Raw genomic sequence first — 50,695 nt, 5'->3', positions numbered from 1 at the left:
CCCGGATGTGGCGGGTACATTCCATTCCCAAGTGCGACACTGATCGCCGCCGCCTTCCCCCCTCGTCGAGCGCAAGGTTCAGATCAAGGAGTCCGCCAGTCCGCACGTCGCGGCGGCCGCTATACTGCCTCAATGTCCATCCCGAGCAACGTCGTCTTTGGGGACCGTATCCACCAGGTTCTTCCGATGGAAGATGAAGAGCCCGGCAACGACGATAATCGCAGAACCGATGACAATTTGGGTGTCGGGAATATCGCCGAAGAAAACGAAGCCCAGCACGATTGCCCAGACCAGCAGGCTGTATTGGAGCGGAGCAAGCAGCGAAGCTGGAGCAAGCTTCAGGGATCGGGTTATCAGCATATGGGCGCTGCCGGCGACGATGCCGAGGGCAAGCATGGCGCCGAAATCGAGCGCGGATGCGGGACGCCAGTCGCCAATGCTGAGCACCAGTCCGGCAATGAGCGCACCGACCGTCTGCCATGCGACGAGGGTCGCATCCCGCGTCTGCCGCAGCCGTCGCCCGAGCACGAGCGTCAAAGCGAATGCGAGGCTGCCGCCAAGGCCGAAAAGCGATGGCCAGGAAAACATTGCCGCAGAAGGTCGCAGAGCGATCAACACGCCGATAAAGCCGACGAAAACCGCCAGCCAGCGCCGCCAGCCGATCTTTTCATTGAGAAAGAAATGCGAGATCGCCGCCACATAAATGGGGCCAGCCATATAGAAGGTCATGACATCGGCCAGCGGCAGATAGGCGACAGCGGCGTAAAAGAGAGCAACATCGAGCGTTGTCATGCCGACACGCAGAAGCTGCAGCGGCGGCCGTTCGAGGCGAAAAAGTGCGTCGCTGCCCTGCCGCGCGATCATCGGCGCCAGAATAATGAACGAACCGAACGAGCGGATCACCAGAATCTGGCCGACGGAGAAGCTCGCAACCAGCCACTTACCCATGGCATCGTTCAGCGAAAACAGGAAGTCGCCGAGAAGCATCATCAGCATGCCGGCAAGCACAAGATTGCCGCTTGTTACGGCCTTGCCCACGCGCATACTATTTTATCCTTGCGAATCCTGCGTTTCCACCACCTGCGCTTTAGCCGGTTTTGCCCCATACCCGCAATGACATTCATCGCCGACGGATCATCCCGGAACATCCAGCATCTGCGCACTCATTGGGGCGCGCTCTCCTGTAAAACTTGAGCGGATGTTTATAAATTCGGTTATATGATAACGTTTACGTGAACAGGTGAACCAAACTCGCCAGCGAGGACGGTCGATATGCCTATATGCTTTTATTCTTGCAGAATTACCTGCCGATATAGTCCGCTTGCCGGGTGAGAGACATACATGATGCAGCCGCCCGATGGATCGTCAGAGCCTACGCACCGAGATCAAGATGTTGAGGATGAGCAGGTCCGCGAGCCGTTTGAATTGCTTCAGGCTCGATATCTGTCTCTTGCCGAGCGTTACGAATGGCTCGAGGCGATGATCAACTACGTGCCGGACTATATCTATGCCAAGGACAGGAACGGCCGCTTCCTTTTTGCCAACATGGCGATCGTCCTCAACAATGGCTTTACGCATGTCGACGAACTGATCGGCCTTACCGACGCCGAAATTCACCCGATGGCCGATGCCCACAAGATCGAAGAAGTCGAACAGCAGGTGATGGAGAGCGGCAAGGCCGATCTCGGCGTCGAAGAGCGGCGCCTCAAGGGCGAAGGCTGGCTCATGATGTCGCGGGTGCCGTTGCGCGATAGAAACGGCAATATCATCGGCGTCGTCGGAGCATCCCGCGATATTTCCGCCCGAAAACGGGCAGAAAAATTGATGAGCGCTCAGACGAAACTTCTGCAGGATGTGGCGCGCGGCGTTGATCTTGATGTGTTTCTCGAGGACGCCCAGACCCTTCTTGAGGGCTTGCTGAATGGCAGACAGGTCCGTTTCGTTCTCGACGGCGAGCAGACCAAGCCTCTTGCCGGCGACACCCTGGAGTTTCCTATTTTCTCTCGGGATGGTGGCCGGCATGGAGCCCTGGTGACGGTGCAAACCGATGGCGACGAGGCTGGACTTATGGAATTCTTCGCCGGCATAGCGCAGACCGTTGGAATAGCCATCGATCGCCATCGGGACATCGCTCACATCGCCTATCTGGCCGAACATGATGCGCTCACCGGCCTGCCCAACCGCATGTTGCTCGACCGCAAGCTCAGCGCCCTGCTGGAAACGGCGTCACGAAAAAGAAAGTCTCTGGCCGTTGCCTTTGTCGACCTGGACAATTTCAAGCTGGTGAACGACACCCTTGGCCACGCCGCCGGCGACGAATTGCTGACGGTGGTTGCGCAGCGCATATCGACCCATGTCGGCGCTCGCGGCATCGTTTCCCGGATTGGTGGCGATGAATTCATCATCGTTCTCGAAGAGAACTCTGAACCGATATGCGAGAGGCTCGCGGCGGTCCTGGCAGACATTTCGAAGCCAATGATCGTACAAGGCGTCGAGATCCGGGTAGGCTGCAGCATCGGTGTGGCTTGCGCCATGGAGCATGGCAAGACGGCTTCGGAACTCTTCGCGAATGCCGATATGGCGCTCTATCGTGCCAAGGAAGCGGGGCGCAACGCCATTCGACTGTTCACGCCGGCCATGGCAGAGGACGCCCGCAACAAGCTGACCCGTATCGAAGAATTACGGCGTGCCGTGGAGCGGGACGAATTCGTGCTCCATTATCAGCCGCAAAAGGAAGTACGCAGCGGCAAGATCATTGGCGTCGAGGCCCTCGTCCGCTGGCAGCATCCTGCCGAAGGCTTGCTGCTTCCAGGCGCCTTCATTCCGCTCGCCGAGGAGACAGGACTTATCGTCGCGCTCGGCGAAATCGTTCTGCGCAGAGCCTGTCAGCAAGCGCGGCTGTGGCAGGATCGCGGCCTGCCCGCATTGCGTATGGGCGTCAACGTGTCAGCTCGGCAGTTCCTGGAAAGTTCGCTGACGAACCAGGTTGCATCGGCATTGCAATCCGCTCATCTCGATCCGCAATGGCTCGAGCTCGAACTGACGGAAAGCTTGATCATGCGTGACATCGAAGGAGCCATCGAGCGGATGCAAGAACTAAAGAAGCTGGGAGTCAGCCTCGCGATGGACGATTTCGGCACAGGATATTCAAGCCTGAGCACCCTCAGGCGCTTTCCACTTTCCCGGTTGAAGATCGATAGATCGTTCATCGCCGATATTCCGGAAAAGCCCGGCGATATGGCCATTACCTCCGCCATCGTATCGCTTGGCAGAACACTTGATCTGGAAGTCGTAGCGGAAGGCGTCGAGACCGAGGAGCAGGCCCGTTTTCTGGAAGGCGCCGGATGCGAATTGCTTCAGGGCTATCTGTTCGCCCGGCCCCTTCCCTCCTCCGAAATCGAAAGCCTGATTGCCGGAACCGCTGCGAAAGCAGTGTAGATATTCGCTCGAGAAGGGCTTGATGCTTGCCGCATGCGGACGCGTCTCAAGGAAATGTCACGATCTCTATCCAGTTCGCACCGGCATTGACCGGATATCGCCCCACCAGGCCGAGACCGCCATCGGCCTGGTCGATGGCATAGACCGACAGCCTGTCGGACTTCTCGCCGGATGCGACAAGAAACCGGCCCGATGGATCGATGCGGATACCGCGCGGCTGCTGCTCGGTCGGATAGTTTGTGATGTAGGTCAGTCTTCCATTGCCTGCGTCGACGCGGAAGAGTGCGATCCGGCTGGTGGTTCTCTCCGTTGTATAAAGAAATTTGCCGTTCGGGGTGATGCCGATATCTGCGGCCCAGACCTTCGGCTTGCCGCTGTCGGCGGAAGCCACGGCCGGTACAGGCGCACCGGATATCGCCGGACCAGGCGGCGCGATGCCCGGGGACAGTCCGGCAATCTCAGGAACGGAAGCAACATTTTCGATCTCGCTCAAGGTGCCCGTATTGGTATCGAGCGCATAGTGGATGACATGGCCGGTCAGTTCGGTCAGGACGTATACCGCCTTGTTATCGGGGGAGATGGCGATGTGCCGCGGACCGAAGCCGGCGCCAGTCTCAACCTGCATCGGATCGTTCGGCTTCAGTATCCCGGTCTCGGCGTCGAGAGTGAATTGCTGCACGGCATCTGAGCCGAGATTGGTGACAAAGACATATTTGCCTGTCCGGTCACTGACGATCGAATGGGCATTGCGCCCGGTTGCGATTACTTGCTGTGCCTGCGCGGTGACCAGCCCGTTCTTGTCAATCAGCAGCACGGCGATTTTGCTGCCGCCATAGGAAGCAGCGAATAGAAGCCCACCTGTCGGATCGAGGGAGATGTAGGCCATGCTGTCGGGCAGAGCGGCGACGGCCTCCTGCCTTAGCCTGCCGCTTTCGGGGTCAATCGTCAGCGTCAGTACCCGGTAAGGCTGCTCGCGAATGACGGCATAGAGATGCCGCCGGTCCGGACTGACGGCCATCGGCATGACCATCGGCCCAACATCAATGCCGGATATTGGGGTAAGCGTGCCCGTCGCCCCATCCATCCTGTATGCATCGATCGTTCCGGCAACTGCCGCCGAGACATAGACGAATGCGCGAGACACACTGGAAGACGTCTGAACCACTAATCACCTCGCCCGAGCATCGAGCGTAACCGCCGATGATCGCTTAATATCATATGACATAATATGACCATGGCAATGCGTCGAGCATTATTGCGCCTGCAGTTCGGCCAAAAGGCGATAGCGCCGCTGGCTCGCCAGCATGTGTGCTCGCATCGCCTGACGCGCTCGCTCCGGGTCTTGATCGGCAATCGCCGTCAGGATTTCCGCATGCTCGGCATGGACCTTCTCCAAATAGGCGCGATCATTCGCTTCAGGCAATGTCGGAAACTGTCCGCGCGGAATGGTTCGGGCGCCGAAATGCCGGAGCACATCGACATAGAAGCGGTTGTTCGTAGCAGCCGCTATCGCCATGTGGAATTCATAATCCGCTTCGACGGTCGATAGCCCCTGCTCCATCAGCAGTGCCATCTTGCGGTTGGCGGCTGCAATTGCTGCCTCCTGTTCAGCCGTTCTGCGATAGGCGGCGATTGCCGCCGCCTCGCCTTCTGCAGCCATGCGGAATTCCAGCAATTCCAGCGTCTCGGGGATGCTTTTGACCTCGACAGGCGTCAGTAGCAGGCTGGATCGCGCCGGCGTTTCGGAAACGAATACCCCCTTGCCCTGAACGGGCTTGACGAGGCCTGCGGCACGAAGATCGGCAATCGCCTCACGCACCACGGTACGGCTGACATCGAAGGCCGCTTCCAGCTGCGGTTCCGTCGGAAGCTGGTCGCCTGCCTGAAGCTTGCCGGACTCGATCTGCGTGCGCAATTCATCGATGACCCTTTGGGCCAGCCTTTGCCTTGCCCGGGCATTTGTCGTCATTCCCGATCCCCGATTCCGGCTGCTCATCCGCAGCCGCTTCATATAATCAGCGTTAGGTCATAATACGAATAGTCTTAACATGGGACGCATCGAATGCAATCGGGGCAGGCAAGGCAACTAGATTTCCCAGTCGGAGGTATATGCTCTGGCTCTCAAGCCCGATGACAACTCCAGCTTGACCTCGATCGTTTTCTTCAGCCGCGCCGCAAGCGCATCGGAAAGGGTGGCGCCATCGATCCAATCCCTCTCCGTGGCATAGACGACATAGGGATTGATCACGCATTTGAAATCAAGCATCAGCGACATGGCGAGACTGCCATATGCCATATAGCTATGCGGGAGCCCACCGGAACAGACGAAGGTGACGATCTGGTCGAACCAGGCCGATTTTCGTCCGCCCTCGCCCGTCGCACCGGTAAGCTCGATCAGGCTCTTGGCAGCGCTGCCGACCGACCAATTGTAAATGGGCACAGCAAGCAGCACACCATCCGCATCGCGAATTGCACGATACAGCCTGTCGTAGGAAGGATGCTGATAGCAGTTCAAGTTGTCGAATACAGGCAGCTCGAGATCCTGAAGATCGATAAACTCAACCTCAGCCCCTCTCTCCCGCAATAGATTTTCTGCCTCACGGCCCATGCGGCGGCTCCGGCTTTCCGGATCCATGCTGCAGGAGAGAATGGTGATTTTCGATGGATGCATCTCTGCCTGCTCCGCTGCCAGAGGCACTACGTGAAACCGCTCTGTATCCTAGGATTAAGCGGATTCTCCCCGTCCACAACGAATTTTTTTCTGTGCAATCGCTGCAGTCCATCGATGCCGCCTACACCGCATCCCGTCAAAACGGCATTTTATCAAGCCGACCCATTTGCCGCATCCGCACTAAATAATCCATTTTATTACAAATACGTACCGAGCCATCCTCAAGTGAATTCTCCTCGTGATGGTAACTACCGTATCCGCAATCGCATGATTTCCGCATAACCATATTGACATTTGTCGAAAGCATTTCGAATATTGTCAAACGATGGCAAGCAACCTCCGACGGTGACGTCGTGACTCGCTACTGCATCCGGAATGGGGAGAGGAAAGTGGAATTCCTGCTTGAAGTAGAGGGGCTAAAGAAGTCCTTTGGCGGCGTCGCTGCATTGCGCGATGGGCGCTTTCAGCTGCGTCCCGGCTCCGTCCACGCCTTGTGCGGCGGCAACGGTGCGGGCAAGTCGACGTTCCTCAAGATCCTGATGGGCATTCACAAGCGCGATGCCGGCTCCATTCGCCGCCGCGGTAAGGATGTGGACTACGCAAGCCCTGCCGAAGCGCTGGCCGCTGGCATTGCCATCATCGAGCAGGAGCTCAGCCCCATCCCGCACATGACGGTTGCGGAGAACATCTATCTCGGCCGCGAGCCATCGGCGCGCTTTGGCGGCATCAATTTCAAGACAATGAATCGTAATGCGCAAGCGCTCCTCGACCGGCTGCAGTTCAATATCCGCGCCACGCAATTCATGATGAACCTCTCGGTCGCGCAAGTTCAGCTGGTCGAGATCGCCAAGGCGCTCAGCCACGATGCCGAAGTGATCTTCATGGACGAGCCCACCTCGGCGATCGGCGAGAAGGAAGCGCAGCAGCTGTTTGCGACCATCGAGCGGCTGAAGGCTGAAGGCAAAGGCGTTGTCTACGTCTCGCACCGCCTGTCCGAAATCTTCCAGATCGCCGATTCCTACACGGCCTTTCGGGATGGGTCCTATGTCGGCAGCGGCGCGCTTGCCAACATCGACCGGCCGGGCCTCATCCGCCTGATCGTCGGCCGCGAACTTGGCGAGGAATACATCAAGACCAACGTCCCGACGGCAACGCCGGGGCTGGAAGTCGCCGGCCTCACAGCGGAAGGCAAAGTCAGCGACATCTCGTTTACCGCTCACAAGGGGGAGATTTTCGGCATTTATGGCCTGATGGGATCCGGCCGGACCGAGATCTTCAACTGCATCTTCGGCGTCGATGCCGTCAGCAGCGGCCAGATCAAGCTTGCCGGTGAGCCCATAACCGTACGCAAACCGGCCGAAGCCATGCAGCATGGCATCGCCTTCGTCACCGAAGATCGCAAGCTGACCGGCCTCAACCTGATCGATAGCGTTCGCAACAACATCTGCCTTGCGAGCCTGCCCGAAATGAGCCCGCATTTTTCGATGGATCGCCGGGCCGAGACCAGTGCCAGCCGGGACATGATCCAGCGCTTCGGCATCAAGGCAGCGCGTGACAGCATGCCCGTCTCCGGTCTTTCGGGCGGCAATCAGCAGAAGGTCGTTCTCGGCAAGTGGTTCCTGCGCAAGCCGAACGTGCTGCTGCTCGATGAGCCGACGCGTGGCGTCGATGTCGGCGCCAAGCGGGAGATCTATCGCATCATCTGCGATTTCGCCGCCGAAGGCGGCACGGTGATCATGATCTCATCCGAAATAGACGAGGTTCTCGGCATGTCGGACCGCATCCTGGTGATGCGCCAGGGGCGCTCCGCCGGAATTCTCAAGAGGGAGGAGGCCGACGCGCAATCGCTCGTGCATCTGTCGACCTGAATGCGGCAGACCACGAAGCGCAAAAGAACGCGTCCGGCAACAAGAGGTATTTGCAATGTCCGCCACTGACAACAATCCGTCCAATTCCTGGTTCGGCTCGGACCGGCGCCGATTGATCATTCAGGAATATGGGATCTTTCTCGCTTTCCTGCTGCTCGCTGCTGTCCTCTCATTCTCGAATGAGTATTTTCTGACGGCCGGCAATATTTCCAACGTGCTGCTGCAGACTTCGATCAACGGCGTGCTGGCGATCGGCATGACATTTGTCATCCTGACCCGCGGTATCGATCTCTCCGTCGGCTCCGTGGTTGCACTGACCGGCATCGTCAGCGCGAGCTTCGCAACGACCTCGGCGACAGCCGGCATCGTCGGTGCGCCCTACCCGCCCTATGTGGCGCTCGCCGTCGGTCTGCTCGTCGGTGTCGCCTGCGGTGCCTTGGTCGGCCTCATCGTCTCGCGCTTTGCCGTCCCCGCCTTCGTCGCGACGCTCGGCATGCTCTCTGCCGCCCGTGGCCTGACGCTGATCTATGGCGGCGGCAAGCCGGTTCCGGCTCTCACCCCTGATTTTCGCTGGATCGGTACCGGCAGCGTGCTCTCGGTCCCAATGCCGGTTATCCTGCTTGCCATTGTCTTCATCATCGCCTGGTGGGTCCTGAACCGTACCCGCTTCGGCCGCTATATCTATGCTGTCGGCGGCAATCCGCATGCCGCCGTTACCTCCGGTATCAACGTCAGCAAACTGCGCTTCCTCGTTTACGTCATTTCCGGCGGCCTCTCCGGTCTGGCAGGCATGATCCTTGCCGCCCGCACCGGCTCCGCCCTGCCACAGGCCGGCATCGCCTACGAGTTGGACGCGATTGCAGCCGTCGTCATTGGCGGCAGCAGCCTTTCCGGCGGCGTCGGCCGCATCACGGGCACACTGATCGGCGCGCTGATCATCGGCGTCATGAACAACGGCCTCGATCTCATGGGCATCCAGTCCTACTACCAGCAGGTCCTCAAGGGCGCGCTCATCGTCGGCGCCGTGATGCTCGACCAAAAGAGAAACCTGGGCGGCTGAGCCCGAAGAACATTCCAGTGTTCGCACTCGGAAAACCAAACGGCGCGTCAAGGCGACGGCCGGACTTTCAACGGAGGAGACTTATAATGAAGAAATTATTGATTGCTCTTGCTGCAGCGACAGCGATTCTGGCGTCACCTGCCCTCGCCCAGGACAAGAAGCTGAAAATCGGCGCGGCGCCCTACGGCCTGAATGCCGAATTCATGCAGATCTGGTCGGCGGCGCTGAAGGAACATCCTGCCGTCAAGAATGGCGATGTCGATCTGACCATCTTCGACGGCCGCTATGATGCGCTCGTGCAGCAGGAGCAGGTCAACACGATGATCACGCAGAAGTTCGACGCGATCATCTTCGTGCCGATCGATATCGAAGCTGCAGCAACCGCCGTACAGGCCGCCCATGACGCCGGCATCCCCGTCGTCGGCTCGAACACCCGCGTCAATTCCGACCTGCTGACCGCCTACGTCGGTTCCGACGACACGATCTCCGGCTACATGGAAGCCAAGACCGTCCTCGACAAGATCGGCTGCAAGGGCAACGTCGTCATCCTCGAAGGCCCGATCGGTCAGTCCGCTCAGATCTCGCGCCTCGAAGGCAACAAGAAGGCGCTTGCCGAGTGCCCGAATGTGAAGGTGCTGGAAGATCAGACCGCCAACTGGTCGCGTGCCGAAGCCCAGACCCTGATGGAAAACTGGCTGACGTCTCATCCCGGCCAGATCAACGGCGTCATCGGCCAGAACGACGAGATGGCGCTCGGCGCGATCGAAGCGATCAAGGCTGCCAAACTTAACGTCAAGGACTTCGCCATTGCCGGCATTGACGGCATCACCGATGCGCTCCATGCCGTCAAGGCCGGTACGATGACCTCGATCCTGCAGGACGCCAGCGCGCAGGCCCAGGGCGCCCTCGATCTCGCAATCTTTGCCGCCAAGAAAGGCAACTACAAGCCGGAATCCAAGATCTGGGAACAGTATCCGGCCATGCCGTTCAACGATGGCAAGGACAAGAACTACAATGTCCCGTGGACCCCGGTAACGGCTGAGAACGTCGACAAGCTGCTCGAAACCCGCAAGTAAGACCAATGTGGCGGGGCGAACCATCGCCTCGCCGCACCCCGAAAACAGAGGCTTGAAAAAGATGACCGAGACATCCCCAGACATTGATTTAAACTTCCCGCTTTCAGGCAAGACGGCGCTTGTCACAGGCGGCGGCTCCGGCATCGGTGCCGCGGTCGCTGCTGCATTCGCCGCCAAGGGCGCGAAGGTCGCGGTTCTCGATATCAATGTCGACATGGCGAAGGCAAAGGCATCAGAAATCGGCGGCGGCGCTGAAGCATTCGTCTGCGACGTGTCCGATCCGGCCTCGGTCAACAAGGCCGTCAGCGATGTCGTATCGCATTTCGGCAGCGTCGATATCGCCGTCAACAGTGCCGGCGTCGTCTTCCTTGCTCCCGCCGAGGATCTGGCGCTCGATTATTGGGACAAGACGATCAACATCAATCTCAAGGGCACCTTCTTGGTCACACAGGCTGTCGGTCGCGCGATGATCGCCGCCGGCAAGGGCGGCAAGATCGTCAACCTCGCCTCGCAGGCCGGCACGGTCGCCATTGAAGAGCATGTCGCATACTGCGCCTCCAAGTTCGGCGTGATCGGCATGTCCAAGACCTTTGCCGCCGAATGGGGCAAACACGGCATCAACGTCAACACCATCTCGCCCACCATCGTGCTGACCGAGCTCGGCAAGAAAGCCTGGGCCGGCGAGAAAGGCGAGGCCGCCAAGAAGCGCATCCCGACGGGCCGTTTCGCCTTCCCGCAGGAGATTGCAGCCGCGGCTGTTTTCCTCTCCTCGTCCGGCGCGGACATGATCAACGGCGCCGATCTGCTGATCGACGGCGGCTACACCATTCTTTGAGCGCAAGCGCTCGACAATTTCGACAGGAGAGACCATGCAGCGGTTCATCAACAATCCCGATGAAGTCGTTGAAGATACTGTAAAAGGCTTCATCAAGGCGCATTCGGACATCGTCCGTCTGGCAGACAATCCGCGCGTCGTCGTCGCCAAGGATGCCCCGCATGCCGGCAAGGTCGGCGTGGTCACCGGCGGTGGCTCCGGCCATGAGCCGGCCTTCATCGGCTATACCGGCAAGAACATGCTGGATGCGGTCGCAGTCGGCGAGCTCTTTTCGTCGCCGACGGCCAAGAGCTTCCACGACGCCATACGTGAAGCCAACGGCGGCCGTGGTGTTATCTGCCTCTACGGCAACTATGCCGGCGACAACATGAACGTGAAGATGGCAACGAAGCTTGCCGCCAAGGACGGCATCGAAGTCGCGACCGTCGTCGCCAACGACGATGTCTGCTCGGCGCCACCGGAGGAGCGCGAGAAGCGCCGTGGTGTAGCCGGCGAAATCTTCATGTGGAAGATCGGCGGTGCCAAGGCTTCCAAGGGTGCAAGCCTTGAGGAAGTCCGTGTGACCGCGCAAAGGGCGATCGACAATTGCCGCTCCGTCGGTATCGGTCTCGGTCCCTGCACCCTGCCCGCCGTTGGTCACCCGAATTTCCGGATCGAGCCCGGCACGATGGAAGTCGGCATTGGCCATCACGGCGAACCCGGCGTTCGCGTCGAGCCGCTGAAGACGGCAGCAGAGATAGCCGAGGATATGTGCCAGATCGTGCTCGACGATCATAATCTGGCGGCCGGAACGGAGGTGGCCGTCCTCGTGTCAGGCCTCGGCGCGACACCAGTCAACGAGCTCTACATCCTCAACGACACGATCGAGACGAAGATCTCCGAACGGGGATTGAAGATCTACAAGACCTATATCGGCAACTACTTCACGTCGCTCGAAATGGTCGGCGCGACACTGACCGTGATGGCACTCGACGGGGAGCTGAAAGAGCTCCTGGACGTCGAGGTCGAGTGCACGACGCTGCTCTGAGGGGGGACGCACGCATGCAGACATTCAACAATGCAACATCGGGCGATATCGTCTTGGCGCTGGCTGACCGCATCGTCGAGAACCGCGCCTATCTCAGCGAGATCGACGGCAAGATCGGCGACGGCGACCATGGCGTCAACATGGCCAAGGGCTTCGGCATGGCCGCGGAACGCCTGAAGGGCAAGAGCCAGTCGCTGTCAGATTCACTCGATACGCTGGGCACGGTGCTGATGACCGAGATCGGCGGCTCCATGGGCCCACTCTACGGCGTCATGTTCACCGAGATTGCCGAAAAGCTCGATGGCATCGATGCGATCGATAGCGCAGCCTATGGCAAGGCACTGCATGCCGGGCTCGAAGGTATCCAGTCGATCGGCTCGGCCAAGGTCGGCGACAAGACGCTTCTGGACACGCTGGTTCCGGCGATCGAGGCCTTCGATGCTGCGAACGTAGCTGGCAAGTCCTTTGCCGAGGCGCTCGAGGCATTGGTCGCCGCCGCCGAGACTGGCCGAGATTCGACGCTCAATCTTGTGGCCAAGATCGGCCGCGCTAGCCGGCTGGGCGAGCGCTCGCTCGGCGTTCTCGACGCTGGTGCGACCTCCTGCGCCATCATCCTGAAGGAACTTTCCCTCGGCGCTCGCGCACGACTGCAATAGCAGGGCTCTCCCAAGGCTGCGCGACCCCGTGCTCCACCACGGGGTCGCGCGCCGCCCCTCCTCAAGAAGAAGCATTTGCAAACATGCGTCATTGCTTTCATCTTCAGGCGAAAACGGGAAACAGTGAATCATCATGACAGGCAAGGCATCTTCGGTCGGCAAGAATAGTGCAAGCAAGGCGGGCGTGCCTGACGCAACCGACAGTATGCCGCTGCGCTATGGCGACGACCCTTACGTTTGGGCCTGCTGGCTCTATTATGAAGATGGCAAAACCCAGGGCGACATCGCCGAGATCATGGGCATTTCGCGGGCGACCGTGAACAGCTATCTCGCCGATGCCCGCAGCCGCGGCATCGTCAATATCTCGCTCGAGCCATCCCGCCTGAGCTCGCTCTCAATCGCACAGGAACTCAAGCGCCATTTCGGCCTGCACGACTGTCTCGTGGTGCCCAGCGACGATGGTTCGCGGCCACTGATCGACCGCCTTGGGACCGCTGGCGCGCAGGCCATCGCCCGCTTGCTGAAATCCGGCGACACGCTTGCCGTCGCCTGGGGCCGAACGGTTCTCGCGGTCGCGGAGCAGGCCAATGTGCCGAACCTGCAGGATGTTACCATCGTCCAGGCAACCGGTGGCACCCGTGCACTCTTTGCCTACACGCCGGAACTCTGTGCCAGTGCCTTTGCCGATGTGACAGGCGGCAGGCTGATCAACATCACGGCCCCTGCGATCGTTTCGGCGCCTGAGGTTCGGGAGATCTTGTTGCGCGAACCATTGGTCGAGGATCAGTTTGCCACGCTTTCTAAAGCCAACAAGGCCATCTTCGGCGTGGCGTCGCTGCGACCGAACTCGACGGTTCACAGCAGCGGTTTCTTCGAGTCCGTCTCCCTGCAGGATTATCTGGCCAAGAATGCCGTCGGCGTTCTTGCCGGCCGTTTCATCGACGCCAAGGGTCTGCCGGTGGCAGGGCCGCTCGACGAGCGCACCATCGGCATATCCCTCGACATGCTGAAATCCATCGGGCTACGCATCGCCGTCGCCGGCGGCTTCGACAAGGTGCCCGCAATTCTCGCCGCCCTGCGCGGCGGCTATATCAACGTGCTGATTACCGATGCAGCCACCGGGCGCGGCATTCTGAATGCCGATGGCGTCACCGAATTCGATCAGAAAGCCCAGCAGCGTCCGAGAACCCACAACAGCACTGCCCTGCCCAGCAGCTATCGAACGCATATCAAGAAATTTCTCAACAATCCCGACGATGTCGTCGACGAGATGCTCGAAGGCATCGTCAAGGCACATGCCTCGCATATCGTGCCGATCAAGGGATCGAACCGCGCGCTGATGGCGCGAACCGGCCCGAGGCCGGGCAAGGTCGGCCTGGTGATCGGCGGCGGCACCGGCCACGAGCCTTGCTTTCTTGGCTATGTCGGCAAGGGGCTTGCCGATGCCGTCGCCATCGGCAACATCTTTTCCTCGCCTCCGCCAACCCCGATCCTCGAATGCGCCAAGGCCTCCTCCGGCGGCGAAGGCGTGCTCTTTGTCTATGGCAATTATGCCGGCGACGTCATGAACTTCGAGATGGCCGCCGAAATGGCGCAGGAGCAGCAGATCGACGTTCGCACGGTGCTGACCACAGACGATATCTCCTCCTCTCCGATCGAGGATCGCGAGGGACGACGCGGCGTTGCCGGCAATTTCTTCATCTTCAAGATCGCGGGCGCTGCCTGCGACAAGGGCCTGTCGCTCGACGCTTGCGAAGCAGTGACACGCAAGGCCAATGACCGGACGTTCACCATGGGCGTTGCGCTCGAGCCCTGTTCCCTGCCGCAGACCCGACGCCATAACTTCGAAATCGGGCCTGACGATATCGAATTCGGCATGGGCATTCACGGCGAACGCGGCGTGACCCGCGAGAAGATGATGAGCGCCGACGAGATCACCGACCGGGTGATGGACCGGATATTCTCCGAAATGAAGCCGGTTGCGGGCGATCGGGTGGCCGTGCTCATCAACTCCTTCGGCGCAACGCCGCTGATGGAACTCTACATCCTGTTCCGCCGCGTCGAACAGAGGCTGAGCGCCAAGGACATCAAGATCGAGGCAAACTGGGTGGGACATTATTGCACGTCGCTGGACATGGTCGGTGCATCCATATCCATCCTGCATCTCGATCAGGAATTGACCGAAATGCTGAACCATCCGTGCGACACCTTCGCCCTGAAGGTCGGATAAAGCTATAAAAATGTGCCCGGCGACAACAGACATGGCCGGGACCGGGAGGAAGACGATGCCGGAAAAAGCCGCCCGCTGCCTGGGCACCATGTTTCAGCGCATATCGATCGCGATCAATGCCGAAAAAGACCGCCTCTCCGAGTTGGATGGCGCAATCGGCGACGCCGATCACGGCATCACCATGTCTCTCGGCTTCATGGCCGTGAATGCGGAGCTCGCAAAGCTCGATCTTGCGCAGGCATCGCCCTCGGAGATCTTCTCCACCGCAGCCTCCGCCTTCCTGGATGCCGTCGGCGCCTCGACCGGCCCCCTCTATGCCACCGCCTTCCGGCGGGCCTCGCAAGCGCTGAAGGCAGATGAATCCCTCTCTCCGGCCTGCCAGGCCATGATCATCGACGAGATGCGGGCCGGCATCCAGCAGCGTGGCAAGGGCCAGCGCGGCGACAAGACCATGCTCGACGCATGGATCCCCGCCGCCGAAGCCGCCATCGATGCAAAGGCAGGTTCACGCGATGTTACCGCCATGTGGAGCGCCGTAATCGACGCTGCCGAAGCTGGAGCGAATTCCACAAGCTCCATGGTGGCCGCCCGCGGCCGCGCGGCGCGGCTGGGGGAAAGATCGCTCGGGCATATCGACCCGGGGGCGGCTTCGGCGGTGATTATTCTGCGGGCGATGCGGGATACGTTTGTGGAGGATAAGGCCGGCGGTTAAGCGATTAGGAGCCTACTAACATGTGATCTTGCTAAATTGTTCTCACCAATGCCCGCTCGATATTGGTTAGCCAGCTCTCGTCGTTCCGATTTTCAAGCTTGTCGATGCAATAACTACATGTCCGGATGCTCAATCCGCTCCCATTCGTTATAACGCAGTCGGCGAATAGACCCGCTCCGGCAAAGCAACTTCCTCGCGCAAGCAGATCGCAGCGCTATTCATTCCCGCGCCGAGGTTGCCTGACGGTCTCGGACGGCATCTCGCCGAAGGATTGATAGTAAAGTGCTGCGAAGCGGCCCATATGAGAAAATCCCCAATCGCGCGCAATGTCGGCAACCAACCGCGACTGGCCCGAATCTATAAGGGTTTTGCGCGCACCCTGCAGTCGTATGTTCCGCAAGTAGCCAAGAGGCGTTGTGTTCTTGAACTGCTGAAACGCCGCCTGCAAGGACCGCACGCTCGTTCCGGCTTCCCGGGCGATATCGGCCATTCTGATGTCTGCACCGGCATTGGCGTGCATATATTCCATAGCGCGTTTCAACTGCCTCGGGATGGCCGGTGACGCCGGTCGTAGCAATTGCGCCGAGTAGTTGTGCGGGACGGTTTCAAGCAAAGCGATCATCATCGCCTGCAGGAGCCTTTCGATGAATGCGGCCGAGGATCGTTCTGCGCCGCCTGTCGCGAGATCCTGCCACAGGAGATTTGCAAGCGTTGCGATCTGCATGCCTCGCCCCGACATCAGATCGACCGGACCGGTAAATTTCAGATCATCTCGAACCGGTGCGTCCAGCAACTCGCTCAGCTGCCGGACCATAGCCGGCTTCTCGAATGCCATACCCATATGACCGCGCTGTTCGAACAATGTCAGATGTTCAAAACATGACATATCGGCCAGCTGGCCCCTGCCCGGCAGCGACTCCAGCTGCCGCCCTTCCGTCTCGATCAGCATCCTGCCAGCGGTCGGCAGATAAAGGCCGTAGGCATCGGGACCGCCGGACAATTTGACGCTCATGCCGGAATGACATTTGCCGCGCCAGATGCTGCAGGAACCGATCGTGTAGTGACGATCCACCACCGAAATCGTGCCGCGGCCATTGAGAGGCTCGACAATGGCGGGAAATAGGGTTCTCGCATAATGCGCCGTCATCTCCTCGGCATCGGCCTTATCGACTTTGAACACCGAGAGCGTCGCGTAGGTCAAATAATCCTCTCTTGTGCCGCATCGGCGGATTATCTTTCAGGCTTCAATCATATCCCTGAAAGTAAATCCTCACTCACATCTCCATTTGAGATAAACCTGGATGATAAACAAAATCAATTCGCTAAACAATAAATATTACAATTGCAACCATATGGATATATCAGCATCTCCTCGCTGTATACATTTTGATTACACTTATATTATTTCATAATATGATCCGACCTTCAGGAATATATTTTATACCTAAACCAAAACCTCGGCTAATACGCCGACTTTCGTGTGCGCCGGCGCCAAGTGCCTGAGTATTCCTCAGATGCCTTTGAACCACTTGACGGAATGTTATCGATAACATAGCCTCCTCCCATCGAAGCTTTGGGAGGAGCAGGATGGACAACGGAAAGCTGCTCGAATTTTCCGATATCACCAAGGAATTTGGCGGAACACGCGCGCTGTCGAACGTATCTCTCGACCTGCAGCGGGGCGAAATTCTCGCGCTTCTCGGAGAGAATGGCGCGGGCAAATCGACGCTCATCAAGACCTTGGCAGGCATCTACAAGCCGGATGGCGGGCAGATCCTGTTTCGCGGCAAGCCCTATCATCATCGCCCGCCGCAACCCAATCAGCGCCAGCCGGTCGCCTTTATCCATCAGGATCTCGGCCTGATCGAATGGATGACGGTCGGCGAAAATGTCGGGCTCGCCCAGGGCTATTCTCTGCGTGGACGGCTGATTGATTGGCGCGCCACGGAGCGGCGTACCGCCGAGGCACTGAAGCTCGTCGGCTGCGATTTCGATCCGTCGACCCGCGTACAGGAGCTGACCCGCACCGAGAAGTCGCTGGTCGCAATCGCCCGCGCACTCGCAGTCGAAGCCGACGTGCTGGTGCTCGACGAACCCACGGCCAGCCTGCCCGCCGATGAAGTCGAGAAGCTCTTTGCCGCCATCCGCCCGCTGAAAGAGCGCGGCGTGGCCATGATCTATGTCTCGCACCGGCTCGATGAAATCTTCCGCATCGCCGACCGGGTTGCAGTCCTGCGCGACGGTCAGCTGGTGGGCCAGAAGCCAGTCTCCGAGACGACGCCGGATGAGCTCATCCGCATGATCGTCGGGCGCAAGGCGGACCAGCTCTTCGTCAAGGCGGAAAGAAGCGCCGGGCCTGCCATCGTTTCCGTAAAAGAGCTCACCTGCCGCGGCGCAGGACCTGTGTCCTTCGATATCCGACAGGGCGAATTGCTCGGGCTCGTCGGCCTGCGCGGCGCCGGTCAGGAATTGATCGGACGGGCGCTATTCGGTTGCGAGCCATCGCAGGGCAGCGTTCGCTTGAATGGTGTCGCACCCGACCTTTCCAGCACCGTCGCCGCGATGGCTTCGGGCATCGGCCTGATCGCCAGGGATCGGACGGAAGAATCCGTCGCCATGTCGCTCAGCCTGCGCGAAAATACCTTCCTCAACCCCGGCGCCTCCGGACGAAGCCTGTTTTCGTTCCTGTCTCCACGCCGCGAAGCAGAAGCTGCCTATTCGCTTGGAAGCCGTGTCGGCCTCAGGCCTAACGATCAGAGCCTTGCCATCGAAGCCCTATCTGGCGGCAATCAGCAAAAGGTGGTCGTAGGACGATGGCTGGCGACGGGCCGCAAATTGCTGATCGCCGAGGATCCGACCGCCGGCGTCGATGTCGGCGCCAAGGCCGACATCTATCGGTTGATCGCCGAGGCCGTCGAGGCTGGCCTTGCCGTTCTCGTCGTCTCCACCGATTTCGAGGAAATCGCTCATATCTGCCATCGTGCCCTGGTGTTTTCGCGCGGGAGGATCGTGCGCGAACTCAGCGGTGCCGACCTTACAACACCGGCGGTCATCGCTGCCGCATCTGCATCCGAAGCGGCCTGAACCGGAGGAGAACACCATGCAATCGATCGAATCCAACGCGCTTGAACCGACCCGCGCCGAGCTTTCGGCCATGAGCCTCGGCCAGAAGATCCAGCGCCTGCTGCCCGTCTATGGCCTCGTCATCCTGACAGTCTTCCTGATCCTGCTTTTCTCCATTCTGCTGCCGCAGACATTCCCGACAATGCTCAACCTGCGTTCGATCATTTCGGACAAGACCATCATCGCCATCCTGTCGCTGGCGGCAATGATCCCGATGGCGGCGGGGCGCATCGATTTGACCATCGGCTACGGCATCGTGCTCTGGCATGTGCTGGCGATCAGCCTTCAGACGATGTTCGGCCTGCCCTGGCCGGTTGCCGTCTTGATCGTCATCGCGCTTGGCGCACTGACCGGCTTTCTGAACGGCCTGCTGGTGGAGATTGCCAAGATCGATAGCTTCATCGCAACGCTCGGCACGGGCACTGTTCTTTATGCAATCGCACTCTGGCATACCGGCGGCCGGCAGGTCGTGGGCATGCTGCCGCAGGGATTTTATGCGCTGAACGGCACGATGGTCTTCGGCCTGCCGATCACCGGCATCTATGTCCTGGCGCTTGCCTTCGTCATGTGGATCGTCCTCGAATATCTGCCGATCGGCCGCTATATCTATGCGATCGGCGCCAATCCAAAGGCTGCCGCGCTCAACGGCATTCCCGTTCGCCGCTTCGTCATCGGCGCCTTCGTTACCTCGGGAACACTTGCCGCCATTGCCGGCGTCCTCCTTGCCTCCAAGCTGCGCATTGGCCAGGCAAGCGTCGGGCTCGAATATCTTCTGCCTGCATTGGTCGGCGCATTCCTCGGATCGACCACCATCAAGCCCGGTCGCGTCAACGTCTGGGGCACGATGATCGGCGTCATCATTCTGGCAGTCGGTATTGCCGGCATCCAGCAGTTCGGCGGCTCCTTCTATGTCGAGCCTCTATTCAATGGCGTCACCCTGCTCGTCGCGATCGGTATTGCCGGTTACGCCCAGCGCCGCCGCAGCCATGCAGGACGCATGGCCCCCGCCCAGGCGCCGCAACTTTCCGCCAAGCCGGCGGAGAAATGAAGATCATCTGAAGTTCGAATGTTCAAAGGGAGGAGAAGACATGAACCGTAGACAATTCCTGCAGGGCACGACGGCGATCCTGGTGCTATGCGCCGGCCAGGCCTATGCCGATCCGTTGGCGGATGCGAAGGCCGTCGTCGATAAATACGCAACCCCGGTCACCAAATGGGACGGCCCGACGACAGGCCCGAAGGCGCAGACCGGCAAGACCATCGTTGTGCTCGCGGGCGATCTCAAGAATGGCGGCATTCTCGGCGTCAGCAACGGTGTCGAGGAAGCGGCGAAGGCGATCGGCTGGGAGGTGAAGGTTCTCGATGGCGCGGGCTCCATCGGCGGCCGTACAGCGGCCTTCGGTCAGGCGATAGCGCTGCAGCCCGCCGGCATCATCATCGACGGCTTCGATGCCGTCGAACAGGCCCCTGCGCTGGAACAGGCGAAGGCCGCCAAAATCCCTCTGGTCGCCTGGCATGCCGGCCCGGTGATCGGCCCCGACGACAAGAATGGGCTCTTCGCCAATGTCAGCACCGACGCCATGGAGGTCTCGAAGGCTGCCGCCGATTGGGCATTCGTCGATGCCAAGGGCAAGCCGGGCGTCATCATCTTCACCGACTCCACCTATGCGATCGCGATCGCCAAGGCCGACAAGATGAAGCAGGAGATCGAGCGTCTGGGCGGCAAGGTTCTCGAATATGTCGATACTCCGATTGCCGAGACATCGCAGCGCATGCCGCAGCTCACGACATCCCTCCTTCAGAAATACGGTGACAGCTGGACGCATTCGCTTGCGATCAACGACCTCTATTTCGATTTCATGGGTCCATCACTCGCCTCCGCCGGCAAGAGCGGCACCGATGCGCCGATCAACGTCGCTGCCGGCGACGGTTCGCAATCGGCCTATGAGCGCATCCGCGCCGGTCAATTCCAGAAGGTTACGGTTGCCGAACCCCTTAATCTCCAGGGCTGGCAATTGGTCGATGAACTCAATCGTGCCTTCGCCGGTGAAAAATGGTCCGGCTATCTCTCACCGCTACACGTCGTGACGGCAGACAATATCCAATCCGATGGCGGCCCGAAGAACACCTTCGATCCAGACAACGGTTATAAGGACGAGTATAAGAAGATCTGGGGTAAGTGATCCCAGTGACGGGGGTGGCCTAGCTTAAAGGCCGGGCCACATCATTCGACAACAACACTAAGCTTGGCGGCTGCTATCGCGTGCAATCAGTTGCGGCAAGATCCTGACATCAGGAATCGACTGCGTGCCATCGAGAATATCCAGGATCAATTGTGCAGTCCGCTCGCCGATCTCACGCGCGAAGGCATTGATCGTCGTCAAAGTCGGCACGCAGACCTCGCCGATTTCATAATTGCCGAAACCACCGATGGAAAAGCGTTCCGGCACCGGAATCCCGAGCCGCCGACATTCGGTCAGCGCACCGTAGGCGGCAAGATCCGAGACGCAGACGAGAGCTTCCGTATCGGGATAGAGCTCGATCAGCTTCGCCATGGCATTGGCACCCTCCCGCATCGAGATCGGCGGCGATCCGGCCGCGATCAATCTCGATGCATCAAGACCATGTGCCTGCATCGCCGCAATGAAACCGAGCCTGCGTTCGCTGCCGCGTGAATCCCGCTGGACGTCACCGCCGATAAAAGCGATGCGGCGACAGCCGAGTGCGACGAAATGATCGACCATATCGCGCATGACGGCTCGGTTGGAAAAGCCGACATAATGGCCGATCGGATCGGTCGGGATATCCCAAGTCTCGATCACGGGGATTGCAACTGTCTGCAGAAGTTTGCGCGCTCGCTGCGTATGCGTGCCGCCGGTCACGACGATCGCCTGCGGCTTGCGGCGCAGCAGCTGCTCGATCAGCCGCTCCTCCTCTTCGACATCGTAGTTCGTATAGCCAAGCAGGATCTGCATGTCCCGCTTGGATAAGGTGTCCGAGAGGCCGCCGACCGTATCTGCGAAGTTGGCATTGTTGATGGATGGAATGGTAACGGCGACAAAGCCGGACTTTTGCGAACGCAGGTTGGATGCTGTGCTGTCGAAAACATAGCCCAGCTCTTCCGCCGTTCGCAGGATCGCCTCGCGCGTCTCCGGACTGACCAGGCTATCGGCCTTGAAGGCACGCGACACGGTCATGGGAGAAACTCCCATGACGCGGGCTATGTCTGCCATAGTCGGCGTTTTGCGATCGTTACTCATCAATGGCCTATGTTATCGTTACCATCAGAGTAGTATGCCTCTTCCTAGAATAGCAAGAGGCGCTTTCAGCTATGCCGCAAAGCGAGTAAATCGCCAGGGCGGGTCCGTGTCGGAAACGGGTCGCCGCAGCCCCACTAGAGCTGGAACTCATGCGCCAGCGTCACATGATGATGGATGCGCCCCTCGAAAAAGCGCGAGAGAACCGCTTCCGTCGCAGCACGTGCCTCCGTGCGCACCGGACTTGCAAGCGCCTTCTCCACGGCGGCCATATCCGGATAGTTCACGGCCAAAATCATCGGGAACTCCGGGGCACCTTCATCTCGGGCCTCGGCAAAGGTAACCCGCACGTCGAGGGCCCCTGGAAACTGCTTCCACTTCGGCAGAATGGTTTCCATGACAGCCGTTCGAAACGCCTCTGCCTCCCCGTCTTTGACCTTGCCTTCGAATAATGCGTATCGGGTAATCATCCGGCGATCTCCTTGTTCGGCCCTTTGAAGAATTCCATCAGCGCGGCCTGATCCTCACCGCCAAGCCCGGAAGCCGTCAGCATGCGGTGTATCTCGGCACAAACCGCCGTCAGCGGCATGGCGGTATTGGTCCTGCGGGCCAGATCCTGAGCGCCGTTCAGATCCTTGACCATATTGTCGATGCGGCCCGTGCGGCGATAATCCTTGGCAACGTAACGCGGCATATATTCCTGCAGGATGGCGCTGTCGGCCCGTCCGCCCTTCAGCGCCTGCGGGATTTTCGCGGCATCGACGCCGGCATCGAGCGCCAGTTGCGTTGCTTCGGCGACGGCGAGGAAATTCAAGGCGCAAAGAACCTGATTGATGAGCTTCGTGGTCTGGCCCGCACCGACGGGACCCATATGCGTGTAGTTCGAGGCCACATGGCGCAGAACCTTATGTGCATCGGTGACATCCTGCTCGCTGCCGCCGGCCATCAGCGTCAATTGTCCGATCAGGGCCTTTGGCGCCCCACCGGATAGCGGGCTATCCACCCAGCGCAGCCTCTTTTCCGCAGCCTCTGCGGCTAGGGCCTTTGTCGCATCGGGGTCGATCGACGACATATCGATGATCAGCGTGCCCGGCTTGGCACCTGCGGCAACACCTTCAGGTCCGAAAACGGCGGCATGGACGATCTTCGGCGAATTGAGGCTGAGGATGACGAAATCGGAAACGGCAGCAGCGGTCGCCGCACTGGCGGAAGCCGTGACGCCTTTTGCAGTCAGTGCCGCGACCTTCTCCTTGTCGAGATCGAAGACAGTGAGTTGGTTGCCCGTCTCCACCAGGCGAGCGCCGATCGCTCCGCCCATTGCACCGGCGCCGATCAGCGCCACCTTGCTGCTCATGATTGCGTCTCCTCCAATGCAATTAAGATGGCCGCCACAACTTGATCCAGCGGCTGATCGATATCGACGGTGATCGCCCGCTCGTCGGCGCCCGGCGGCTCCAGCGCGGCAAATTGACTGTCGAGCAAAGCCGGCGGCATGAAGTGATCGCGCCTTGCCTGCATGCGTTTCAGAATGGTTTCCCTCGTACCGGCGAGATGAATGAAGGAAACCGGCGCGCCGACGACCTCGCGGATCCGGTCACGATAAATGCGCTTCAGCGCCGAACATCCAATCAGCGCGATCTCATCCGGCAAGGTCAGGCGCTGACCGATCTTGTCGAGCCAGGGCCATCGATCGGCATCCGTAAGAGGAATGCCGGCGCTCATCTTGGCGACGTTGGCCACGGGATGAAGATCATCGCCATCGACATAGATGCCGCCAATGTGCGTTGCGAGCGCCGAGCCAACGGACGACTTGCCACAGCCACTGACGCCCATGATGACGAAGCGGCGCTGCATTGCGTCATCAAAGCGAAGCTGTGATGCCGCCGTCGACATAGAGCACATGACCGTTGACGAAAGAGGAGGCATCGGAAGCAAGAAAGATGCAGGCGCCGACCAGTTCTTCGACGCGGCCCCAGCGGCCGGCCGGCGTGCGCTTTTCGAGCCACGCGGAGAAATCGGCATCTGCAACGAGAGCTGCGTTCAACGGCGTATCGAAATAACCGGGCGCGATGGCGTTGCATTGCAGCCCATGCTTCGCCCAATCCGTCGCCATACCCTTCGTCAGATTGCCGACGGCGCCCTTGGTTGCCGTGTATGGCGCAATCGAGGGCCGCGCCAGCGCCGTCTGCACGCTTGCGATGTTGATGATCTTTCCGGCGCCGCGCTTGATCATATGACGAGCGACCGCCTGGCCAACATTGAAGACGCTCGAGATGTTCGTCCGCAGAAGCCGCTCGAAGGCATCGGCGGGAAAATCCTCCAGCGGTGTGCGAAACTGCATGCCGGCATTGTTGACGAGAATGTCGATCGCCCCCGTCTCGGCTTCGAACGCATCCACGGCTCGACGCGCGGCCTCGTGATCAGTGGCATCGAATGGCAGCACATGCACCTTGCCTGCAAAGTCTTCAGCCGCCTTGGCAAGCTTTTCCTTGTCGCGGCCGTTGAGCACCGGTTCGGCGCCAGCAGCCGCCAGGCCCTTGGCGAGAGCAAGCCCGATACCTTGAGAAGAACCCGTCACCAGGGCACGACGCCCTTTCAGATCGAAAAGACCAAGAGACATCGTTTCCTCCGTTTTTTTCTCGACATTGGTCGCCTCCCTAGTTTATGTTATCGATAACATTTGATGTCAAGGGAGGATGCGTAAGATGAACAAACCACCGATCCTGCAGATTGGCCCCTACCCGCAATGGGATCAAGAGCCGCTCGACGCAGCGTTCCAGGTTCATCGCTATTTCGAGGCTGCCGACAAGGACAAATTGCTCGCCGAGGTCGGACCATCGATCAGGGGTATTGCGACACGCGGCGAACTCGGTGCCAACCGCGCCATGATCGAGGCCTGCCCCAAACTGGAAGTCATTTCGGTCTATGGCGTCGGCTTCGATGCCGTCGACCTGCAGGCCTGCCGCGAGCGTGGCATTCGCGTCACCAACACCCCCGACGTCCTGACCAACGATGTCGCGGATTTGGGAATTGCGATGATGCTCTGCCTGTCGCGCGGCATGATCGGTGCGGAGACATGGGTGCGTGACGGCAGCTGGGCACAAAAGGGGCTTTATCCCCTCAAGCGCCGCGTCTGGGGGCGGCGTGCCGGCGTGCTCGGTCTTGGCCGCATCGGCTTCGAAGTCGCCAAACGCCTGAAGGGCTTCGACATGCAGATTGCCTATTCGGACGTCGAGGCGAAATCCTACGCCTCCGACATGACCTTCGTGGCCGATCCCGTCGAGCTCGCGACACAATCGGATTTCCTGTTCGTCACGCTCGCCGCTTCAGCGGCGACGCGGCATATTGTCGGTCATAAGGTGATCGAGGCGCTCGGCCCGGAAGGGATGTTGATCAACATCTCCCGCGCGTCCAATATAGACGAAGAGGCACTCCTTGACGCACTGGAGGCCGGCAAGCTCGGATCGGCAGCGCTCGACGTCTTCGAAGGCGAGCCGAAACTCAATCCGCGCTTCCTGGCGCTGAACAATGTGCTGCTGCAGCCTCACCATGCCTCCGGCACGGTCGAGACGCGCAAGGCCATGGGTAAGCTCGTGCGCGACAATCTCGCCGCTCATTTCGCCGGCCAGGCGCTGCCGACACCCGTTCTTTGAGGGAGAAAGACATGAAGGCCATCATCGCCCACGCCGCCAAGGATGTGCGTATCGAGGATTATCCGGAGGAAGAACCGGGTGCGGGAGAGGTCAAGCTGAAGCTCGCAACCGGCGGCGTCTGCGGCAGCGACCTGCACTACTACCATCACGGCGGCTTCGGCACCGTGCGCCTGAAGGAGCCGATGATCCTTGGGCACGAGGTCAGCGCGACCGTCACCGCGCTCGGCCCGGGCGTGCAAGGGCTCGAGATCGGTCAGCTCGTTGCCGTCTCCCCCTCCCGCCCATGCCGGACTTGCCGCTACTGTCTGCAGGGATTGCCCAATCAGTGCCTCAACATGCGCTTTTATGGCAGCGCCATGCCCTTCCCGCACATCCAGGGTGCGTTCCGCGAGACGCTGGTGGCCGATGCCATCCAATGCGTGCCAGCCGATGGTCTGACGCCGGGTGAAGCGGCCATGGCGGAACCTTTGGCCGTGACCTTGCATGCCACGCGTCGCGCGGGCGAGATGCTCGGCAAGCGCGTTCTCGTGACCGGCTGTGGTCCGATCGGCGTTCTCTCGATCCTGGCCGCACGCCGTGCCGGTGCCGTCGAGATCGTCGCAACCGATCTTTCGGATTTCACCTTATCACTTGCCAGGCAAGCGGGTGCCGACAGGGTCATCAATACAAAGAACGAGCCCGAAGCGCTTGCCGCCTATTCCGCAGACAAGGGCACTTTCGACGTGCTCTACGAATGCTCCGGCGCTGCCGCTGCCCTCGCCGGCGGTATTGCGGCACTGAGGCCGCGAGGGATCATCGTACAGCTTGGTATCGGAGGCGACATGAGCTTGCCGATGCTGGCGATCACGGCCAAGGAACTGGAACTACGCGGCTCTTTCCGCTTTCATGAGGAGTTTGCCGTCGGCGTCGATCTGATGCGCAAGCGTCTCATCGATGTGCGGCCGCTCATCACCCATACGGTACCGCTTGCCGACGCGATCAGCGTCTTCGAGATCGCTTCGGACCGAAGCCAGGCGATGAAGGCGCAGATCGCCTTCACCTGAACCGAAACGGCGCGAAATCCACCGATCGAAAGCGAAAATGGATTTCGCGCTCAGGTCCGGCCTAGTCGAGATCGGCGCCGATCGCTTTGAGTGCGGCGCGGGCTACCTGCTCGTCCTGCTCGCCTGACCCGGAACCAACGCCGATACCGCCGACAAGCGTGCCGCCGACACGGATGGGCAAGCCCCCGCGCAAACCCGTCATGCCGCCATGGGTCGCGATCGCCAGCGGCACTCGCGCATGCTCCGGCAGCGAATGGCTCGGCCCGCCGATGGAAGCAGCCGTCTGTGCCTTGGCAGTGGCGCTTTTCAGCGACTGAAAACGTGAACCGTGCATGCGGAAGGACCCTAGCATCACGCCGGATTGATCGACGATGACGATGCATTGCGGCTGCCCCATCTGCGAAGCAGCCGAGATCGCAGCGGTCAACAACGTCATCACTCCTTCGTCGCTCAAGACACTCGACGTCAGAACATGGCTCATGCACTATCCTCCCGACTTGCGGACTCTATTGAATATGTTATCGATAACACATCGATCTCTCGATGTAACCTTATGGGAGGTATTGTTACAATGTCGTTCTTCGAGATCATGGACCCGGCCTTCGGGAAATTTGTTCTTGGCAATGCTCCCGTCAAGCAGATCGCCACCGGTTTCGACTGGGTGGAAGGGCCTGTCTGGTTCGGAGATCTGAACTGCCTGCTCTTCTCGGATATCCCGAATAATCGCATCATGCGCTGGATACCGGGGCTCGGCACCAGCGTCTTTCGCGAACCCTCGAATTTTTCGAACGGCCATACGCGTGACCGGCAGGGCCGGCTTGTGAGCTGTGAGCACGGCGGCAGGCGCGTCACGCGGACCGAATATGACGGCTCGATCACCGTTGTCGCCGACCGCTATCAGGGCAAACGGCTGAATTCGCCCAACGACGTCATCGTCGCCTCGGACGGCGCCATCTGGTTCACCGATCCGCACTACGGCATCGCGACGGACTACGAAGGATACAGGAGTGAGCAGGAGCTGCCCTGCAATGTTTATCGCGTCGATCCCGATGGCTCCATGCAGGCCGTCCTGACGGATTTCAACTGCCCGAACGGCCTCGCCTTCAGCCCTGACGAGAAGAAGCTTTATGTCGCCGATACCGGTCGCATGCATGGCAGCGATCCGCAGCATATCCGGGTCTTCAATGTCGGTGAAAACTGGCGGCTATCCGGCGGCGAAGTATTTCATGCGATTTCACCGGGCTGCGCAGACGGCATGCGCCTCGACAGGGATGGCAATCTCTGGTCGTCGGCCGCCGACGGTGTGCATTGCATCGCCCCCGACGGCCATCTCATGGGCAAGATCCTGGTGCCGGAAACGGTCTCCAACCTCTGCTTTGGCGGCCGCGGCAAGCACAAGCTGTTCATCACAGCGACGACCAGCGTCTATTCGATCTCGCTCAACCGAAGCGGCGCACTTTAACACGAGACTGGGACCGCATTACGAAACGATCCGTAAAGTGGCGCAGCAACAAGGACAGCCTTATTGAGGCTTGGGAAAAGCCAGCGATCCTGGATTGCCTGGAGACCGGTAGAGACGTTCAATACGGAAATGCTGCGGCGACAATCGCCGGGATCATCTGGCGATCGTCGCTGTCGGATGACGGAATATCAGCGCAGGTCGGCTTGCGATACGGAACGTACCGCCGCATGCGCAATCGACGCGAGATTGGCGGACAAGGCGCGTTCTTGCCTGCGTGCAGCATCCTGCAGCAGATCCGCCATCCGGGTTATGGATATGCGATCTGCGCGCATGACCTGGCGGATCAGCGGATCTTTAAGAACTTCGGCGATCGTCAAGTCCCTTTGGGTCATGGTTACCTCCTGTTCGTTAGCGCAGAAGATAGACCGCTTAATTAGCACTGCGATGTCAAAAGCCGGACAAAAACAAGGCAGTTCGTTCAATTTTGTTACAGATTAATCGCAAATCGAATGAAGGGACATATTCCCAAAATACAATAGGACCCTAGTTGTCGGCTAAGGAAGGGTTGATCAATTGCGATCAGCCTTAAGTGGGAGGGCCGTTTGCTCCGCGAAGGCGCAACGTTTTTGCAATAAATTAGGCCATAATTTTGCAACTTTTGCGTTTATAGTCTCGCGGCGCTGCGGCTCTGTAGTGTAACACCAACGATCGGCCACGCGATGTACTCAGATCAATCCACAGAAGACGAGCGTCTCATCTATCACGCAGATCTTCTCAGCCAGCTCTCCAATCCCAAGCGCCTGGAGGTCTGTATTCATCTGTCCGGCCATGAGGAAGATGTGAACAGCCTGGCCAAGAAGCTGGGCATATCGCAATCGGCGCTCAGCCAGCACCTGACCCGCCTGCATCATTCCGGTATCGTGAAAGTGCGCCGTCAGGCGCAGTTCAGATATTATACCTGCGATCATCCAGGCGTCCTGCAGATCCTGAAGACGCTTGCCGGGATTTTCGACGCCGAACTCAAACCGGCGAGACCGAAGACCGGCGACAATGACGATCACGACAAAAAACCATGACAAAGAGCCGATGCGGCTTTGCCGCCATCGGCCACCGAATGCGAATTTCGGATGTCGATGGATCGCGCAGGCATGCTATGACCAATCGCAATTGCTCACACGCCGCGCCTGTTTCCCCAGATAATCACATGCAATTGCGGCAGCACCCTCGCTTCGAACCATCGGTCATCGCCGACCTTTTCCACGAGCCAGCGCATCCTTTCGACGATGCCGTCGATATCGACAAGCGCATCTTCTGCATCGGCTGGCGGCGGCGTGTGATTGCCGGGTTGCAGATAGACGGACAATTGGGGATAGCGAGCGGCCGCGTCCCGCGCATATTCATAGTCGAGATCGTCGAATATGACGATCTTCAAAGCGATTTGCGGTCCGTCGCCTGCCATGCGCAGACAGTCGTCGAAGGCGACCCAGTCCGTCGTCATGCCACTGGAAGGTGGCTTCGGGCTGAGCACCAGCACATCGAGTTCGGCAAACCACTCCTTGGCCAGGCTCCCTTGAGTCTCCAGCGCGAAGCGATATCCCTCCGCATGACCGCGTCCAATCAGCGGGCCGAGCGGCTGGATCGCGGGATTGCCGCCGGAAAGCGAGATCGTCAGCGGCTTGCCGCCGGAAAGCCTCTTCACCTCTTGCCAGATCTCATCGACCGGCATCGGCCGCCATTGATCGCGATAGTCGCTGTCGACGGCATGCAGCGTATCGCACCAGGAGCAGCGATAATCGCAGCCACCGGTGCGCACGAAAATCGTCGGAAGACCGATCAGGATCCCCTCGCCCTGGATCGTCGGCCCGAAGATCTCGCTGACGCGGATGAGCGCGCCGCTCATGGCCGGTATTCCGCCCAGGTCTTCGGCGTCTCGCTGACCCGCACGGCGGATGCTTCCGGCAATCGTTCCTTGCACCAGTCGTAGAAATGCTTGGCGAGATATTCGGACGTGACGCGATCGTGTCCGAAGACATCGTTCAGATGACGATGATCGAAGGTTTCATCGATATAGCGCTTTAACGGCTGTAGCTCATGATAGTCTCGCACGAAGCCGTTCTGATCGAGTTCTGTTGCCGAAAGCTCCACCACGACGATGTAATTGTGCCCGTGCATGCGCGCGCACTGGTGATCATCGGGCAGATGCGAGAGTTGATGCGAGGCGGAGAAGTGGAATTCCTTGGTGATGCGGTACATCACTTCACCTCTTCGGCCGAAAAGCCCGATGTCGCAGCAATCCAGAAATCGGCATCCTCATATTCGGTCGGATCCTCAATGCCGGCGAGATGAAAGGCCTCGCGCCGCTCAACGCAGGTGCCGCAGCGGCCGCAATGGCGTTTCCCGCCCTTGTAGCAGGACCAGGTTTCGGCAAAGGGGGTCTTGTGCCGGGCACCGTCGGCAACGATATCCGCCTTGGAAATCGTCACATAGGGCGCATAGAGCGAAACGCTGGCATAGCCGTCGAGCGCATGGTGCTGCATCTGCTGGAAGGCGTCTATGAAACCCGGGCGACAGTCGGGATAGATGAAATGATCGCCGCCATGAACCGCGACGGCAACAGCGTCCGCCTTTTGTGCAGCCGCAAGCCCGAAGGCGATCGCCAGCATGATCGCATTGCGGTTCGGCACGACCGTCGCCTTCATGGTTTCCTCGGCATAGTGCCCATCCGGCACCGCGACATCATCTGTCAGAGCCGATCCGGTCAAATGCTTGCCGATGGCGATGATGTCGATGATCTCATGCGGCACGCCGAGACGCTTGGCGCAGGCGCTTGCGAATTCCAGCTCCTTGCGGTGCCTTTGACCGTAATCGAAGGAGACGAGGCCGATAAGCTGATGTTCGGCTGCGACCTTATGGGCGAGCGAAACGGAGTCCAATCCGCCGGAGCAGATCACGATAGTCTTCATAATTCAGGATCCCTTGTTTTGACCGGGTGGGCTGCGACCGGATTTCATGGCTCTTCAAAGCCACGGCCGGCTCACTAGCAGCAGAACCGGGAGGAAACAAGGCATTCCGCAACATTTCATGGCAACGCGCCGGCACATGCCGGCGCATCGCGGTTTTGTAAGGCCGTCAGCTGACACCCGCAAACTTCCCGGAAATATTCAGATCGGGATAGTAACCCGCCGGCTTGCCACCGACCGTTTGGCCGCCCGTCAAGCTGCCCTGGATCTCCGATCCGAAGAAGGAATAGGGGAAAGTCGCCGGCAGGGCGCTGACCTCGTCCAGGCGCCGCCGCAGTTCGTTCGGTATCGTAAACTCAAGGGCGCCGAGATTGTCCCTCAGTTGTTCCAGTTTCGTGGCACCGATGATGATCGAGGCGAGGCCAGGCTGGGTCATCGCCCAATTGACGGCCACCTGCGCCATGCTGCAGCCGAGCTCGGTCGCCACCTTCTCCAGCTCGGCAACAACGGCCCAGTTGCGCTCGTTGAATTTCTGGAAGCCTGGATTGGTCGTACCACGCACGGTTTCCAGCCGGCCGGCGGTCTGCCTCTCGCTGCTCGGCCGATATTTGCCGCTCAGCAGACCGCTCGCAAGCGGGCTCCAGGCCATGATACCGGCGCCGTAACGCGTTCCGAACGGCACGAATTCATTTTCGATGTTGCGTTCGGCCAGCGAATATTCGAGCTGAAGTGCGGAGATCGGCTCGTAGCCGCGATGTTCGGCGACCGCCTGGGCTCTGCTGGCGTACCATGCCGGAACATCGGACAAACCAACATGCCGCACCTTGCCGGAGCGGACCAGGTCATCGAAGGTGCGCATCACCTCCTCTGGCGGCGTCAGGCGATCCCAGCAATGCATGAGATAGAGATCGATATAATCCGTGTTGAGCCGTTTCAACGACCCTTCGACGGCCCGCAGGATATTCTTGCGGCCATTGCCGGCCGCATTCGGCGTTTGTGCGGTAAGGTTCATGGTGAACTTGGTTGCGATGACGGCGTCGTCGCGCAAGCCGCGCTCGGCGATGAATTCACCGAGCCAAGCCTCAGACGTACCGCCCGTATAGGCATCGGCAGTGTCGAAGAAATTGCCGCCGGCGTCGACATAAGTATTGAAGATCGCCCGTGCCGTTTCCTTGTCTGCCCCCCAACCCCATTCCGTGCCGAAGGTCATGGTGCCAAGGGCGAGCCGTGTTACCTTCAAGCCGCTATTGCCCAGCGTATAAAATTCCATGCTCATCGTTCTGCTCCTCTTTGGCTAACCGGGCTATCCACGACCGACCCGGCGATGCGTGATGCACCTAGAGTCGCTGTTTTCGAGCTATTCGATAAGATCATTTAATTTGCATGCATTATGCGATACCGTGCAGCAATGGATCGCGATCTGCTGCCACATCTGCCCATCGTCGCCGCCGTGGCCCGCCGCGGAGGGTTTGCCGCCGCCGCCAGCGAACTGGGCATGAGCGCATCGGCCATCAGCCATGCCGTTCGGCTCGTGGAAGAACGGCTCGGCCAGCCCCTCTTTGCCCGCACGACGCGGAGTGTGGCGCTGACCGAGGCCGGCAAGAGCCTGATCGCCACCATCACCCCGGCGCTGCAGGACATTCACGACCGCATCGAGCGTATCAGGGCCGTCAAGGGCAGGCCAAGCGGACTGTTGCGCATCAACGCATCCCGCATCAGCCTGCCGCTGGCAGTCACCCGCGTGATCGCAGCGATGGCCGAACGCTATCCCGAAGTCGAAGTGGAAATCTTCTCCGATGAAAGGCTGACCGATATCGTCTCCGAGGGTTTCGACGCCGGCATCCGCGTCGGCGAAATGATCGCGCAGGACATGGTCGCCGTTCGCCTCACCCCTCCTTTCCGATCCATCGTCGTCGCTTCGCCTGGATATATCGGGCGTTTCGGGCGTCCAAACACGCTTGCGGATCTCTCCAACCATAATTGTATCGGCTACCGCCTGATCCGCGCCGGCGGCCTTTATCAATGGGAATTCGTCGAGGATGGGCGGGATGTCGCGGTGACGGTGAATGGCCAGGCGATCGTCACCGAAGCACATTCGGCCATAGAGCTGGCCGTTGCAGGTGTGGGATTGGCCTATGTCTTCGAACCGCTGGTCAAGGCGGAGATCACATCCGGCAGGCTTGTCCACCTTCTAGGTGACTATGCGGTGACGGAAGCAGGCCTTTTTCTCTACTTTCCGCGCCGTGCCGAGCTGGCCCCGAAACTCAGGGCTTTCATCGACACGGTACGACAGATCAATCGCTGAGTCGGTCCTCGGCGGGCAAAAAGCGCCATTTGCTTCCCACCGACATGCTAACGAATGGTCAAATCGCGCAGCCATTGTACGAAATACGCACGAAATGCAGCGCTGGATCGCGATGCAGCTGAATCGCGATTGCCGTCTCTCACGGCACTCGGCAGTCATAGTTGGAAAGCTCCGCCAATGAGGGCATGCATGGGTTCGGGGCATTCGCCCTCGCGTCCCGCCGGTCGGATTGGCAGCTTCCCGGTCTGAAAGAGGAACTCGTGCAAGACATTTCGAAGAGAAAGCCGCCTAGCCCGATCGATATCGAAGTCGGCAAACGCATCCGCGCGCAACGGCGCCTGCTGGGTATGAGCCAATCGGCGCTTGCCGAAAAACTGGGCCTGACCTTTCAGCAGGTTCAGAAATACGAAAAAGGCGCCAACCGTGTCGGCGCAAGTCGCCTGCAACATGTTGCCGACTGTCTTGGCGTCCCGATCTCGCACTTCTTCGATAACGCAGCCTTCGACAACCCTCTTTCGACTGAGGAAGCAAGAGTGATCCGCAACGACCTCGTCGGTTTCATATCGTCCGAAGAAGGTATTGAGCTCAACCGAGCCTTTGCAAAGATCAAGGATGTGAGGACGCGACAGAAGATCGTCGGCCTGCTCAAGTCGCTGGCGTTGACTTAGAGCAATTCCGGAATAAGTACGCGGCGGCTTTCCGTCCGAATTTACGAAAAAAAGTGATGGAGCGGTTTGACGATTCCGTGAAGCCCCAAACCGCTTCAGCCTTCATTGCCCCGACAATTCAATGCTTTGCCGTCAGCTTGTGATACGTGGCGTACGAATGACCTTCAGGAACAGGGCGTTCATAGCGGCCGAGATGCCTTGCGTCGGACTCACCTCGAAATAGAGGCCGGGTGAGGCGCAAGTCTGCAAATTGGTGCCGATCTGCGATTGAAAGGGTGCGATCCACTGGTTGTACCAAGGGTTTGTCGGCAGGGGAAAATAGGTCGTATAGAGGATAGCGATCTTGATGTTCTGGTTCTTCAAGGGCTGACAGAAGGTGGTGTCGAGCGGCTCCTGGCAACGCCCACCCGTCGTCGGCTTGGTGCAGGTGTTGGGTTTTTTGCTGTCACCGACGCCGTCAGTGACAAGGAAGAGGACCTTCTGACGATCGGAAGTGGTTTTTCCGCTGCCGCCCGTACCAATGATCGGCCCGAGTTGCGTCAGCACCGTATCAAAACTTGTATCCTCATCGCTGTTGTCGTTCTGTCCTAGAACAACCATCAGATCCACGTTGTTCTTGCTGACGGCACCGCTAACCTGCGCCATATCGGATGACAGCGGCGATACGTTGGTCAAGCCAATTGTCGTCGTGTCTTTGCCGAATGTATAGACGGCCATTCTGTACTGATCGGGTGTTACTCGGTTGTGCACGGCGGTATCGGTCAGCGACTGTGTCGCCTGGCGAACGACGTCGATACGCGTATTGATCTTCAGTACATTCGTCGCAAGATTGTAATAGTCGCTCGTTGAACCTTTAATATGGCACGCAAAGGCACATTTGTCTGACGTGTTTGCCACCATTTTATCAATATCGGCCATGGTAGCGCCGATCCCCATGGAAGGCGTGTTATCGAGCAGCATGTAGAAATCCATGAAGTTCGCCGTCTGATACTGCGCAGATGCCGAGCCGCTGACGGGAATAGACGTCTTGCCGATGACCTGGCTTAGTGTCGTCGGTACGTTCGCCGAAAAATTGACCGTGGAAGAGACGATATTTCCCGTGCGCGTTACCCCGGCGCTGACGCTGACCGGTATATTCTGAAGATCGCTGGACGCCTGGCCGTAGAAGAGCTTGTTGGCGTCGCCTTGACCGATCGTGACGGTGCCGTCGCTTGTCATCGCCATGGCAGCCGCAACCGCCGGAGATGAATCCGCGATTGCACCCACAGCAGCGGCGTCGGCGGCATTTTGCAATTCCGTTCTGACGAGCATCGCATTGGTGACATCGAGCGCCAGCCCCCCCACCGCAATCAACGGAACGGCAATCAGCGCCGTCGTGATTGCGAAATTCCCCGAACGGTCCGTAAACAGCATCCCTGATAGTTTGCGCAATGCGACAAACGGTTGTGGATAGATCCTGAATCTCTTCACGAGCAAGCTCTCTGTAGCATAAGTTGTATTTTCAAAACATTCGCGAAACGAAAGTATTATTACTTTCAAATATACTTATTTATATTATCGAACGAAAATATTTAGATTCTCATAAGAGCAAACTTCTTATTTATACTGCAAAAATTGAGAGGAAATTTACCAAGAATACAGGATATAGTCGTCGATCCCGTGGTCGAATTGAATGAAGTTCGATACGGTACTCACACTCCGACGGCCTTAAATCGGGCATAAACCGAACATTTCATGAAGAAAGACGCATGATCCGCAATATATACGCGAGACAGGCACCATAAACATAACGCAAAAATTGCAAATCTACCCGAAGTGTCTTTACCCGATTTTTAGTGTTTACCCGCGAAAGCAATCGCCATCGATTTCAGGTGCGGCAGCCGTCGTTGCAACTGTCTTCTTCGCCCTGATGGCTATGGTTGGGATCTTTACGTGCGCGTTCTTTCCTGCATCTTCACGGAACACAATCTGTGGCTCGTTCTTCTCGCGGCGTTCGTCTGCGTCAGTGGCGGCTGGATCACGCTCAATCTGCTCAAGCGAGCCGAAAGGACGCTCGAACTTCAGCGTGGCGGCTGGATCTTTCTGACCGCCGTGGCGGCTGGATCTTCGATCTGGTGCACGCATTTCATTGCCATGCTGGCTTACGAGGTCGGTGCGCCGGTCACCTTCGATCCGATCCTGACGATGGCCTCCTTTCTTTTGGCTGCCATCGGCTGTGCCGGCGGTTTTGCGATCGCCTTGTCGCGCGTGCCGCGCGTTGCACCGGAATTCGGCGGAGCCGTCGTCGGCCTTGCCATCACCACCATGCACTATACAGGCATGCTGGCCTATCACGTCGACGGGATCGTTGAGTGGAACCAGGGCTATGTTGTCGCCTCGGTCGCACTTTCGGTGATTTTTGCGGCGCTTGCGCTCAATCAGGCGGTGCGCCGGCCTTGGCAGCTCTCCCCGATCGCCGGCCTCGCTCTTTTCGTCATCGCCGTGGTTTCGCTTCACTTTACGGCAATGACCGCCGTATCGGTCACCCCGCTTGTAACCGGCGCAGCCATCGCTGACGCCTACGCACTGAAGGCCATGGCCGTTGCCGTAGCGGGCGGTGGGTTGCTTATCATCGGCACCGGCGTGGCAAGCTATATGATCGACGAGCGAGCCTCGCGCGAATCCATCGAAAAACTTCAGCATATGGCCCTCAACGACCTGCTGACGGGCCTGCCCAATCGCAGCAGCTTTGCCGACCATCTTCAACGCGAGATGGGACATGCCAGCGAAGACGGCGTGAAGCTTGCAGTCATCGGCATTGACCTCGATCGCTTCAAGGAAATCAACGACCTGCGGGGACACAAGGCTGGCGATCAGGCACTTAAGGCGATTGGGCGCCGGCTGCTCCGCCTCGTCAGGGACGGCGAGTTCGTCGCACGTGTCGGTGGTGACGAGTTTGCCGCGGCCAAGCGCTTCCGGGAGCAGAGCGAACTGCTGGATTTCGTTGCCCGACTGGAGAAGGTCCTGTTCGAGCCCATCCGGATCGACGATTTCGAGACGGCGACAGGGGCCAGCATCGGCGTTGCCGTCTATCCGGACGATGGCGTCGACCAGGAGCGCCTCGTCAGCAATGCCGATCTCGCAATGTATCGCGCCAAGGCCGATATCGGCCGCGCAGTCTGCTTTTATGAATCCAAGATGGATGAAGCTGCCCGCGCCCGTCATACGCTGGCCCAGGACCTGCGCCGTGCTGTCGAGCTGGATCAGCTCGACCTGCACTATCAGGTGCAGACCTCGGTTCGCACCGGGCAGATCTGCGGCTATGAAGTCCTCGTCCGCTGGCATCACCCCGAGCATGGTGCTGTGCCGCCTTCGGAATTCATTCCGATCGCCGAAGAAAGCGGCACGATCCTTATCATCGGCGAATGGGTTTTACGCACGGCCTGCAAGGAGGCAGCGTCATGGGAGCAGCCCTACAAGATCGCCGTCAACCTATCACCCGTACAATTTGCTCATGCCGATCTCGCAAAACTCGTTCATGCGATCCTTATCGAGACCGGCCTTGCTCCGTCGCGGCTGGAGCTTGAGATTACCGAATCCACAATCATTGCCGACAAAACTCGTACTTTACATGTCCTGCGACAGATCCGGGCTCTTGGCGTGACCGTTGCCATCGACGATTTCGGAACAGGATATTCGTCGCTCGATACGCTTCGCTCCTTCCCCTTCGACAAAATCAAGCTCGATCGCTCCTTCATGAACGAAGTGGATCACAGCATTCAGGCAAAAGCGATCGTCCGCGCCGTGCTCACGCTCGGCAAGAGCCTAGATATCCCTGTTCTCGCGGAAGGCGTCGAGACCAACCATCAGCTTGAAATCCTCCGTGTCGAGGGTTGCGACGAGGCGCAAGGCTTCTTCCTCGGACGGCCGAAGCCCGTCGGGCAAATCTTTCAAGAGGAGACGTCCGTGGAGGACGATGAAGCATTGGCATTTTCCGGCCGGTTGCCGCCCTATCGCATGCGTCGGCGCTAGGACGTTCCTCACGCGTCAATGCAAAATCCGCAGCAATTACAGGGCGCGGACCTGCGCCTCCTTTCCTTCTTCGATTTGGTCAGCCGCTCCGTTCGCAATATCAGATCGAGCGGTCCGAAACCTCGCCGATCCATTCGCTCGTGAGCTCGATTGCAACTGTGGAGCGGATATCGAGAGCATTGGCGGCCACGAGAAGCTCATAGCGACCGGCGATAGCTCGAAATGTTCCCGTCTGCTCGTCGAAATAGCTCAGATCGCGTGGGCGCACGACAAGCGAAGCCGTCCCCCTTTCACCCGGCATCAGCCGAAGCTTGGCAAAGGCGCGCAACTCCTTGTCCGGCCGCTCGACTGTCGAAGCAGGCGCGCGAACGTAAAGCTGCACAAGCTCCGAGCCGGTTCTGCCGCCGGTATTGGTAACATCCACCGTGATGGTAATGCCCTCCGCGCCCATCGTCGTTGCCGAAGCTTGCGCCTCGCCCCAGGAAAATCGCGTGTAGCCAAGACCGAAGCCGAAGGGGAACAGGGGCTCGATATCGCGCGTATCGTGATGACGATATCCGACGAAAACGCCCTCGGCGTAGCGCACATGCCCATCCTTGCCAGGATAGACCGACGCATCACCAACCATGGCGGAGTTATCCGACAGGTGCTTCGGGAAGGTCTGCGGCAGGCGCCCGCCGGGCTCGACATCGCCGAAGAGCACATCGGCAACGGCGTGGCCGAGTTCCTGGCCGGGATACCACATCTGCAGCACGGCCCGAACCTTGTCGAGCCATGGCATCTCGATGGGACCACCGGTCTGCAGCACGACAATCGTATTGGCATTGGCGGCCGCCACCCGGTCGATCAATTCCTCTTGCCGGACCGGCAGACGCATGTCAGGCAGATCGAGCCCTTCCGTATCCCACTCGCCATCGCGGCCGACGAAGAGCAGAACGACATCTGCATCGCTTGCTTTTTGAACGGCATCCAGCATGGCCTCTTCACCGAGCGGCTTCTCCACGCCGAAGCGTACCGCCGTCAGATTGATCCCCTCCTCGGTCGTCGCGGAAGAGCAATACTCCACCGCCACCTTGTAGCTCTGTCCGGCTTCCAGATGGATGCCTTGCCGCTGCTCGACATTGGCCGTGCCGAAATAATTGTCGCCTCGGGCCCAGCCGTCATAGCCATTCACGACGAGCTTGTCATCGACAAAGAGCCTGGCAAGGCCTGCATTCGTCATGCCGAATACGTGCTCGCCGCTCTCCGTCGGCACATAGGATGCCGTCATGCGGGCGGAGAACTCATTGGGATCGAGTTCCGAGGACGGCAGGTCGAACCAGAAGAATTCGCCCTTGCTTGCCGTTTCGGTGGCGATCACCGGGCCTGCAAGATCGCGGCCCTTAAAATACTCTACCCGCATCTCACCGGAGAAGACATTGATGAGGCGATTGTTGCGGCAGCCGGGGGCATGGTGAATGCTGTTGGCATTCGATAGTGCCTGCCGGATGCCTTCCAATGGGCTGACCCTGTAGTGGGCGGCAATCTGGGCGCTGCCGCCGCCCATGACACGCGCTTCGGCAGCATTCGGCCCGATAACCGCCACATGCCCAAGGCCTGCCTTCTGCAGCGGCAGAATGCCGTCGTTCTTCAAGAGCACGGCACCCTCGGCTCCGAGCTCGCGGATCAAAGCACGATCCTCAGGCAGATCGAGCGCGTGTTCGCTCAAATCGGGCACCTTCTCGAAGGCGCCGACACGCTCCAGCAATGTCAGAATGCGGCGGGCGGCTTCGCGCACCGTCTTCGGCTCGACCTCGCCGTTGCGGACTGCCGCCACCAGCTTTTTGCCACGGTCGCGCGTCGGACCGGGCATTTCCAGATCGAGCCCGGCATTGATGGTCGCCGCCGTCGAATGCGAACCGAACCAGTCCGACATGACGATGCCGTCGAAACCCCACTCCTGTCGCAAAACTTTGGTCAGCAGCCAGGGATGCTCGCTCGTATAGGTGCCATTCAGCCGGTTATAGGAGGACATGACGGCCATGACGCCAGCCTTCTTCACAGCCTGCTCGAACGGCGGCAGATAGATTTCGCGAAGAGCACGCTCATCGATATCCGACGACATCGTCTGGCGCTCGATCTCGGATTCATTGCCGGCGAAATGCTTGATCGTGGCCGCAATGCCCTGGCTCTGCACGCCCTGGATATAGGCAACGGCAAGCGCGGCCGTCAGCATCGGATCTTCCGAATAGCATTCGAAATTGCGGCCGTTGAGACCGGAGCGGTGAATATTGACCGTCGGCGCCAACAGCACCGAGGCGCCCTTGCTCTTGGCCTGACCGGCAAGTGCCACACCCATGCGCTCGACAAGAGCCGGATTCCATGTCGCGCCAAGGGCGATGGCGACGGGAAAGCAGGCGGCATTGACGCCCGCAACCAGCGAGCCGGCACCGCGGGCTCCGTTCGGCCCATCCGTAACCTTGATCTTCGGAACACCAAGGCGCTCGACCGGCACCGTGGTCCAGAAATCGGCGCCGGACAGCAGCGAAACCTGCTCTTCAAGCGTCATCCGGTCGAGAATATCGTCGATCATAAAGGCCTCCCGAGCAATTCGCTGGCTGTTCCATCGTCCATCCGCGATGGAGATTCGCATTTAAGACCAACAAATCATAAACACGCCAGATGTTCTTCCGATAGTGCGATATGTGAATGAAATTCCATATCTTTTTTTGCCGACATTCAGGTCGCAGCCGCTACGGAGCACGCTTCGCAACCGATCGGAAATCATAAGTTCGGCACAGGAATGGACGTCCCTGATTGCCGTACCGGTCAAAAGCGCCGGTTCGATAAAATGCGAATAATCTTTTTCCGAATAAATTTGACCGCGTCGGATTTCATGAGCCCAACTCATGGAGCCGAGTATGCGTTCACTTCTAGTCGCTGCAAGCTTTCTCTTCGTCGCCGGCCTGCTGTTTTCGACAGCGACAACGGCAAAACCCGTGGCCAATACCGCCGCGGCACACGCACATCAGTTTGCGCGTGAGGTGACGGAAGCGAGCGTGCCCGTCGGCTGGACGAGCTTCTGCAAAGCGCAGCCAGCCGAATGCGTGGCTGGCCAAAAGAGCGTGGAGTTCGCCGATCTCGATCATGATCGCTGGGAGCAACTGCAGCAGATCAACAGCCTCGTCAATCATGAGATCGAGGGTGTCGGCGACAACGATCATTACGGCATCTACAAGCTCGGCATCATCAACTGGTGGACCTATCCCGACGATGGTGCGGGCAACTGCAATGACTATGTTCTCTTAAAGAAGAAATTGCTCGTGGAAGCAGGCTGGCCGCGATCTGCTCTGCTGCTGACGGTCGTCCTCGATACCCATAACGAAGGACATCTTGTCTTGATGGCGCGCACCAATAATGGCGATCTCATCCTCGACAATCTCACCGATACGGTGAAAAACTGGAGCGGAACGGGCTACACTTTCATCAAGCGCCAGACGGCCGACAATCCGAACAATTGGGTTCGGCTGGAATCCGGTCGCACACCCGAAGAGCTTGCCATGATCAGCAAGGCACTGGCGTTTCACTCGCAGTGATTGGCGGCCCAATAGCTGTCGACCAGGCCTTTCCCGTCCTGGTCCAGAATGGCAAAATTGCCGGGGATGACGACGAAGAAGCGTTCTGCACCTTCCGCACCGGCGCCGTCATTTGCAGTTCCCGTATCGACACGACCGCAAACGACGAAGCCCGGCATTCGTTCGCTCGGCTTGGCTTCTAGAATATGGATAGCTGAGGGCGGCACCTCTATTCGCCGCGCGACCGCCGCCTTGGCCAGCGCCGGAACATCCGCCATCGTCGGCAAAGCTTCGCCGGGGGCGGCTGCAAGCAAGATGCTCCCTGCGATCACGAGATGTTGCATCGACATCCTTTCGAAAGCCCGGACCACGGGAACGCAACCCTGGACGGCCATATTCCCTATGCCTATGCAGCCGAGAGCTGCTTTGATCGAAGTTTATTGTGATTCGTGAGACGGAAGAAGCTTACGCTCTTGCCTTCGGATAGCGATCGCGTATCAAGATCGTCCTCGCGCCGGGGAATATTTTTGGAAAGCCACTTTGCGAATGCGAACACGCCTGTCGATACTCCCGGCACTCGGTCTTCTTTTTATCCTTGCATTGACGAACGCGGTTTCTGCGCGTGAGCTCGTGCGCGTGCCGCCAGGTAATCGCAACGGCGTTCAGCCACCCATCCCCAATACTTCGGTACTGCGGGCCAAGGCATTCAACACCACCTACGACGAAAAATACCAGAAGATCATCGGCGTGCTTCGCGACGACAAGGAACTGATGGCCTCGATCAGGAAGGCCGGGCAGGCCTATGGGATCGACCCCATCCACATCGTTGGCGCCCTCGTCGGCGAACACACCTACAACATCACGATCGTCAACAGGGTGAAGTCCTACTACGTCAAGGCGCTCGCCTATTCGCAGTCCGATTTCAAATTCGCCTATAAGGACGTGACGGTCCAAACCTTCCTGAAGAAGCCGGAATTCGCCCATTGCAACGCTTTCACCGGCAGCGCAGAATTGTGGGAATGCCGCGACGAAACCTGGGACAAGAGTTTCCGAGGCAAGGTCATCGATGGCGTCACTTACGAAAACATGACGTTCCAGCGCGCCTTCTTTCAGCCTTTCTTTGCGGGCCAGACCTTCGGCCTTGGCCAGATCAGCCCTTTGACAGCCCTTGAAGTCACCGATCTCGTGCATGCGACCAGCGGCCTGCCGAAGCTTTCCGTCGACGATCCGCAGGCGATCTACCGCGACATCATGGATCCCGATCGCAGCGTGATCTATATTGCCGCCATCGTAAAGGATGCCATTGACGCCTATCGCGCGGAGGGTTTCGACATCACCGACAATCCCGGCCTGACGGCAACGCTTTACAATGTCGGCCAGCCGCGCCGCCGTGCGGCTGCCCTGCGGCAGGCGGCGGATGCTTCGGGCGGGAAGAAATTGCCGGAAGAAAATTATTATGGTTGGCTGGTGAACGACAAACTGCCGGAGCTGCGCGATCTGCTTGGCAGCGACAACAGCCAGTAAGCCGCCAGAACTTTATCCATGAGGAACACCGGTTTGATCAGGCGATCAGGCTGACGCGATCATTGGCAATCTTGTTTTCGACCCAGGCTCTTTCGTTCTGCCAATCATGCCGCTTCCATCCCTCCCAGCCAAAGCCGCACAGCTTGATGTCCCATTCCGAGGCGGGAAACCTTGAAAGCGCATAACAGATGCCGAGGAAGCCTGTGCTAGGAAAGACCTTGTGCATGCGACGCCCGGAAATACCGAGCTCGCCGCAGCCGTCAATGTAGGTCTGAGGCGGCATGATGCGGATCTCCTTGCCGGCCCTGCCCAGCAACTCGATTGCCTGCATCGTCCAGTCAGCCTTTCTACCCTGCAGACGCTGGAAGATGTTCGGTCGGGGGTGATATTTGCGAATGATATCGGGGTGATAGGCCAGCATGAAGACCTTTGCGGCCTTGAGCGCGGCATTATCCATGAAGCTCGGATCGAGAAGCCGCCGATACAAGATCTTGCTTGATGCGGCCAGCATGATCATGTCGGTGCGCTCGCCGCTCATGCCTTCGGAAAGGACCGGTTCGTTGAAACGCATGACGAATTGCGCCTCGTCTACGATACCGGCGATATCGCGTTCCAGCTTTCCATTGCCGATAATGATTGCAGTCTTACGCGCCAATGCGGTCGTCCAGAAAATACGGGCCGTGCATTAACAAGCCGTTCTGACAAAGCGCTGAACCGCTGATGATGCGGAAATGAAATGCGGCCCCTCCGGAATCGGCTGTGCGCTGAAGGAAAAATGGGCTCGGCCCATAAGGCACGAGCCATTTTGTAAGGACCGTTGCGACCAATCACGCTGCCTGTTCGAGCGCAGAACGTATCTGCATTTCGGCTTTGGCAATGGCCGCATTTGTCGCCTCGGCGCCGTGAGCCGTGCCTTCGAGGCGGACAGTTTCGATGTCGGTTATGCCCATGAAGCCGAGCAGATGCTCCAGATAGTTCGTCTGAAAATCGAAGGCTGTATGGACACCCTCGGAGAAGACGCCACCACTGGCCGTCACCACATAGGCTTTCTTGCCGCTCAGAAGGCCGTTAACGCCGCTCGCATCATAGCTGAAGGTGACGCCGGGCCAGATGATATGATCCATCCAGGCTTTGAGTTGCGAAGACAGACTGAAGTTGATCATTCCGGAACCGATAACGATCACCTCGGCGGCCTTGACCTCGTTCACCAATGTCTCTGCAAGTGCTACGGCATCGGTCTGTTCCGGCGTCCGCGCCTGCGAGGGTGCCATACGGCCTTCGATATAGGCCAGCGTGATATGCGGCAACGGTTGAGCTGCCAAGTCGCGTGTCACGAGCGTTCCGCCCAAGCGATCCTTGAGCCCTTCCGCGATCTCGGTTGCGAAGCGTGTGGACAGGCCTTCGGCCCCTCGCGGGCTCGAGGTTACGACGAGAATGTTGGTCATTTGCTGGCTCCTAATATGAGTGGTAAATAATTGTGACCAACGCTATTAATGTAACTAATTCATTCTCCGCAAGAAGGCACATTCATGACACTGAATGACATTGATTTTCCCATCCCCCATTTCGACGATTGCCGGATGGTGCGGGAAATTCTCGATCGCATCGGCGATAAATGGAGCCTGTACGTCATCGCCATTCTCAAAGATGGCCCTGTACGGTTCAACGAGTTGCGGCGGCGGATCGATGGCATTTCTCAGCGAATGCTGACGTTGACGCTGCGCGGGCTGGAGCGCGACGGCCTGGTGACGCGCACGCTATTCCCCACCATTCCGCCCCGAGTGGACTATGAACTCACCAAATCCGGTCGGGAACTGCTTGGTCCGGTGATGGCGCTTGTGGGATGGGCAACCGCCAATCAGGATGTCATTCAGGAGGCACGCGCCCAATACGACAAACGGTAGGTGAGGCATTTCGGTCGGTAGTTCTTTGAAGTGCTCACAAGAAATACCGGAACTTCAACGGAAGCAGGGCCGCGCCGATCGCGCTGGCGTCACCTTTGGTTTCGCTGAGAACCAGCCGAGGCCCCGGCGGGGCGGCACCATAGCGATGCGGACGCTGCGACGGCAGGCGGGCGCGCGCGATCATCATTCGCCCAAGTTCGGGCGGGAGTTGGCCGCCGAAGACGATGGCTTGCGGATCGATCACCCCGGCAAGCGTGGCAATCAGACGGTCGAGCATCGGCATGGTCTCGGAGAGCCAGCTCTCGACGCCGGGCCAGGAAGGGTCGAAATTCTGCTTGAGTTCCTCAAGGGAGCCTATGTCGACACCGCTCTCCCGCAATGTGGCGATGAGATATTGCAAAGCCGGCCGGCGCTGCACTTCGTCGGGATTATATATGACGCTGAACTCCCCGGCATTCCCATGAAAGCCCAGATAAGGCCTGCCTTCCAGAACCAGGCCGCCGCCAAATCCATAGTTGAAGGACAAGTATGCAAAGGTCTTGCACCAGTGCCCGACACCGCGCAAGCTCTCACCGATCGCGCCCGTCGTTGCGTTGTTTTCCAACCAGGCCGGCAATGCAAAGACATGCTCAAGTTCCGGCTGCAGATCGACCAGAGACCAGTCGCGCAGCGGCTCCGGGGCATTGAAACGACGATCATCGCCGACGAAAAAGCCCGACATGGCAAAGCCAAGTCCGATGAGACTTGCGCGCGATATTTCGTGGCGCGTCAGGATCGAACTCAGTTTCTCGGCAAGGATTGCCAGCGTTGCCTTGCGGTCGGCGGGCACGCCGCTGAGCACCTCCTGATCGACGATGTCGCAGCCGAAATCAGCAAGCGACAGTGTCACGGCATCGGTATTGACGGAAATACCAACCGAATAAACCGCCTTCCGTTCCAGTTCGATAGTAGGGCTCGGCTGCCCGCGCGCGCCCTTGAATGGCGCACCGGCGCGAAGCAAGCCGCGAGCTGTCAGTGTCTCGACGAGCCGATGCACCGATTGCTGCGTCAAATTGGTGTGAGCCGTAATGGTCGCGCGCGGGATTGGCTCGCGGCTGCGGACAATATCGAGGATGAGGCGCTCGTTCTCGCTTGCCAGTGGGGATTTTTCAAGCGCTGCCATGAGTGCAATCCTGCTTCCTGTCATGCCGACTTAGCCCGCGCCTGTCAGCGTACAATCCGAACCCCATATTCGCGGCTCTCGTCATAAATATTACACTTTATGTGTATTAATAGCCATAACAGCGATCGGTGCCAATACATCGCGTCGGCCACACCCATTGGTGCTCACATTCGACATCGAACCTCGCATCCGCTCATTCCCGCCTGAAAACCGACAGCTCACGAAAGCTTTTCCCATGCATAGCCAGACCGCCACATCGCCCTCATCCCGCAATGCCGATATCTACGACCTCCTCTCCCGGGCCAATCCAAACATTCTGACGATTGCCCATCGCGGGCTTTGGTCGGCAGCTCCCGAAAATTCATTGGCGGCAATCCGTGCGGCAGCCGAGCTTGGGGTGGAATTCGTCGAAATCGACACGCAGGCGACCGCCGACGGCCATCTCGTCGTCATTCACGACAAGACGCTGGACCGCACCACCTCCGCCAAGGGTGTCGTCGGAGCGAGCAGTTTCGCCACAGTCCGCGATGCACGATTGCTTGCCGGTGCCGGCGGAGAGCTGGCTGTAATGACGGATGAACGCGTTCCCACGCTCGAAGAAGCGCTGGAAGAGGCACGCGGGCGCGTCTTCGTCAATATCGACACGAAATTCCCCCGCGAACTGCCGCAGGTCATTGCTGCAGTGCGGCGGCTGGGTGCCGAAGATCACGTCATCATCAAGTCGGATGTCGAACCGCAAAGCGGCTGCTTTCCGGTACTGGACGCCGATTGGTTCGGCTCGATCCCGCATATGCCGATGTTTCCCGTCCGACCTGGAAAATTCACCGAGGATCTCAGGATGATCGAATCGCTCGAGGCGCCGATGATCGAGGTGAAATTTACCGACATTGCCGATCTTGCCGCCGGGCGCGAGGAACTGGAGCGTCAAAATATCCGGCTCTGGATCAATACACTCGACGTCTCCCATAATCTCGACTTCAACGACAGCCGCGCACTCGGCGACCCCGAAGGCGTCTGGGGAGCGCTCGTTGACGCCGGCGTCGGTGCCATCCAGACCGACACGAATGTCGAATTCAAGCGGTGGCTCGCTATCAGAAGCGCCACCTGACAGGATCTTCGGCAACGGCAAGACAGAAAAGCCCGGGCGGTCTTCCGATCGTCCGGGCTTCTGCGTCCTGCCGCAGCAGTTATCCGCATCGAAACATATTTTCCCTGCGAAAGGGCTTGCCTCCCATAAGCGGAGCCGGTCGAGATCGTCCCCCTATGGGGACAAATGCTGCACCCGCGAAAAAAATGATGCGGAGATGAATTAAAACTGACGCGAAAATGAACTGGAAATGTTGACTTAAGGATTCACTGAACTAGTTCCCGCTGAGACGCCGGGGTCCGCCCCATCCACAGCGACCATATGAATCTGCATAATTCTGCGCAGCCGTTCCAGCCGTAAGACGTTGGTACGGCACGGGATATCTGTGCGGTTAAGAGGTCGCATCACAGCGCAGTGGGACTTCAGTATCGCATGAGCAGCATCACGGGACGGCTCGTCAAGGGAAGCATGTGGTTAAGCCTATCTCGAACCATCGTGAACGGGCTTGCAACACTCAGCACCTTCGTCTTGGCCCGCTATCTAGCGCCGGCTGATTTCGGCGTCGTCGCCCTCGGCATGACGATATTGATGATCGTCACGACCGTTACCGAGCTTTCCCTTTCCGAGGCGCTGATCCGCCATGATGCACCGGATGAATCCCATTTCAGTGCCGCCTGGACGCTGAATGCCGCACGCGGGCTGACGATCTGCATCCTGTTTGCGATCTTTGCCTATCCGGCGGCCGCCCTGTTCAATGAGCCGAGGCTGACGGGTGTCATGTTCGCTCTTGGCATCAGCATGCTGATGGGCGGCCTTACGAATCCGCGGCGCATTATGCTGCAGCGCGATCTGATCTTCTGGCAGGAGTTCGTGCTCGCCGTTTCGCAGAAATTCGCGGGCTTCGTCGTCTCGGTTGCGATCGCGATCATCTATCAAAGCTATTGGGCACTCGTCGTCGGCACGCTGATCAGCCAGGCGACGAACGTCATTGTCTCCTATCTCGTGCTGCCGTTCCGGCCCAGGATCACCTTCCAGCATATGCGGGAGTTCTTCTCCTTCTCCGCCTGGCTGACCGCAGGCCAGATCGTCAGCACGCTCAACTGGCGCTTCGACTATCTGCTTGTGGGCAAGATGCTCGGCGGCATCCAGCTCGGCTATTATTCGGTCGGCAGCAACCTCGCTATGATGCCGACGCGGGAGGCGACCGCGCCCCTCACCCAGACGATCTATCCGGCTTTCGCTGGCATTCACAACGATCCGGGCAGGCTCGCCGCCGCCTATCAGCGTGTTCAGGCACTGGTTGCTGCTGTAGCTCTTCCAGCCGGCATCGGCGTTGCCGTGACCGCCGACCCGTTGGTGAGGCTCGCGCTCGGCGACAAATGGGCGCCCGTCATCTTCATCATCCAGTCGCTTGCGTCTGTCTTTGCGCTGCAGACGCTGGGCTCGCTGGTGCAGCCGCTCGGCATGGCCAAAGGCGAGACGCGCGTGCTCTTCGTCCGAGACACGCAGATGTTCTGCCTGCGCGTGCCGATCATGATAGGCGGCCTGCTGCTCTATGGTCTTCCGGGGGTCATTGCCGGCCGCGTCTTCACCGGCCTCTTCAGTACCGCCGTCAACATGATGCTCGTACGGCGCTTCACCGGCATCAGCGTTGCCAGGCAATTATCGGTGAACCTTCGGGCACTCGTGAGCGTCGCCATCATGGCGGCAGGCGTCTCGCTCGCCTCGAGCCATCTTGCCTACACAGACGACAAGCTCGTGCTCGTGACGCACCTCGCCATCCTGATACTGCTTGGCGGCCTGCTCTATTGCGGTTCGACGCTCCTGCTGTGGACGTTGATGAGGCGGCCGGCCGGCCCGGAAACGGAGGTACGAAACATACTCGGCAAAGTGCTGCCGAGGCTTCGTCCTGCCTGAAAACGCGCGGCCGATATCGGCCGGAGACTGACCTGTCATCTAAACGGGGGAATGGGGAAATGACATTACAATCAAATCAACAGCTGATCGCGAAACTGGACAACATGATCCACGATTGCCTGAAGGATTACATCAGCAAAGATGAGCCGCTGGCGATCCTCGATTTTCCTGACATCCGCAATTGCGGCGACTCCGCCATTTGGCTCGGCGAAATGGCCTATCTCAACCGGCGATATGGCAAGCGGCCGACCTATGTCTCGCGGATCGACGACTTCTCGCCCGAGCAACTCGAGCGCACCATGCCGACCGGCCCGATCTTCATTCATGGCGGCGGCAATTTCGGCGACATCTGGGATGCGCATCAGGACTTTCGCGAACGGGTTCTGGAACGATTTCCCAATCGGCAGGTGATCCAGTTCCCGCAATCCATCCATTACAAGTCGCAGGCACGCATAGAGGAAAGCGCCCGCGTCATCGGACGCCACAAGCATTTCGTATTGCTCGTCCGCGACGAAGAATCGAAAGAGTTCGCCCATAAGCACTTCGACTGCGAAGTGCGTCTTTGCCCGGATATGGCCTTCAGCATCGGAACGATCCGGCCGGATGAACCGGAATTTGACGTCCTTGCCATGTTGAGATCGGATCTCGAGAAGGTCGGAGACGCCAACCTTTCTGCCTATCCCGACATTCCGAAAGAAGACTGGACGACTGAATCCGCCAAACGTGTACGCATCTCCAAAGCCTTCGGTGCGGCAACGGCTTTGCTCGCCCTCAAGCCGGCCGAGATACGCCTGCGCAAGCTCGACGCGGCGGCGCATAACCGGTTGCGGCGTGGCATCCGCCAGATTTCCCGCGGCCGCGCGATCGTCACAGACCGGTTGCATGTCCACATCTGCTCGATCCTGCTTGGACGACCGCATGCCGTGCTGGACAATAGCTACGGCAAGATACGTCGGTTCATGGCGGCATTTTCCGGCGGCACCGATCTCGCCTACCGCGCGACCTCTCTCGAAGACGGTATCGCCTGGGCGCGTAATCAGGCTACACAACCATTGGCACCGGCCGCCTGACGTATTTCCGGTCGCATCATGCGACCGGGCTGCGTCCGCAAGACATCATTTTAGGGATACCAGTGAAGAACAACGACCCATGGGCTTGTCTTGTGGGCTTCGCTTTAATTGAAGCCAGCGGCTGCGGCGGCTCATCGGAAATGTAGACTATCGCGTACCATCGTGAATTCAGCCTCATGTTCGACAAAATCTGCCGGCCGCGCAGTGAAGCTCAGGGAATAAACTTGTCTCTTGTCAATCGCGACGAGAATAACTTGTTTAACGGAAGGAACTTCATTCACGGCTCCTGTACAGGTCGTTTGCAGTGCGGGAATCCCTCCAAGCATCTGCCCCACAGGCGTGTCGCAGACGGTTTTCATGCCTTGGGCTTCGTATGAATTGCGCACGGTTGCAAGCATAGTGCGTGTCTGATCATCGAGCTT

Annotated in this window: 48 protein-coding genes; 25 read left to right on the top strand and 23 right to left on the bottom strand. The window is 59.0% G+C overall.

Annotation, left to right across the window (positions count from 1 at the left end):
* Positions 1-129: 129 nt before the first annotated feature.
* The gene (locus GDN47_RS30410) at positions 130-1,044 is read right to left on the bottom strand and encodes a DMT family transporter (RefSeq protein ID WP_113352400.1); all 915 of its coding nucleotides are present in this window, start codon (positions 1,042-1,044) and stop codon (positions 130-132) included.
* Between the two features lie 381 nt (positions 1,045-1,425).
* Here GDN47_RS30410 and GDN47_RS30405 point away from each other — a divergent pair, with 381 nt between their 5' ends.
* Positions 1,426-3,438 (top strand): putative bifunctional diguanylate cyclase/phosphodiesterase, encoded by a 2,013-nt coding sequence (locus GDN47_RS30405; RefSeq protein WP_233790202.1) that lies wholly within the window; start codon positions 1,426-1,428, stop codon positions 3,436-3,438.
* A 46-nt stretch (positions 3,439-3,484) separates the two neighbouring features.
* Here the strand turns inward: GDN47_RS30405 and GDN47_RS30400 are convergent, their stop codons facing one another.
* The 3 genes from GDN47_RS30400 to GDN47_RS30390 form a co-directional block, all read right to left on the bottom strand.
* Positions 3,485-4,603, bottom strand: coding sequence for a lactonase family protein (locus GDN47_RS30400; RefSeq protein ID WP_152094891.1), 1,119 nt, complete (start codon positions 4,601-4,603; stop codon positions 3,485-3,487).
* A gap of 87 nt (positions 4,604-4,690) precedes the next feature.
* Positions 4,691-5,407, bottom strand: a complete 717-nt coding sequence (locus GDN47_RS30395; RefSeq protein WP_113332769.1) for a FadR/GntR family transcriptional regulator — start codon at positions 5,405-5,407, stop codon at positions 4,691-4,693.
* Between the two features lie 117 nt (positions 5,408-5,524).
* Positions 5,525-6,109 carry an NADPH-dependent FMN reductase gene (locus tag GDN47_RS30390; protein ID WP_113332770.1) on the bottom strand — a complete coding sequence of 195 codons (585 nt, stop codon included), beginning with the start codon at positions 6,107-6,109 and terminating at the stop codon, positions 5,525-5,527.
* 389 nt (positions 6,110-6,498) lie between these two features.
* Between GDN47_RS30390 and GDN47_RS30385 the strand changes: the two genes are divergently transcribed.
* The 8 genes from GDN47_RS30385 to dhaL (GDN47_RS30350) all read left to right on the top strand — a co-directional run bounded on the left by GDN47_RS30385 (position 6,499) and on the right by dhaL (GDN47_RS30350) (position 15,573).
* Positions 6,499-7,977 carry a sugar ABC transporter ATP-binding protein gene (locus tag GDN47_RS30385; protein WP_113332771.1) on the top strand — a complete coding sequence of 493 codons (1,479 nt, stop codon included), beginning with the start codon at positions 6,499-6,501 and terminating at the stop codon, positions 7,975-7,977.
* 55 nt (positions 7,978-8,032) lie between these two features.
* Entirely contained in the window at positions 8,033-9,037 is a 1,005-nt protein-coding gene (locus GDN47_RS30380) for an ABC transporter permease (protein WP_152094890.1), read from the top strand.
* An 86-nt stretch (positions 9,038-9,123) separates the two neighbouring features.
* Positions 9,124-10,113: a substrate-binding domain-containing protein gene (locus GDN47_RS30375; protein ID WP_069615580.1), complete on the top strand. Its 990-nt coding sequence runs from the start codon at positions 9,124-9,126 to the stop codon at positions 10,111-10,113.
* 61 nt (positions 10,114-10,174) lie between these two features.
* On the top strand, positions 10,175-10,948 hold the full coding sequence (locus GDN47_RS30370) for an SDR family oxidoreductase (protein ID WP_152094889.1): 774 nt from the start codon (positions 10,175-10,177) through the stop codon (positions 10,946-10,948).
* 34 nt (positions 10,949-10,982) lie between these two features.
* Positions 10,983-11,975, top strand: a complete 993-nt coding sequence (locus GDN47_RS30365; protein ID WP_152094888.1) for a dihydroxyacetone kinase subunit DhaK — start codon at positions 10,983-10,985, stop codon at positions 11,973-11,975.
* 14 nt (positions 11,976-11,989) lie between these two features.
* Positions 11,990-12,631: a dihydroxyacetone kinase subunit DhaL gene (gene dhaL, locus GDN47_RS30360; RefSeq protein WP_152094887.1), complete on the top strand. Its 642-nt coding sequence runs from the start codon at positions 11,990-11,992 to the stop codon at positions 12,629-12,631.
* Positions 12,632-12,764: 133 nt separating this feature from the next.
* Positions 12,765-14,861 carry a bifunctional sugar-binding transcriptional regulator/dihydroxyacetone kinase subunit DhaK gene (locus tag GDN47_RS30355; protein WP_152094886.1) on the top strand — a complete coding sequence of 699 codons (2,097 nt, stop codon included), beginning with the start codon at positions 12,765-12,767 and terminating at the stop codon, positions 14,859-14,861.
* 55 nt (positions 14,862-14,916) lie between these two features.
* Complete coding sequence (gene dhaL / locus GDN47_RS30350) at positions 14,917-15,573, top strand: dihydroxyacetone kinase subunit DhaL (protein WP_069615583.1); 657 nt, start codon at positions 14,917-14,919, stop codon at positions 15,571-15,573.
* Positions 15,574-15,787: 214 nt separating this feature from the next.
* Here dhaL (GDN47_RS30350) and GDN47_RS30345 read toward each other — a convergent pair whose 3' ends face one another.
* A complete protein-coding gene (locus GDN47_RS30345; RefSeq protein WP_233790200.1) occupies positions 15,788-16,774 on the bottom strand; it encodes an AraC family transcriptional regulator in 987 nt (328 codons plus the stop codon).
* A 386-nt stretch (positions 16,775-17,160) separates the two neighbouring features.
* On the opposite strand from GDN47_RS30345, the gene GDN47_RS30340 reads away from it, so the two are divergent.
* Genes GDN47_RS30340 through GDN47_RS30330 form a run of 3 tightly spaced genes read left to right on the top strand, consistent with a single transcriptional unit; the run spans position 17,161 to position 20,879 of the window.
* Complete coding sequence (locus tag GDN47_RS30340; RefSeq protein ID WP_152094885.1) at positions 17,161-18,657, top strand: sugar ABC transporter ATP-binding protein; 1,497 nt, start codon at positions 17,161-17,163, stop codon at positions 18,655-18,657.
* Between the two features lie 16 nt (positions 18,658-18,673).
* Positions 18,674-19,744 (top strand): ABC transporter permease, encoded by a 1,071-nt coding sequence (locus GDN47_RS30335; protein ID WP_069615586.1) that lies wholly within the window; start codon positions 18,674-18,676, stop codon positions 19,742-19,744.
* A 40-nt stretch (positions 19,745-19,784) separates the two neighbouring features.
* Positions 19,785-20,879, top strand: a complete 1,095-nt coding sequence (locus GDN47_RS30330) for an ABC transporter substrate-binding protein (RefSeq protein ID WP_152094884.1) — start codon at positions 19,785-19,787, stop codon at positions 20,877-20,879.
* A 57-nt stretch (positions 20,880-20,936) separates the two neighbouring features.
* Here the strand turns inward: GDN47_RS30330 and GDN47_RS30325 are convergent, their stop codons facing one another.
* The 5 genes from GDN47_RS30325 to GDN47_RS30305 form a co-directional block, all read right to left on the bottom strand.
* Positions 20,937-21,956 carry a LacI family DNA-binding transcriptional regulator gene (locus GDN47_RS30325; protein WP_152094883.1) on the bottom strand — a complete coding sequence of 340 codons (1,020 nt, stop codon included), beginning with the start codon at positions 21,954-21,956 and terminating at the stop codon, positions 20,937-20,939.
* Between the two features lie 134 nt (positions 21,957-22,090).
* Positions 22,091-22,423: a hypothetical protein gene (locus GDN47_RS30320; protein WP_113332781.1), complete on the bottom strand. Its 333-nt coding sequence runs from the start codon at positions 22,421-22,423 to the stop codon at positions 22,091-22,093.
* A complete protein-coding gene (locus tag GDN47_RS30315; RefSeq protein ID WP_152094882.1) occupies positions 22,420-23,307 on the bottom strand; it encodes an NAD(P)-dependent oxidoreductase in 888 nt (295 codons plus the stop codon). The genes GDN47_RS30320 and GDN47_RS30315 overlap by 4 nt, the downstream gene beginning before the upstream one ends.
* Complete coding sequence (locus GDN47_RS30310) at positions 23,304-23,807, bottom strand: gluconokinase (protein ID WP_233790198.1); 504 nt, start codon at positions 23,805-23,807, stop codon at positions 23,304-23,306. Before GDN47_RS30310 ends, GDN47_RS30315 begins: the two co-directional genes overlap by 4 nt.
* 7 nt (positions 23,808-23,814) lie before the next feature.
* Positions 23,815-24,573 (bottom strand): SDR family oxidoreductase, encoded by a 759-nt coding sequence (locus GDN47_RS30305; RefSeq protein ID WP_152094880.1) that lies wholly within the window; start codon positions 24,571-24,573, stop codon positions 23,815-23,817.
* An 85-nt stretch (positions 24,574-24,658) separates the two neighbouring features.
* Between GDN47_RS30305 and GDN47_RS30300 the strand changes: the two genes are divergently transcribed.
* The gene (locus GDN47_RS30300) at positions 24,659-25,606 is read left to right on the top strand and encodes a 2-hydroxyacid dehydrogenase (RefSeq protein ID WP_113352415.1); all 948 of its coding nucleotides are present in this window, start codon (positions 24,659-24,661) and stop codon (positions 25,604-25,606) included.
* An 11-nt stretch (positions 25,607-25,617) separates the two neighbouring features.
* Entirely contained in the window at positions 25,618-26,649 is a 1,032-nt protein-coding gene (locus GDN47_RS30295; protein WP_152094879.1) for an L-idonate 5-dehydrogenase, read from the top strand.
* 61 nt (positions 26,650-26,710) lie between these two features.
* Here GDN47_RS30295 and GDN47_RS30290 read toward each other — a convergent pair whose 3' ends face one another.
* The gene (locus tag GDN47_RS30290) at positions 26,711-27,130 is read right to left on the bottom strand and encodes a GlcG/HbpS family heme-binding protein (RefSeq protein WP_113332786.1); all 420 of its coding nucleotides are present in this window, start codon (positions 27,128-27,130) and stop codon (positions 26,711-26,713) included.
* Positions 27,131-27,220: 90 nt separating this feature from the next.
* Between GDN47_RS30290 and GDN47_RS30285 the strand changes: the two genes are divergently transcribed.
* Positions 27,221-28,111, top strand: a complete 891-nt coding sequence (locus GDN47_RS30285; RefSeq protein ID WP_113332787.1) for an SMP-30/gluconolactonase/LRE family protein — start codon at positions 27,221-27,223, stop codon at positions 28,109-28,111.
* Positions 28,112-28,299: 188 nt separating this feature from the next.
* On the opposite strand, the gene GDN47_RS30280 is transcribed toward GDN47_RS30285, so the two are convergent.
* Entirely contained in the window at positions 28,300-28,503 is a 204-nt protein-coding gene (locus tag GDN47_RS30280) for a hypothetical protein (RefSeq protein WP_113332788.1), read from the bottom strand.
* A gap of 327 nt (positions 28,504-28,830) precedes the next feature.
* On the opposite strand from GDN47_RS30280, the gene nrcR reads away from it, so the two are divergent.
* Positions 28,831-29,187: a transcriptional regulator NrcR gene (nrcR, locus tag GDN47_RS30275; RefSeq protein WP_113332789.1), complete on the top strand. Its 357-nt coding sequence runs from the start codon at positions 28,831-28,833 to the stop codon at positions 29,185-29,187.
* Positions 29,188-29,282: 95 nt separating this feature from the next.
* Here the strand turns inward: nrcR and queE are convergent, their stop codons facing one another.
* The 4 genes from queE to GDN47_RS30255 all read right to left on the bottom strand — a co-directional run bounded on the left by queE (position 29,283) and on the right by GDN47_RS30255 (position 32,347).
* Positions 29,283-30,011, bottom strand: a complete 729-nt coding sequence (gene queE, locus GDN47_RS30270; protein ID WP_113332790.1) for a 7-carboxy-7-deazaguanine synthase QueE — start codon at positions 30,009-30,011, stop codon at positions 29,283-29,285.
* Positions 30,008-30,364 (bottom strand): 6-carboxytetrahydropterin synthase QueD, encoded by a 357-nt coding sequence (gene queD, locus GDN47_RS30265; RefSeq protein WP_113332791.1) that lies wholly within the window; start codon positions 30,362-30,364, stop codon positions 30,008-30,010. The genes queE and queD overlap by 4 nt, the downstream gene beginning before the upstream one ends.
* Positions 30,364-31,074 (bottom strand): 7-cyano-7-deazaguanine synthase QueC, encoded by a 711-nt coding sequence (queC, locus tag GDN47_RS30260; protein WP_113332792.1) that lies wholly within the window; start codon positions 31,072-31,074, stop codon positions 30,364-30,366. Before queC ends, queD begins: the two co-directional genes overlap by 1 nt.
* A gap of 166 nt (positions 31,075-31,240) precedes the next feature.
* Positions 31,241-32,347 (bottom strand): aldo/keto reductase, encoded by a 1,107-nt coding sequence (locus tag GDN47_RS30255; protein ID WP_113332793.1) that lies wholly within the window; start codon positions 32,345-32,347, stop codon positions 31,241-31,243.
* Positions 32,348-32,479: 132 nt separating this feature from the next.
* Here GDN47_RS30255 and GDN47_RS30250 point away from each other — a divergent pair, with 132 nt between their 5' ends.
* Positions 32,480-33,376 (top strand): LysR family transcriptional regulator, encoded by an 897-nt coding sequence (locus tag GDN47_RS30250; RefSeq protein ID WP_152094878.1) that lies wholly within the window; start codon positions 32,480-32,482, stop codon positions 33,374-33,376.
* Between the two features lie 260 nt (positions 33,377-33,636).
* Positions 33,637-34,044 (top strand): helix-turn-helix domain-containing protein, encoded by a 408-nt coding sequence (locus GDN47_RS30245; RefSeq protein WP_113332825.1) that lies wholly within the window; start codon positions 33,637-33,639, stop codon positions 34,042-34,044.
* Between the two features lie 132 nt (positions 34,045-34,176).
* Here the strand turns inward: GDN47_RS30245 and GDN47_RS30240 are convergent, their stop codons facing one another.
* On the bottom strand, positions 34,177-35,457 hold the full coding sequence (locus tag GDN47_RS30240) for a TadE/TadG family type IV pilus assembly protein (RefSeq protein ID WP_152094893.1): 1,281 nt from the start codon (positions 35,455-35,457) through the stop codon (positions 34,177-34,179).
* Positions 35,458-35,976: 519 nt separating this feature from the next.
* Here GDN47_RS30240 and GDN47_RS30235 point away from each other — a divergent pair.
* Entirely contained in the window at positions 35,977-38,055 is a 2,079-nt protein-coding gene (locus GDN47_RS30235) for a putative bifunctional diguanylate cyclase/phosphodiesterase (protein WP_145634159.1), read from the top strand.
* A gap of 100 nt (positions 38,056-38,155) precedes the next feature.
* On the opposite strand, the gene GDN47_RS30230 is transcribed toward GDN47_RS30235, so the two are convergent.
* A complete protein-coding gene (locus tag GDN47_RS30230) occupies positions 38,156-40,627 on the bottom strand; it encodes a glycoside hydrolase family 3 C-terminal domain-containing protein (RefSeq protein ID WP_152094877.1) in 2,472 nt (823 codons plus the stop codon).
* Positions 40,628-40,955: 328 nt separating this feature from the next.
* Between GDN47_RS30230 and GDN47_RS30225 the strand changes: the two genes are divergently transcribed.
* Positions 40,956-41,630 (top strand): transglutaminase-like cysteine peptidase, encoded by a 675-nt coding sequence (locus GDN47_RS30225; RefSeq protein WP_152094876.1) that lies wholly within the window; start codon positions 40,956-40,958, stop codon positions 41,628-41,630.
* Here the strand turns inward: GDN47_RS30225 and GDN47_RS30220 are convergent.
* Positions 41,618-41,953, bottom strand: a complete 336-nt coding sequence (locus GDN47_RS30220) for a hypothetical protein (protein ID WP_069615711.1) — start codon at positions 41,951-41,953, stop codon at positions 41,618-41,620. The genes GDN47_RS30225 and GDN47_RS30220 overlap by 13 nt on opposite strands.
* A 202-nt stretch (positions 41,954-42,155) precedes the next feature.
* On the opposite strand from GDN47_RS30220, the gene GDN47_RS30215 reads away from it, so the two are divergent.
* A complete protein-coding gene (locus GDN47_RS30215) occupies positions 42,156-43,133 on the top strand; it encodes a DUF1402 family protein (protein ID WP_152094875.1) in 978 nt (325 codons plus the stop codon).
* A 37-nt stretch (positions 43,134-43,170) separates the two neighbouring features.
* On the opposite strand, the gene GDN47_RS30210 is transcribed toward GDN47_RS30215, so the two are convergent.
* Both GDN47_RS30210 and GDN47_RS30205 read right to left on the bottom strand, forming a co-directional pair.
* A complete protein-coding gene (locus GDN47_RS30210) occupies positions 43,171-43,788 on the bottom strand; it encodes a hypothetical protein (RefSeq protein WP_152094874.1) in 618 nt (205 codons plus the stop codon).
* Between the two features lie 172 nt (positions 43,789-43,960).
* A complete protein-coding gene (locus tag GDN47_RS30205) occupies positions 43,961-44,578 on the bottom strand; it encodes an FMN-dependent NADH-azoreductase (RefSeq protein WP_152094873.1) in 618 nt (205 codons plus the stop codon).
* Between the two features lie 84 nt (positions 44,579-44,662).
* On the opposite strand from GDN47_RS30205, the gene GDN47_RS30200 reads away from it, so the two are divergent.
* Positions 44,663-45,037, top strand: coding sequence for a winged helix-turn-helix transcriptional regulator (locus tag GDN47_RS30200; RefSeq protein ID WP_113332802.1), 375 nt, complete (start codon positions 44,663-44,665; stop codon positions 45,035-45,037).
* A gap of 34 nt (positions 45,038-45,071) precedes the next feature.
* On the opposite strand, the gene GDN47_RS30195 is transcribed toward GDN47_RS30200, so the two are convergent.
* Positions 45,072-46,199, bottom strand: coding sequence for an ROK family transcriptional regulator (locus tag GDN47_RS30195; RefSeq protein ID WP_113332803.1), 1,128 nt, complete (start codon positions 46,197-46,199; stop codon positions 45,072-45,074).
* A gap of 235 nt (positions 46,200-46,434) precedes the next feature.
* On the opposite strand from GDN47_RS30195, the gene GDN47_RS30190 reads away from it, so the two are divergent.
* From GDN47_RS30190 to GDN47_RS30180, 3 genes are all read left to right on the top strand, one after another.
* Positions 46,435-47,307 carry a glycerophosphodiester phosphodiesterase family protein gene (locus tag GDN47_RS30190; RefSeq protein ID WP_113332804.1) on the top strand — a complete coding sequence of 291 codons (873 nt, stop codon included), beginning with the start codon at positions 46,435-46,437 and terminating at the stop codon, positions 47,305-47,307.
* Positions 47,308-47,718: 411 nt separating this feature from the next.
* On the top strand, positions 47,719-49,203 hold the full coding sequence (locus tag GDN47_RS30185) for a lipopolysaccharide biosynthesis protein (protein ID WP_113332805.1): 1,485 nt from the start codon (positions 47,719-47,721) through the stop codon (positions 49,201-49,203).
* Between the two features lie 59 nt (positions 49,204-49,262).
* On the top strand, positions 49,263-50,273 hold the full coding sequence (locus GDN47_RS30180; protein WP_069615611.1) for a polysaccharide pyruvyl transferase family protein: 1,011 nt from the start codon (positions 49,263-49,265) through the stop codon (positions 50,271-50,273).
* Positions 50,274-50,404: 131 nt separating this feature from the next.
* Here GDN47_RS30180 and GDN47_RS30175 read toward each other — a convergent pair.
* Positions 50,405-50,695, bottom strand: a 291-nt coding sequence (locus GDN47_RS30175) for a DUF4946 domain-containing protein (RefSeq protein ID WP_152094872.1), incomplete at its 5' end; no start/stop codon positions are given.

Source organism: Martinezella dioscoreae, assembly GCF_009176305.1.
GTDB lineage: Bacteria > Pseudomonadota > Alphaproteobacteria > Rhizobiales > Rhizobiaceae > Rhizobium > Rhizobium dioscoreae.
Note: the sequence above shows the minus strand (reverse complement) of the source record. Positions and strands in the feature narration are given on the sequence as shown.

What these genes read in the sequence shown, in the direction of transcription:
- GDN47_RS30410 (WP_113352400.1), bottom strand. Translation starts at nt 1,044, where the DNA reads ATGCGCGTGGGCAAGGCCGTAACAAGCGGCAATCTTGTGCTTGCCGGC.
- GDN47_RS30395 (WP_113332769.1), bottom strand. Translation starts at nt 5,407, where the DNA reads ATGACGACAAATGCCCGGGCAAGGCAAAGGCTGGCCCAAAGGGTCATC.
- GDN47_RS30390 (WP_113332770.1), bottom strand. Translation starts at nt 6,109, where the DNA reads ATGCATCCATCGAAAATCACCATTCTCTCCTGCAGCATGGATCCGGAA.
- GDN47_RS30380 (WP_152094890.1), top strand. Translation starts at nt 8,033, where the DNA reads ATGTCCGCCACTGACAACAATCCGTCCAATTCCTGGTTCGGCTCGGAC.
- GDN47_RS30375 (WP_069615580.1), top strand. Translation starts at nt 9,124, where the DNA reads ATGAAGAAATTATTGATTGCTCTTGCTGCAGCGACAGCGATTCTGGCG.
- GDN47_RS30370 (WP_152094889.1), top strand. Translation starts at nt 10,175, where the DNA reads ATGACCGAGACATCCCCAGACATTGATTTAAACTTCCCGCTTTCAGGC.
- GDN47_RS30365 (WP_152094888.1), top strand. Translation starts at nt 10,983, where the DNA reads ATGCAGCGGTTCATCAACAATCCCGATGAAGTCGTTGAAGATACTGTA.
- dhaL (WP_152094887.1), top strand. Translation starts at nt 11,990, where the DNA reads ATGCAGACATTCAACAATGCAACATCGGGCGATATCGTCTTGGCGCTG.
- GDN47_RS30355 (WP_152094886.1), top strand. Translation starts at nt 12,765, where the DNA reads ATGACAGGCAAGGCATCTTCGGTCGGCAAGAATAGTGCAAGCAAGGCG.
- dhaL (WP_069615583.1), top strand. Translation starts at nt 14,917, where the DNA reads ATGCCGGAAAAAGCCGCCCGCTGCCTGGGCACCATGTTTCAGCGCATA.
- GDN47_RS30340 (WP_152094885.1), top strand. Translation starts at nt 17,161, where the DNA reads ATGGACAACGGAAAGCTGCTCGAATTTTCCGATATCACCAAGGAATTT.
- GDN47_RS30335 (WP_069615586.1), top strand. Translation starts at nt 18,674, where the DNA reads ATGCAATCGATCGAATCCAACGCGCTTGAACCGACCCGCGCCGAGCTT.
- GDN47_RS30330 (WP_152094884.1), top strand. Translation starts at nt 19,785, where the DNA reads ATGAACCGTAGACAATTCCTGCAGGGCACGACGGCGATCCTGGTGCTA.
- GDN47_RS30325 (WP_152094883.1), bottom strand. Translation starts at nt 21,956, where the DNA reads ATGAGTAACGATCGCAAAACGCCGACTATGGCAGACATAGCCCGCGTC.
- GDN47_RS30320 (WP_113332781.1), bottom strand. Translation starts at nt 22,423, where the DNA reads ATGATTACCCGATACGCATTATTCGAAGGCAAGGTCAAAGACGGGGAG.
- GDN47_RS30315 (WP_152094882.1), bottom strand. Translation starts at nt 23,307, where the DNA reads ATGAGCAGCAAGGTGGCGCTGATCGGCGCCGGTGCAATGGGCGGAGCG.
- GDN47_RS30310 (WP_233790198.1), bottom strand. Translation starts at nt 23,807, where the DNA reads ATGCAGCGCCGCTTCGTCATCATGGGCGTCAGTGGCTGTGGCAAGTCG.
- GDN47_RS30305 (WP_152094880.1), bottom strand. Translation starts at nt 24,573, where the DNA reads ATGTCTCTTGGTCTTTTCGATCTGAAAGGGCGTCGTGCCCTGGTGACG.
- GDN47_RS30300 (WP_113352415.1), top strand. Translation starts at nt 24,659, where the DNA reads ATGAACAAACCACCGATCCTGCAGATTGGCCCCTACCCGCAATGGGAT.
- GDN47_RS30295 (WP_152094879.1), top strand. Translation starts at nt 25,618, where the DNA reads ATGAAGGCCATCATCGCCCACGCCGCCAAGGATGTGCGTATCGAGGAT.
- GDN47_RS30290 (WP_113332786.1), bottom strand. Translation starts at nt 27,130, where the DNA reads ATGAGCCATGTTCTGACGTCGAGTGTCTTGAGCGACGAAGGAGTGATG.
- GDN47_RS30285 (WP_113332787.1), top strand. Translation starts at nt 27,221, where the DNA reads ATGTCGTTCTTCGAGATCATGGACCCGGCCTTCGGGAAATTTGTTCTT.
- GDN47_RS30280 (WP_113332788.1), bottom strand. Translation starts at nt 28,503, where the DNA reads ATGACCCAAAGGGACTTGACGATCGCCGAAGTTCTTAAAGATCCGCTG.
- nrcR (WP_113332789.1), top strand. Translation starts at nt 28,831, where the DNA reads ATGTACTCAGATCAATCCACAGAAGACGAGCGTCTCATCTATCACGCA.
- queE (WP_113332790.1), bottom strand. Translation starts at nt 30,011, where the DNA reads ATGAGCGGCGCGCTCATCCGCGTCAGCGAGATCTTCGGGCCGACGATC.
- queD (WP_113332791.1), bottom strand. Translation starts at nt 30,364, where the DNA reads ATGTACCGCATCACCAAGGAATTCCACTTCTCCGCCTCGCATCAACTC.
- queC (WP_113332792.1), bottom strand. Translation starts at nt 31,074, where the DNA reads ATGAAGACTATCGTGATCTGCTCCGGCGGATTGGACTCCGTTTCGCTC.
- GDN47_RS30255 (WP_113332793.1), bottom strand. Translation starts at nt 32,347, where the DNA reads ATGAGCATGGAATTTTATACGCTGGGCAATAGCGGCTTGAAGGTAACA.
- GDN47_RS30250 (WP_152094878.1), top strand. Translation starts at nt 32,480, where the DNA reads ATGGATCGCGATCTGCTGCCACATCTGCCCATCGTCGCCGCCGTGGCC.
- GDN47_RS30240 (WP_152094893.1), bottom strand. Translation starts at nt 35,457, where the DNA reads ATGCTGTTTACGGACCGTTCGGGGAATTTCGCAATCACGACGGCGCTG.
- GDN47_RS30230 (WP_152094877.1), bottom strand. Translation starts at nt 40,627, where the DNA reads ATGATCGACGATATTCTCGACCGGATGACGCTTGAAGAGCAGGTTTCG.
- GDN47_RS30225 (WP_152094876.1), top strand. Translation starts at nt 40,956, where the DNA reads ATGCGTTCACTTCTAGTCGCTGCAAGCTTTCTCTTCGTCGCCGGCCTG.
- GDN47_RS30220 (WP_069615711.1), bottom strand. Translation starts at nt 41,953, where the DNA reads ATGCAACATCTCGTGATCGCAGGGAGCATCTTGCTTGCAGCCGCCCCC.
- GDN47_RS30215 (WP_152094875.1), top strand. Translation starts at nt 42,156, where the DNA reads ATGCGAACACGCCTGTCGATACTCCCGGCACTCGGTCTTCTTTTTATC.
- GDN47_RS30205 (WP_152094873.1), bottom strand. Translation starts at nt 44,578, where the DNA reads ATGACCAACATTCTCGTCGTAACCTCGAGCCCGCGAGGGGCCGAAGGC.
- GDN47_RS30200 (WP_113332802.1), top strand. Translation starts at nt 44,663, where the DNA reads ATGACACTGAATGACATTGATTTTCCCATCCCCCATTTCGACGATTGC.
- GDN47_RS30195 (WP_113332803.1), bottom strand. Translation starts at nt 46,199, where the DNA reads ATGGCAGCGCTTGAAAAATCCCCACTGGCAAGCGAGAACGAGCGCCTC.
- GDN47_RS30190 (WP_113332804.1), top strand. Translation starts at nt 46,435, where the DNA reads ATGCATAGCCAGACCGCCACATCGCCCTCATCCCGCAATGCCGATATC.
- GDN47_RS30185 (WP_113332805.1), top strand. Translation starts at nt 47,719, where the DNA reads ATGAGCAGCATCACGGGACGGCTCGTCAAGGGAAGCATGTGGTTAAGC.
- GDN47_RS30180 (WP_069615611.1), top strand. Translation starts at nt 49,263, where the DNA reads ATGACATTACAATCAAATCAACAGCTGATCGCGAAACTGGACAACATG.